The 57,671-nt window shown below is 40.5% G+C and carries 46 protein-coding genes (2 of these 46 only partly in view); 33 read left to right on the forward strand and 13 right to left on the reverse strand.

All coding sequences use genetic code 11. The annotated features are described in order from the left end of the window. Positions 1-373, forward strand: the 3' portion of a protein-coding gene (locus tag QK890_RS14105) for a pyridoxamine 5'-phosphate oxidase family protein (protein WP_005782870.1). The gene continues 101 nt to the left of window position 1, outside the view; 373 of the gene's 474 nt are visible here — the last part of the coding sequence; the start codon falls outside the window, past its left edge; the stop codon is at positions 371-373. Positions 374-477: 104 nt separating this feature from the next. Here QK890_RS14105 and cysK read toward each other — a convergent pair whose 3' ends face one another. Together cysK and QK890_RS14115 are read right to left on the reverse strand one after the other, a co-directional pair. After that, a complete protein-coding gene (gene cysK, locus QK890_RS14110) occupies positions 478-1,425 on the reverse strand; it encodes a cysteine synthase A (protein WP_032531534.1) in 948 nt (315 codons plus the stop codon). 144 nt (positions 1,426-1,569) lie between these two features. Further along, on the reverse strand, positions 1,570-2,382 hold the full coding sequence (locus QK890_RS14115; RefSeq protein ID WP_005782868.1) for an alpha/beta hydrolase: 813 nt from the start codon (positions 2,380-2,382) through the stop codon (positions 1,570-1,572). 173 nt (positions 2,383-2,555) lie between these two features. On the opposite strand from QK890_RS14115, the gene QK890_RS14120 reads away from it, so the two are divergent. The 5 genes from QK890_RS14120 to QK890_RS14140 all read left to right on the forward strand — a co-directional run bounded on the left by QK890_RS14120 (position 2,556) and on the right by QK890_RS14140 (position 7,845). Then, entirely contained in the window at positions 2,556-3,941 is a 1,386-nt protein-coding gene (locus QK890_RS14120; RefSeq protein ID WP_367627416.1) for a DUF4932 domain-containing protein, read from the forward strand. A 220-nt stretch (positions 3,942-4,161) separates the two neighbouring features. Then, positions 4,162-5,265 carry a redox-regulated ATPase YchF gene (gene ychF / locus QK890_RS14125; RefSeq protein ID WP_005782865.1) on the forward strand — a complete coding sequence of 368 codons (1,104 nt, stop codon included), beginning with the start codon at positions 4,162-4,164 and terminating at the stop codon, positions 5,263-5,265. Positions 5,266-5,433: 168 nt separating this feature from the next. Beyond that, positions 5,434-6,363: a ketopantoate reductase family protein gene (locus QK890_RS14130; protein ID WP_022010942.1), complete on the forward strand. Its 930-nt coding sequence runs from the start codon at positions 5,434-5,436 to the stop codon at positions 6,361-6,363. A gap of 10 nt (positions 6,364-6,373) precedes the next feature. Beyond that, a complete protein-coding gene (gene lgt, locus QK890_RS14135) occupies positions 6,374-7,207 on the forward strand; it encodes a prolipoprotein diacylglyceryl transferase (protein WP_032543399.1) in 834 nt (277 codons plus the stop codon). Then, positions 7,204-7,845, forward strand: a complete 642-nt coding sequence (locus QK890_RS14140) for a chloramphenicol acetyltransferase (RefSeq protein ID WP_005812487.1) — start codon at positions 7,204-7,206, stop codon at positions 7,843-7,845. Before lgt ends, QK890_RS14140 begins: the two co-directional genes overlap by 4 nt. On the opposite strand, the gene mutS is transcribed toward QK890_RS14140, so the two are convergent. After that, a complete protein-coding gene (gene mutS / locus QK890_RS14145) occupies positions 7,846-10,461 on the reverse strand; it encodes a DNA mismatch repair protein MutS (RefSeq protein WP_005782858.1) in 2,616 nt (871 codons plus the stop codon). Between the two features lie 1,376 nt (positions 10,462-11,837). Between mutS and leuS the strand changes: the two genes are divergently transcribed. From leuS to QK890_RS14170, 5 genes are all read left to right on the forward strand, one after another. Then, positions 11,838-14,669 (forward strand): leucine--tRNA ligase, encoded by a 2,832-nt coding sequence (gene leuS / locus QK890_RS14150; RefSeq protein ID WP_367627417.1) that lies wholly within the window; start codon positions 11,838-11,840, stop codon positions 14,667-14,669. A gap of 14 nt (positions 14,670-14,683) precedes the next feature. Further along, the gene (locus QK890_RS14155) at positions 14,684-15,583 is read left to right on the forward strand and encodes a YitT family protein (RefSeq protein ID WP_005783550.1); all 900 of its coding nucleotides are present in this window, start codon (positions 14,684-14,686) and stop codon (positions 15,581-15,583) included. Positions 15,584-15,784: 201 nt separating this feature from the next. Then, the gene (locus QK890_RS14160; RefSeq protein ID WP_032540933.1) at positions 15,785-16,321 is read left to right on the forward strand and encodes a Crp/Fnr family transcriptional regulator; all 537 of its coding nucleotides are present in this window, start codon (positions 15,785-15,787) and stop codon (positions 16,319-16,321) included. An 81-nt stretch (positions 16,322-16,402) separates the two neighbouring features. After that, entirely contained in the window at positions 16,403-16,828 is a 426-nt protein-coding gene (locus QK890_RS14165; RefSeq protein WP_032540934.1) for a DUF4405 domain-containing protein, read from the forward strand. A gap of 397 nt (positions 16,829-17,225) precedes the next feature. Then, on the forward strand, positions 17,226-17,810 hold the full coding sequence (locus QK890_RS14170; RefSeq protein WP_032540935.1) for a non-canonical purine NTP diphosphatase: 585 nt from the start codon (positions 17,226-17,228) through the stop codon (positions 17,808-17,810). A gap of 526 nt (positions 17,811-18,336) precedes the next feature. On the opposite strand, the gene nadA is transcribed toward QK890_RS14170, so the two are convergent. Further along, positions 18,337-19,329 carry a quinolinate synthase NadA gene (nadA, locus tag QK890_RS14175; protein WP_032540937.1) on the reverse strand — a complete coding sequence of 331 codons (993 nt, stop codon included), beginning with the start codon at positions 19,327-19,329 and terminating at the stop codon, positions 18,337-18,339. A 456-nt stretch (positions 19,330-19,785) separates the two neighbouring features. Here nadA and QK890_RS14180 point away from each other — a divergent pair, with 456 nt between their 5' ends. Beyond that, the gene (locus QK890_RS14180; protein ID WP_005782842.1) at positions 19,786-20,313 is read left to right on the forward strand and encodes an RNA methyltransferase; all 528 of its coding nucleotides are present in this window, start codon (positions 19,786-19,788) and stop codon (positions 20,311-20,313) included. Between the two features lie 76 nt (positions 20,314-20,389). Here QK890_RS14180 and QK890_RS14185 read toward each other — a convergent pair whose 3' ends face one another. Continuing rightward, complete coding sequence (locus tag QK890_RS14185) at positions 20,390-20,989, reverse strand: DUF4294 domain-containing protein (protein WP_022011333.1); 600 nt, start codon at positions 20,987-20,989, stop codon at positions 20,390-20,392. 119 nt (positions 20,990-21,108) lie between these two features. Between QK890_RS14185 and QK890_RS14190 the strand changes: the two genes are divergently transcribed. The 4 genes from QK890_RS14190 to QK890_RS14205 are packed head-to-tail and all read left to right on the forward strand — an operon-like array spanning position 21,109 to position 26,139. Continuing rightward, entirely contained in the window at positions 21,109-23,136 is a 2,028-nt protein-coding gene (locus QK890_RS14190) for a helix-hairpin-helix domain-containing protein (protein ID WP_367627418.1), read from the forward strand. Between the two features lie 49 nt (positions 23,137-23,185). Further along, positions 23,186-23,959, forward strand: a complete 774-nt coding sequence (locus QK890_RS14195; protein ID WP_032540940.1) for a radical SAM protein — start codon at positions 23,186-23,188, stop codon at positions 23,957-23,959. A 42-nt stretch (positions 23,960-24,001) separates the two neighbouring features. After that, positions 24,002-24,508: a flavin reductase family protein gene (locus tag QK890_RS14200; RefSeq protein ID WP_367627419.1), complete on the forward strand. Its 507-nt coding sequence runs from the start codon at positions 24,002-24,004 to the stop codon at positions 24,506-24,508. Between the two features lie 20 nt (positions 24,509-24,528). After that, entirely contained in the window at positions 24,529-26,139 is a 1,611-nt protein-coding gene (locus QK890_RS14205; protein WP_032540941.1) for an arylsulfatase, read from the forward strand. Between the two features lie 192 nt (positions 26,140-26,331). Here the strand turns inward: QK890_RS14205 and QK890_RS14210 are convergent, their stop codons facing one another. The 3 genes from QK890_RS14210 to QK890_RS14220 all read right to left on the reverse strand — a co-directional run bounded on the left by QK890_RS14210 (position 26,332) and on the right by QK890_RS14220 (position 31,253). Then, on the reverse strand, positions 26,332-26,958 hold the full coding sequence (locus tag QK890_RS14210; RefSeq protein ID WP_005782830.1) for a PepSY domain-containing protein: 627 nt from the start codon (positions 26,956-26,958) through the stop codon (positions 26,332-26,334). Next, positions 26,959-29,373, reverse strand: coding sequence for a TonB-dependent receptor (locus QK890_RS14215; protein WP_032540942.1), 2,415 nt, complete (start codon positions 29,371-29,373; stop codon positions 26,959-26,961). Between the two features lie 197 nt (positions 29,374-29,570). Next, positions 29,571-31,253, reverse strand: a complete 1,683-nt coding sequence (locus QK890_RS14220; RefSeq protein ID WP_005782825.1) for a SulP family inorganic anion transporter — start codon at positions 31,251-31,253, stop codon at positions 29,571-29,573. Positions 31,254-31,514: 261 nt separating this feature from the next. Between QK890_RS14220 and rbr the strand changes: the two genes are divergently transcribed. Beyond that, positions 31,515-32,093 (forward strand): rubrerythrin, encoded by a 579-nt coding sequence (rbr, locus tag QK890_RS14225; RefSeq protein ID WP_005782823.1) that lies wholly within the window; start codon positions 31,515-31,517, stop codon positions 32,091-32,093. 84 nt (positions 32,094-32,177) lie between these two features. Here rbr and nadB read toward each other — a convergent pair whose 3' ends face one another. Next, positions 32,178-33,749 carry an L-aspartate oxidase gene (nadB, locus tag QK890_RS14230; RefSeq protein WP_367627420.1) on the reverse strand — a complete coding sequence of 524 codons (1,572 nt, stop codon included), beginning with the start codon at positions 33,747-33,749 and terminating at the stop codon, positions 32,178-32,180. A 107-nt stretch (positions 33,750-33,856) separates the two neighbouring features. Between nadB and QK890_RS14235 the strand changes: the two genes are divergently transcribed. From QK890_RS14235 to dacB, 3 genes are all read left to right on the forward strand, one after another. Then, complete coding sequence (locus QK890_RS14235; RefSeq protein ID WP_005782818.1) at positions 33,857-34,255, forward strand: PH domain-containing protein; 399 nt, start codon at positions 33,857-33,859, stop codon at positions 34,253-34,255. Positions 34,256-34,261: 6 nt separating this feature from the next. Next, positions 34,262-35,605: a dihydrolipoyl dehydrogenase gene (gene lpdA / locus QK890_RS14240; RefSeq protein WP_005812454.1), complete on the forward strand. Its 1,344-nt coding sequence runs from the start codon at positions 34,262-34,264 to the stop codon at positions 35,603-35,605. 103 nt (positions 35,606-35,708) lie between these two features. Continuing rightward, on the forward strand, positions 35,709-37,118 hold the full coding sequence (gene dacB, locus QK890_RS14245; protein WP_122143238.1) for a D-alanyl-D-alanine carboxypeptidase/D-alanyl-D-alanine-endopeptidase: 1,410 nt from the start codon (positions 35,709-35,711) through the stop codon (positions 37,116-37,118). A gap of 56 nt (positions 37,119-37,174) precedes the next feature. Here dacB and QK890_RS14250 read toward each other — a convergent pair whose 3' ends face one another. Together QK890_RS14250 and QK890_RS14255 are read right to left on the reverse strand one after the other, a co-directional pair. After that, positions 37,175-38,674, reverse strand: coding sequence for an acetyl-CoA hydrolase/transferase family protein (locus tag QK890_RS14250; protein WP_005782811.1), 1,500 nt, complete (start codon positions 38,672-38,674; stop codon positions 37,175-37,177). Between the two features lie 35 nt (positions 38,675-38,709). Then, the gene (locus QK890_RS14255) at positions 38,710-39,039 is read right to left on the reverse strand and encodes a hypothetical protein (RefSeq protein ID WP_367627421.1); all 330 of its coding nucleotides are present in this window, start codon (positions 39,037-39,039) and stop codon (positions 38,710-38,712) included. Between the two features lie 330 nt (positions 39,040-39,369). Here QK890_RS14255 and miaB point away from each other — a divergent pair, with 330 nt between their 5' ends. The 3 genes from miaB (at position 39,370) to QK890_RS14270 (ending at position 44,455) form a co-directional block, all read left to right on the forward strand. Further along, positions 39,370-40,743, forward strand: coding sequence for a tRNA (N6-isopentenyl adenosine(37)-C2)-methylthiotransferase MiaB (gene miaB, locus QK890_RS14260; RefSeq protein WP_220653937.1), 1,374 nt, complete (start codon positions 39,370-39,372; stop codon positions 40,741-40,743). 116 nt (positions 40,744-40,859) lie between these two features. After that, positions 40,860-42,278 carry an alpha-L-fucosidase gene (locus QK890_RS14265; RefSeq protein ID WP_367627422.1) on the forward strand — a complete coding sequence of 473 codons (1,419 nt, stop codon included), beginning with the start codon at positions 40,860-40,862 and terminating at the stop codon, positions 42,276-42,278. A gap of 62 nt (positions 42,279-42,340) precedes the next feature. Then, complete coding sequence (locus tag QK890_RS14270) at positions 42,341-44,455, forward strand: glycoside hydrolase family 2 TIM barrel-domain containing protein (RefSeq protein ID WP_367627423.1); 2,115 nt, start codon at positions 42,341-42,343, stop codon at positions 44,453-44,455. Between the two features lie 84 nt (positions 44,456-44,539). Here the strand turns inward: QK890_RS14270 and QK890_RS14275 are convergent, their stop codons facing one another. Further along, positions 44,540-45,319, reverse strand: coding sequence for a helix-turn-helix domain-containing protein (locus QK890_RS14275; protein WP_367627424.1), 780 nt, complete (start codon positions 45,317-45,319; stop codon positions 44,540-44,542). A gap of 211 nt (positions 45,320-45,530) precedes the next feature. Continuing rightward, positions 45,531-46,265 carry a sensor histidine kinase gene (locus QK890_RS14280; RefSeq protein WP_367627425.1) on the reverse strand — a complete coding sequence of 245 codons (735 nt, stop codon included), beginning with the start codon at positions 46,263-46,265 and terminating at the stop codon, positions 45,531-45,533. Between the two features lie 961 nt (positions 46,266-47,226). Here QK890_RS14280 and QK890_RS14285 point away from each other — a divergent pair. The 10 genes from QK890_RS14285 to QK890_RS14330 form a co-directional block, all read left to right on the forward strand. Continuing rightward, positions 47,227-48,444: a winged helix-turn-helix domain-containing protein gene (locus tag QK890_RS14285; RefSeq protein ID WP_220576167.1), complete on the forward strand. Its 1,218-nt coding sequence runs from the start codon at positions 47,227-47,229 to the stop codon at positions 48,442-48,444. Positions 48,445-48,548: 104 nt separating this feature from the next. Beyond that, entirely contained in the window at positions 48,549-48,788 is a 240-nt protein-coding gene (locus tag QK890_RS14290) for an NVEALA domain-containing protein (protein ID WP_367627426.1), read from the forward strand. Positions 48,789-48,956: 168 nt separating this feature from the next. After that, on the forward strand, positions 48,957-50,024 hold the full coding sequence (locus QK890_RS14295) for a BF3164 family lipoprotein (protein ID WP_220576168.1): 1,068 nt from the start codon (positions 48,957-48,959) through the stop codon (positions 50,022-50,024). Positions 50,025-50,499: 475 nt separating this feature from the next. Further along, complete coding sequence (locus tag QK890_RS14300) at positions 50,500-51,849, forward strand: hypothetical protein (protein WP_367627427.1); 1,350 nt, start codon at positions 50,500-50,502, stop codon at positions 51,847-51,849. A 76-nt stretch (positions 51,850-51,925) separates the two neighbouring features. After that, a complete protein-coding gene (locus QK890_RS14305; RefSeq protein ID WP_005797070.1) occupies positions 51,926-52,159 on the forward strand; it encodes an NVEALA domain-containing protein in 234 nt (77 codons plus the stop codon). A 231-nt stretch (positions 52,160-52,390) separates the two neighbouring features. After that, positions 52,391-52,642: an NVEALA domain-containing protein gene (locus tag QK890_RS14310; RefSeq protein ID WP_367627428.1), complete on the forward strand. Its 252-nt coding sequence runs from the start codon at positions 52,391-52,393 to the stop codon at positions 52,640-52,642. A 115-nt stretch (positions 52,643-52,757) separates the two neighbouring features. Next, positions 52,758-53,756, forward strand: a complete 999-nt coding sequence (locus tag QK890_RS14315; RefSeq protein ID WP_367627429.1) for a 6-bladed beta-propeller — start codon at positions 52,758-52,760, stop codon at positions 53,754-53,756. Between the two features lie 29 nt (positions 53,757-53,785). Next, on the forward strand, positions 53,786-54,646 hold the full coding sequence (locus QK890_RS14320) for a DUF1573 domain-containing protein (RefSeq protein WP_250713186.1): 861 nt from the start codon (positions 53,786-53,788) through the stop codon (positions 54,644-54,646). Positions 54,647-54,703: 57 nt separating this feature from the next. Next, positions 54,704-56,698, forward strand: a complete 1,995-nt coding sequence (locus QK890_RS14325) for a hypothetical protein (RefSeq protein WP_367627430.1) — start codon at positions 54,704-54,706, stop codon at positions 56,696-56,698. A 149-nt stretch (positions 56,699-56,847) separates the two neighbouring features. Continuing rightward, positions 56,848-57,671 carry the 5' portion of a class I SAM-dependent methyltransferase gene (locus QK890_RS14330; protein WP_367627431.1) on the forward strand. Its footprint extends 76 nt past the window's final position, so 824 of the gene's 900 nt are visible here — the first part of the coding sequence; its start codon is at positions 56,848-56,850; the stop codon falls past the right edge of the window.

A 57,671-nucleotide genomic window follows, 5' to 3' on the forward strand; every position in this document is an offset into this window, starting at 1 on the left:
TGTGATCCCCATGAACTTCGGCTATCAGGATGGAGTGATCTATCTGCATTCCGGCCCCACAGGCAGCAGCATCGATATGCTGGCAAAAAATAACCGTGTCTGCATCACTTTCAGTGTAGACCACGAATTGGTATTCCAGCACCCCAAGGTGGCATGCAGTTATCGGATGCGGGCCAAAAGTGTGATTTGCAGAGGACGCGTAAACTTTATCGAAGACCTGGAAGAAAAACGTGAAGCGCTCAATATATTGATGCGGCATTATAGCAGCCGGGAATTTGTATACTCAGATCCGGCAGTGAGAAATGTAAAAATCTGGGAGATACCGATTGAAAACGTTACGGCAAAAGAGTATGCGGTGCCGCATACGAAATAAATTCACCACAGATTACACGGATTCACTCAGAATTTTGATCCGATAGTTAGTAAGACGAATCATTAATCTGTGCAAATCCTGTGTAATCTGTAGTGAACAATGCATCAGAGCGGATACTCCTCGAACGCATATAAGATTGTCGACAGATAGCGTTCACCTGTATCCGGCAATAATACAACAATCAATTTTCCCTCATTCTCCGGAAGTCTGGCTAACTCGGTAGCTGCATATACTGCCGCCCCGGAAGAGATTCCGACCAAAAGCCCCTCTTTAGCAGCCAATTCACGACTGGTACGGATAGCATCATCGTTTCCTACCTGTTTAATCTCGTCTACCACAGCAGCATTATAGGTTTTGGGTATAAATCCTGCTCCAATACCCTGTATCTTGTGCGGACCGGGAGCACCACCCGATAATACCGGTGAATCGGTAGGCTCTACAGCCACAATTCGTACAGTAGGATTATGCTCCTTCAAAGCAGCCCCTACTCCACTTACGGTACCTCCCGTTCCTACTCCGGCCACAAAGATGTCCACCTTTCCATCGGTATCTCTCCAGATCTCCTGTCCGGTAGTACGTACATGAACCGCAGGGTTAGCCGGATTTTCGAACTGTTGCAGAATGACAGATCCGGGAGTAGCCGCTTGCAGTTCCTCAGCCTTGGCAATGGCTCCTTTCATCCCGTTTGCTCCCGGAGTAAGTACAAGCTCCGCTCCTAACGCCTTCAGCAGGTTCCTGCGTTCCATACTCATCGTGTCGGGCATGGTCAAGATCAGCTTATAGCCTTTGGAAGCAGCCACAAATGCCAAACCGACTCCGGTATTTCCACTGGTTGGCTCTATAATAACAGATCCTGGCCTCAACGTCCCCTTCACTTCGGCATCTTCAATCATGGCCAGAGAAATACGGTCTTTCACACTTCCGGCCGGATTGAAATATTCCAGCTTTGCCACTACACGTGCTTTGAGCCCTTTACTTGCGTTATAATTACTCAACTCCAGTAACGGAGTGTTACCGACTAAATCTGTCAGCTTCTTTGCTATCTTTCCCATATCTATCTATTATTAAATATCTGTTTATTAGTAATAGGACAAAGGTAGTGCAGATTTGGTTCATTCTCAATACCATAAGTATGGTAAATTCGTACTACGAATGAGGGAGAAATATCTTTCTAAAGAATCCAACCGAACCGCCGGTTACATTCCGGACACAGTAAAACGACGAATATAATTCGCCACCAGACAACAACCCGGAGTATATACCTGTCCGTGATCAAAGCCTTGCAATTCGTAAAGTGATACTTTCTGATTACCAATATTCTTCAGTACTGAAGCCAGCAAAGCATTTTCTTCGTAACGGTCGGCCATTTCCAAATTCCGGTCACCGGTAATCAATATAAAAGGAGGTGTATTCTTACGGGCTTTGTTGCAAGGCGCATACCGGTCTATCACCGGAATGCCTTCGGGCAGCGCGCGTTCTTTACGTATGGTGAAATGTGTAACAGTCTGCCCGCTGATAGGAAGATACGCAGCTATGCTGTCAGCATCTACTCCATATTTCCGAAGATATGATTTATCTAATCCGACCATTAAAGTCAAATAACCTCCGGCCGAATGTCCGGTAACAAAAACACGTTTGGGACTACCTCCATATTCTTCTATATGTTTACAGGTCCAGGCAACGGCAGCGGCTGCATCATCGGTATAAGCAGGGTTTTTAGCTTTAGGACTAAGCCTGTAATTGACAGCGACTACTGCAAATCCTTGATTCATAAACATCTCAGGAATGTGTTTTCCTCCCCCTTCCAATCCTCCGCCATGAAACCAGACAATCGTTGGAAAGTCTTTTTTCCCAACCGGATAATAGACATCAAGTTTACAGCGTTCCTTACGGTAACCATCCGTTTCCCCCGCAGGAATATACGAAATGTCTTTTACTGTTTTGTACGTCTCCTGTGCCTGTAAGGTGAAGGCAACGAACAGGAGAATAAATGATAAATACTTTTTCATGTTATTAAGTGTTTGTGAATTACTTGGGCAAATATAATACAATAACGACACTGTTTGAAAAAATAATAGCTTCCTTTATACACTCAATATCAAAAAAGTATAGAGAAGTGGCTGTATTAATTCCTATTTAATTACCTTTGTCAATATCATAACCTCCAAACACTTATTTCAATATGAGAAAGATCACCCTCATTATGTTTACGCTGCTAATCTGTGCAGCACAACAGGTAAAGGCACAAACTGACAGTATGCTCATCCAGCCGACAGTAGATAAGAGAGTCGAACTACTTAGCATTGTTTTCCGTTTAACGGGTAATCCGGAGTATAGCAAAAACGATTTCAAACTCTACACAGACCGCATCGAATCGCATTTTTCTCCATATAAAAACCACGAACTTATACTATTCGTACGCTCGTTGGTCAAGACTGACGGTGTTTCATACGATGCAGTGATGAGTATGGCTGTCAATCTCGACGACCAGTTCAATCTGCCCGAAGATTATGGTTCACTGGACTCTCGTTGGAATAGGAATCAAGTAGGGTCATTCATCAAACTGTTAAAGAAGTTTGTCAAAGACAGTCGTTTTGATGCCTTTTATCACTCAAACGAAAACTTATATAAAGAGGCTGTAAATCGTTTTATGCCTATTTACAAAAACATAGATATCCAATGGTATAATGACTTCTATGGGCAGAAGTCCAACGACCGGTTTCACATTATACTTTCAATGGGCAACGGTTCGGGAAATTACGGACCGAGTGTCACTGACAAGGAAAACGTACATAATGTCTTTTCAATCATGGGAGCATGGGTTACCGATTCCGTAGGAATGGTTGTTTATCCATCTGAATTAATCTTACCAATTTTAATCCACGAATTCAACCATTCGTTCGTAAGCTTCGATCCGGAAATGTTCCGCACAAGCGGCGAACAGATTTATGCTGCGGTTGGCGAACAAATGGCGCGCCAAGCCTATGGACAATGGTCTATTGTCCTCACCGAAGCAATGGTACGTGCGGCAGTCATAAAATACATGAAAGACCATAACTTCCCGGCTGTCGAAATCACCAAAGAAACCGTCATACAAAAAACACGTGGCTTTGTCTGGATAAGCAAGCTGGTCGATGAACTTGAGAAGTATGCCTCTGACCGCACGACATACCCGACTCTCAACAGCTATATGCCACGGCTGGCAGAAGCTTATACAGGCTTTGCCCAATATACCGCAAACTATGATTCTATCCGTCCCAAAGTAGTTTCGATCGACGAATTTACCAACGGCGATACAACCGTTCGGAGCGACATCAAAACTATTACTATCCACTTTGACCGTCCTTTGGTGGGCCGCGGATACTCTATCAATTATGGTCACCTCGGAATGGATGCAATGCCCAAGATTTTAAACGTCAACTACGCCAATGACAACCGTACTGTGATTATCGGAGTAGAATTGTTACCCGGAAAAGAGTATGGAATCACTCTTTTAGGGCTTTCTTTCCGCACTCCGGAAGGAGATGGCATAAAACCCTATGAAATTTCTTTCAGAACGGCACAGTGACACAAATTCTCTCTCATTGTCTGTGATCCAGGTAGTAAAAGGCAATCCCATTTTGGACAAAAAGGGAAAGCAGATGACTGCATTAGCCTAAAATTGATTATCTTTGCACCCCAAAACGGAATATTATCAGAGTAATTGCTCTTTTTCAACTTTATAGGGTTACTCTTCCATTTGATAGAAATACACAACTGATTGATAATATAAAAAAGATTATAATATTATGGCATTGCAATGTGGTATTGTCGGACTACCCAACGTAGGTAAGTCAACACTTTTCAATTGTTTGTCCAACGCGAAAGCACAGGCGGCAAACTTCCCTTTTTGTACGATCGAACCGAACGTGGGTGTAATTACTGTACCCGACGAACGTTTAAATAAACTGGCCGAATTGGTACATCCCAACCGTATTGTTCCTACAACGGTAGAAATCGTAGATATCGCCGGACTTGTGAAAGGTGCCAGTAAGGGCGAAGGACTGGGAAACAAATTTCTGGCTAACATTCGTGAAACCGATGCCATCATCCATGTACTCCGTTGCTTTGACGATGATAATGTAACTCATGTGGACGGAAGTGTGAATCCGGTACGGGATAAAGAAATCATCGATTACGAGTTGCAGCTAAAAGACCTGGAAACCATCGAGAGCCGCATACAGAAAGTGCAGAAACAAGCCCAAACGGGAGGTGATAAAGCTGCCAAGCAAGCTTATGACGTACTTGTGCAATTCAAGGATGCGCTGGAACAGGGCAAATCGGCACGTACAGTAACTTTTGAAACGAAAGACGAACAAAAAATAGCAAAAGAATTGTTTCTGCTTACCAGCAAACCTGTAATGTATGTTTGCAATGTAGACGAAGCAAGTGCAGTCAACGGAAATAAATATGTGGACATGGTACGTGAAGCCGTTAAGGACGAAGATGCCGAAATCCTCGTGGTAGCCGGAAAAACAGAGGCTGACATCGCCGAACTGGAAACTTACGAAGACCGCCAAATGTTCCTCGCCGAGATCGGTTTGGAAGAATCGGGCGTAGCACGCCTTATTAAATCGGCCTACAAGCTGCTGAACCTTGAAACTTATTTCACTGCCGGCGTACAGGAAGTACGTGCCTGGACTTACGAAAAAGGTTGGAAAGCCCCACAGTGCGCCGGAGTAATCCATACCGATTTTGAGAAAGGATTTATCCGCGCAGAAGTAATCAAATATGAAGACTTCTTGCAATATGGCTCGGAGGCTGCTGTTAAAGAAGCCGGAAAGTTGGGCGTAGAAGGAAAAGAATACGTAGTACAGGATGGAGACATCATGCACTTCCGTTTCAATGTATAAGACATCTATTTTCAATTATAGACTGAGGAGCTGATCAAATGGTCAGCTCTTTTTTTCTCCTCCCCTCAAAACGAAAACTCCCCGCTTTCTAACACTATCTTCAAGCAAATCATTATCTTTGCGCCCGTATATTATGCCTAACAAGCAACACAAGAAAATATCATGAACATGGAAAGTACTAACAGACTTCGTTATCTTATCGCAGGAACCGGAGGCGTAGGCGGAAGTATCGCCGGCTTTCTGTCACTTGCCGGTAAAAACGTTACCTGCATTGCCCGCGGAGCACATCTGCAAGCGATACAACAGGACGGACTTAAACTGAAATCGGACTTAAAAGGTGAACATACATTACGGATGGACGCTTGCACGGCAGAAGAATATAACGGAAAAGCTGACGTGATATTTGTATGTGTTAAAGGATATTCCGTAGACTCCATCACAGAACTTATCAAACGGGCTTCCCATGAAAATACAATTGTAATTCCTATATTAAACGTATACGGTACCGGGCCGCGCATACAACGTCTGGTACCGGGAATCACTGTATTGGACGGATGTATCTACATCGTAGGGTTTGTTTCCGGACCGGGCGAAATCACTCAGATGGGAACTATTTTCCGTTTGGTATATGGGGCACACCGCGGAACTGTCGTTCCTGTGGGAATGATGGAAGCCGTACAGAAAGACTTACAGGAGAGCGGCATTAAAGTTGAAATCTCTCCCGATATTAATCGTGATACCTTCATTAAATGGTCTTTCATCTCGGCTATGGCAGTCACCGGAGCCTATTATAATGTTCCGATGGGAGAAGTGCAGAAACCGGGTAAGGTACGCGACACTTTCATTGGACTCTCTACCGAAAGTGCAGCCCTGGGAAAGAAACTTGGAATCGAATTTAAAGAAGATATAGTCACATACAATCTGAAAGTTATCGATAAGCTGGCTCCTGAGAGCACGGCATCCATGCAAAAAGACATAGCACGCGGACACGAATCAGAGGTACAGGGTCTGCTTTTCGATATGATAACAGCAGCTGAAGAACAGGACATTGATGTACCTACCTATCGGGAAGTTGCTAAAAAATTCATCAAACTATAAAGAAATAATTATGAACAACCTTCTTTTATCTATCAATTGGAATCCGAATCCGGAATTATTCAATCTTTTCGGCATCTCAATCCGTTATTACGGATTACTGTGGGCTATCGGAATATTCTTTGCTTATGTGGTAGTCCACTATCAGTACCGTGATAAGAAGATAGACGAAAAGAAGTTCGAACCGCTTTTCTTTTATTGTTTCTTCGGCATCCTCATCGGAGCACGATTAGGACATTGCCTGTTCTACGATCCGGCATATTACCTGAATCATTTCTGGGAAATGATACTTCCGGTCAAATTTCTTCCCGGAGGCGGATGGAAGTTCACGGGATATGAAGGACTGGCCAGCCACGGAGGTACGCTCGGACTGATTATTGCCCTTTGGCTTTACTGCCGTAAAACAAAGATGAATTATATGGATGTGGTAGACATGATTGCAGTAGCCACTCCTATCACAGCTTGTTTCATTCGCCTTGCCAACTTAATGAACTCTGAAATTATCGGTAAGGTAACAGATGTATCCTGGGCATTCGTTTTCGAACGGGTAGACATGCAACCCCGCCATCCGGCACAGCTTTACGAAGCAATAGCCTATTTTATCTTATTCCTGATTATGATGTTCCTTTATAAGAACTACAGCAAGAAACTACACCGGGGATTCTTCTTCGGACTTTGCCTGACAGCCATCTTTACCTTCCGTTTCTTCATTGAATTCCTGAAAGAAAATCAGGTGGACTTTGAAAATGGTATGGCACTGAATATGGGACAATGGTTAAGTATTCCGTTCGTAATCATCGGTGTTTACTTTATGTTTTTCTATGGAAAGAAAAAGAGTGCAAAATGAAACATATTATTGATATTAAAACCTGGGAGAGAAAAGAAAATTACGAGTTTTTCCTTGGTTTCCAGAATCCTACTATTTCTATTACTTCAGAAGTAGAATGTTCGGGTGCCAAAACCCGTGCCAAAGCTGCCGGAGAATCCTTCTTCCTGCACTATCTTTATGCCGTGTTGCGTGCTGTCAATGAAATTAAAGAATTCCGGTTCCGCATCGATTCTGAAGGACAGGTAGTCTATTTCGATACAGTGGATATGCTGACTCCCATTAAAGTGGCAGATAACGGACGTTTTTTTACTGTACGACTTCCCTGGCATCCTGATTTTAAAACTTTCCATACAGAAGCCAAAGCCATCATTAACAGAATAGATCCGGATAAAGACCCTTATGAAGCAGAAAAGACAGGAGGTAATGATCTACTGGATGTAGTGCTGCTCAGCGCCACTCCCGATTTATATTTTACCTCACTGACCTGTACGCAGGAACATCGTCACGGTAGTAATTACCCGTTGATGAATGCAGGTAAAGCCGTCATAAGAGGTGGTGTATTAGTGATGCCCATCGCTATGACCATTCATCATGGGTTTATTGACGGACACCACTTATCTCTATTTTATAAAAAGGTGGAAGAATTTCTTAAATAATTATTTGCCCCTGACTATCTTTTTGATATCGTTCAGTTTGTTTAATGCTTCAATCGGAGTCAGATTATTCACATCCAGATTAAGTATCTCATCCCGGATCTGACATAAGACCGGGTCATCAAGCTGAAAGAAACTCAACTGCATACCTCCACGATTCTCACTGACTTCTGCCAGCGGCTTACCTGAAATTCCCTGCTGGCGGTTGTCAGATTCGAGCTGCTTCAGAATTTCATTGGCACGTTTCACTATACTTTTAGGCATACCGGCCATCTTGGCCACATGGATACCGAAAGAGTGCTCACTTCCACCCCTTTCAAGTTTCCGGAGAAAAATAACTTTGTTATCCACTTCCTTAACCGATACATTATAATTCTTTATACGTTTAAAGGATTTCTCCATCTCGTTCAGTTCATGGTAATGGGTAGCGAAAAGTGTACGTGCTTTTGCCTTCGGGTGCTCATGAATATACTCCACAATGGCCCAAGCTATAGATATTCCGTCATAAGTAGAAGTACCACGTCCCAATTCATCAAACAAAACGAGACTCCGGGAAGATACATTATTCAAAATATCAGATGCTTCATTCATCTCGACCATAAAAGTAGATTCTCCTACAGAGATATTGTCACTGGCACCGACACGTGTGAATATCTTATCCACCAATCCGATATGAGCACTCTCGGCCGGAACGAATGAACCAATCTGTGCAAGCAGGGTGATCAATGCAGTTTGCCTTAATAGAGCCGACTTACCGGCCATATTCGGACCCGTAATAATGATAATCTGCTGCGTTGCATTATCCAGCATCACATCATTAGCTATGTATTTCTCTCCAATCGGCAATTGCTTTTCAATTACCGGATGACGCCCTTGACGAATATCCAGCACATCACTGTCTTCAATAACCGGACGGATATAATTATTCTCTTTAGCTACATTGGCAAATGACAGCAAACAGTCAATGCGTGCTATTTGGTTAGCATTGATCTGAATGGCAGGAATAAACTCACTCAGCGCTTGCACCAATTCTGTATACAAGCGGGTCTCCAATACCAATATCTTATCTTCTGCACCCAGGATCTTTTCTTCATATTCTTTCAATTCCTGAGTAATGTAGCGCTCTGCATTTACCAATGTCTGCTTGCGTATCCACTCTTGCGGCACTTTATCTTTATGTACATTCCGCACTTCAATATAGTATCCGAAAACACTGTTATAGGCAATCTTCAAACTTGGTATTCCTGTCAGTTCGCTTTCACGCTGCTGTATCTGAAGCAAATAATCTTTACCCGAGTAAGCTATCTGACGTAATTCATCCAGTTCCGGATTCACTCCGTCTTTAATGACTCCTCCCTTATTTATCAACAAAGGAGGATCATTATTAATTTCCTTCTCAATGCGGTCGCGAATAGAAATACAAAGATTTAACTGCTCTCCAATACGATTCAAACTGGGGTTATCAGCTTGCCGGCAAGCCTCTTTAATAGGTTCAATTGCTTGTAAAGCAACTTTTAACTGTACTACCTCACGTGGAGAAACCCGCCCGACGGCCACTTTCGAAATGATACGTTCCAAATCTCCAATCCGATGCAACTCGTCTTCGATCAACTCCCTGAAATCCGGTTTACGAAAAAAGTATTCTACTACATTTAATCGATCGTTAATAGGCTTCTCGTCTTTTAACGGAAATACCATCCAACGCTTCAGCAGACGCGCTCCCATAGGGCTGATAGTTTTATCGATTACATTGAGAAGGCTACTTCCACCATCATTCATGCTACCGATCAACTCCAGGCTGCGCACTGTAAATTTATCAAGACGTACATACTTGTCCTCTTCAATACGGGCTAATGAAGTGATATGCCCCACCTGAGTATGCTCCGTCATGTCCAGATATTGCAGAATAGCTCCGGAAGCAACAATACCGTTTTTAAGATGCTCAACTCCAAATCCTTTCAGATTTTTCGTCTCAAAATGTTTCAGTAACTTCTCCCGGGAACTGGATTCGGTAAATACCCAGTCATCCAGTTCAAAAGTAAAAAATTTACTTCCAAAGTTTCCTTCGAACATTCCACGTTTTCCACGTTCAAAAAGAACCTCTTTTGGGGCAAAATTATTCAGCAGCTTATCTACATAGTCAAAAGGTCCTTCTGCAGTCAAAAACTCTCCGGTAGAAATATCCAGAAATGCTATTCCACAAGCGGATTTTCCGAAATGAACAGCAGCCAGAAAGTTGTTTTCTTTATAATTTAAAACGTTATCATTGATAGAAACACCGGGAGTGACCAACTCCGTAATGCCACGCTTCACCAACTTTTTCGTTGTTTTGGGATCTTCAAGCTGATCACATATAGCCACCCGCTTACCGGCACGGATCAGCTTCGGCAAATAAGTATCTAATGCATGATGAGGAAAACCTGCCATTTCAATGGTTTTTCCTTTCCCATTGGCGCGTTTCGTGAGAGTAATTCCTAATATTTCAGCCGCAATAATCGCATCGGTAGAATAAGTTTCATAGAAGTCCCCACACCGGAACAGCATCACTGCATCCGGATGCTTAGCCTTCAGGTCAAGGAATTGTTTCATCATCGGGGTTAATTCAATATCATTGCTCACGGATAGTCTTCTTTTTTAAGTTCATAAATAACAAGGCAAAGATAAGGGTTTCCTACTAATCTACCTACCTTAACAGATAGTTTTACCATACCTAAAAAGATGTATATTTACTAACCTTACCAATTATCCCGCCAATAAAATCGGTTACACCAATTTCTAAATAAACCTTTCAAAAGGAGGTATATTTATTAATAACTTTATTAATTCCATTAAAATATATTATAATATACCGTTTTTTACCAGAATTATTTGCAGTTTTCGTGGAAAGCCGTATATTTGCAATGTGTTTTTCATAGTATTAGATTTAAGGTTAACAAAGGTTGGAGCAAGGCGTTGCTCCTTTTTTATGTCCCTACTCCATGTCTCATCGGGAATCAAGATAAACATCGTTTCAATCCGATTCACCACAAAAAATAGTAATTAAAGATCCTAAAACATTTAATAAACCGCACTTTTTTCTTAAAACGTGTTATAAAACATGCTTTTATTCTTGGATTATTTGCTATTCCCATGAAAAGCCGTACATTTGCAATGTGTTTTTCATAGTATTAGATTTAAGGTTAACAAAGGTTGGAGCAAGGCGTTGCTCCTTTTTTTATGTCCTTACTCCACAGATTCCAATAATTTCCCTTCCAAATGAATGTAATTCATTCCACACAGATGGTCACACTTTCTTCAAAGAGAGATTATTTTTTCCATTGATAAACAATATCAACCCGTCTCGCAATGGCATATTGAATTAGGAAAATATAAAGTAGCGGAAGATGCACGATACACACTGACAGATCCCAGAAAAAGTGTTTTTGATAATGCGGCGATATTGACTCTTATCGGAAAATGGGATAATAAACTCTTCTTTTCGGCAACAGCCAATAAACAAAATTATCTGCTTTACTATGATCTAAAACCGGTAATATCCGACTCCCCTATCCGCAATATTCATTCGCCATACCGAAAAACACTCATTCATACCTGAATCCATGTCTGATGACGGAAAATATCTGATCTCGTGTGAAATACAGGAAAATGATGAGAATCCGGTGATCATATTGGCCGAAAAATAAAAAAATCGGGATATATTCCATAAAGATTATATCCCGATCGTTATCCTTTCAGCACATCTTCGTGCTCAAACCTATTGAATGAATGTCATCATTTTTATCTTTTGAGTAATCATATGTCTAATCGATGATTACAAATATAAACACTAAAATTTAAATTATCAACAAATATAAGATTTTTATTTTCTGATCCTTCCCTTTCATACCTATTTTGTTTTTTAGCTATCTTCGTGGTTATCTGAAAATAATCATGTAAATTTGCTCCCTCATATTAAAGTATATATTATAAATCACTATAAACAAAAGGTTATCGCTATGGAATATAATTTCAGGGAGATCGAAAAGAAATGGCAGAAAATATGGGTAGACCACCATACCTACCAAGTAAATGAAGATGCATCCAAACAAAAATTCTATGTACTCAATATGTTCCCTTACCCTTCGGGAGCCGGACTGCACGTAGGCCATCCGCTCGGATATATTGCTTCGGACATCTATGCACGTTATAAACGTCTGCAAGGATTTAATGTCCTGAATCCGATGGGTTATGATGCTTACGGACTGCCAGCCGAACAATATGCTATCCAGACCGGACAACACCCTGCAATTACTACCATCAATAACATCAACCGTTATCGTGAACAGTTGGATAAGATAGGATTTTCATTCGACTGGAATCGTGAAATCCGCACTTGCGATCCGGAATATTATCATTGGACTCAATGGGCATTTATCAAAATGTTCAACAGCTATTATTGCAATGATGAAAAACAGGCACGTCCCATCGAAGAGTTAATAGAAGCTTTTAGTACCAACGGAACACAAGGTATGAACGTAGCCTGTGGCGAAGAAATGGACTTTACTGCTGACGAATGGAATGCTAAAAGCGAAAAAGAACAACAGGAAATCCTCATGAACTATCGTATAGCCTATTTGGGCAATACAATGGTAAACTGGTGTCCGCCTTTGGGTACCGTACTTGCCAATGATGAAGTAGTTGACGGTGTTTCCGAAAGAGGCGGCTATCCCGTTATTCAAAAAGTGATGCGTCAGTGGTGCCTGCGCGTATCCGCTTATGCACAACGTTTGCTCGACGGACTTGAAACCGTAGAATGGACCGACTCGCTGAAAGAAACCCAACGTAACTGGATTGGACGTAGTGAAGGTGCTGAAATGAATTTCAAAGTGAAAGATTCCGATCTTGAATTTACCATCTTTACGACTCGTGCCGACACTGTATTCGGAGTTACTTTCATGGTGCTTGCCCCGGAAAGTGAATTGGTATCCCAATTAACGACCCCTGCACAAAAGGCAGAAGTAGACGCTTATCTGGAACGTACCAAAAAACGTACCGAACGCGAACGCATCGCCGATCGTAGTGTTAGTGGCGTATTCTCCGGAAGTTATGCCATTAATCCATTAACCAATGAACCTATACCGGTATGGATCAGTGATTATGTACTGGCAGGTTACGGTACTGGTGCCATCATGGCTGTACCTGCACACGACAGCCGTGACTATGCTTTTGCCAAACATTTCAATCTGGAAATTCGCCCGTTGATTGAAGGTTGCGATGTCAGTGAAGAAAGCTTCGACGCCAAAGAAGGCATCATGATGAATTCTCCCCGTCCGGGAACTCCTGAAGGGGGCCTCGTACTGAATGGCTTAACTGTAAAAGAAGCCATTGCTAAAACCAAAGAATACATCAAAGAAACCGGATTGGGACGTGTAAAAGTAAATTTCCGTTTACGTGACGCCATTTTCTCGCGTCAACGTTATTGGGGCGAACCATTCCCGGTTTACTATAAAGACGGAATGCCTTACATGATCGATGAAAGTTGTCTCCCGTTAGAGTTGCCGGAAGTAGCTAAATTCCTTCCTACAGAAACAGGTGAGCCTCCATTGGGACATGCTACCAAATGGGCATGGGATACTGTCAACAAGTGTGTGACAGACAATGACAAAATCGACAATGTAACCATTTTCCCATTGGAACTGAATACAATGCCAGGCTTTGCAGGTTCTTCTGCCTATTATTTGCGTTATATGGATCCACGTAATCACGAAGCACTCGTTGCTCCTGCCGTAGATCAATACTGGAGAAATGTAGACCTGTATGTGGGCGGTACGGAACATGCTACCGGACACTTGATTTACTCACGTTTCTGGAATAAATTCCTGCATGATTTAGGCATATCTGTAGCTGAAGAACCTTTCCAGAAACTGGTCAATCAAGGAATGATACAGGGACGAAGCAACTTTGTTTATCGTATCAAAGATACCAATACTTTCGTATCTCTGAACCTGAAAGATCAATATGAGGTAACTCCTATTCATGTCGACGTAAATATTGTATCTAACGATATTCTCGATCTGGAAGCTTTCAAAGCATGGAGACCCGAATACGAAACTGCCGAATTCATCCTGGAAGACGGTAAATATATCTGTGGATGGGCTGTTGAAAAGATGAGTAAATCTATGTTCAATGTAGTTAATCCGGATATGATTGTCGAAAAATATGGTGCCGATACACTTCGTATGTACGAAATGTTCCTCGGACCGGTTGAACAATCCAAACCCTGGGACACGAACGGAATAGATGGCGTACATCGTTTCATTAAAAAATTCTGGTCGCTATTCTATGACAGAAACGGCGAGTATCTGGTAAAAGACGAACCGGCTACCAAAGACGAACTAAAGGCACTTCATAAGCTCATTAAGAAAGTAACCGGTGATATTGAACAGTTCTCCTACAATACTTCGGTAAGTGCTTTCATGATCTGTGTCAACGAACTCTCAAGTTTGAAATGCAGCAAAAAAGAGATATTGGAGCAGCTCGTTGTGGTCCTCGCTCCCTTCGCTCCCCATGTTTGCGAAGAATTATGGGATACATTAGGAAACACCACTTCCGTATGTGATGCACAATGGCCGGCATTTAATGAACAATACCTGGTAGAAGATACGGTTAATTACACGATTTCTTTCAATGGCAAAGCCCGTTTCAATATGGAGTTTCCTGCAGATGCCGCCAGCGATGTAATTCAAGCCACCGTACTTGCTGACGAACGCTCGTTGAAATGGACAGAAGGTAAAACACCGAAAAAAGTTATTGTAGTTCCGAAGAAGATTGTTAACGTTGTTATTTAATACCTACACACAAAATGATAAGCAAACCCACAAAATCCGATGTAATGCGAGAGTTGAGAGATTATATCTTTATCACTCTCGGACTGATAAGTTATGCGTTAGGCTGGACAGCCTTTCTTATTCCTTATCAGATTACTACAGGTGGAACAACCGGTATCGGTGCCATCATCTATTATGCAACAGGCTTTCCTATCCAATGGTCTTATTTCATTATCAATGCTGTGCTGATGACATTTGCCATTAAGATACTTGGTCCGAAATTCAGTATAAAGACGACATATGCCATCTTTATGCTTACTTTCTTCCTATGGTTCTTCCAACTGATCATTGTGGACGATAAAGGAGCTCCGCTTCAGTTGGTAGGAGAAGGGCAGGACTTTATGGCTTGCATCATCGGAGCCATCATGTGTGGTCTCGGATTAGGGGTGGTATTTAATAATAACGGCAGCACGGGTGGTACCGATATCATTGCAGCCATTGTTAATAAATACAAGGATGTTACTCTCGGACGAATGATCATGTTTTGTGATATCATCATCATCAGTTCATGCTATTTCATTTTTAACGACTGGCGCAGAGTGATATTCGGTTTCGTTACCTTGTTTATCATCGGCTTCGTTCTGGACTACGTGGTTAACAGCGCCCGCCAGTCTGTACAATTCTTTATCTTTTCGAAAGATTATGCAAAGATTGCCGACCGCATAACGAAAGAAACCCATCGGGGGGTAACCGTTCTTGACGGATTAGGCTGGTATAGCCAAAACAATGTAAAAGTATTAGTCGTGCTTGCCTATAAACGCCAGTCTCTCGACATCTTCCGCCTGGTGAAGGATATCGATCCGAATGCTTTCATTTCACAAAGCTCAGTAATCGGTGTATACGGCGAAGGATTCGACCGCCTGAAAATAAAATAAATCCAGAGCGAAAAAACAGATGAAAATAGAGCGTAGCGAAGAAGTTTGAAACTATATTCGTTACGCTCTATTTTTATTTGATTGAGGGCCAAAGAAAAGCCACATTAAAGCCAAACAGCACAGAATTTCCTCCCAAATATTTCTAAAAAGGAGTCGCAAAATGAATAAACGCGAAACCTTATTTTTTCACAACTTTGCATTATGACAAAAGCTAATTACTTAAATAATCTATTTGAATCCCTGATAGGAACTAATAACCTGTCTATTCCATCCAAGACGATATTGCTGGAAGAAGGTAAGATTGCCGATAGACTGTACTTAATTCGTAAAGGGTGTTTACGTCTTTTTTTCTATAATGAAGGCAAAGACATTACTTTCCAATTCTTCTTTGAGGGAGATTTTGTTGCATCATTCGATAGTTTATATAGACGTAAACCGAGTCTTTTTTCATTGGAAAGTATTGAGCCCACGGAAGTATCAACGATAAAAAGAGATGATTTTTATCATCTTATTGAACAAACACCCTCATTAAAACAAATATATGAAGAAAAGCTCATAGACCGATTTCATGTTTACCAGCAGTTGTTTCTTTCCCGTATAAAGAACACCCCACAACAACGATATGAGGAACTGCTAAAAGAATATCCCGATATTATACAACGAGTTCCGCAACATTACATAGCTTCCTATCTCGGTATTACCCCTGTATCATTATCTCGAATAAGAAAAAGACGTTAATTCATTTCTTTACAATTGTTATCGTACTGTAGGTATCAAATTCATGACCTTTGTATCCGTAAAATCAGCTAATTAAAAAAGATGAAACGGATATATATAATAGACTGGATATTAATACCTTTATTTATCCTTACCTCATACACAGGGATAGGACTGCATATTGCCGCACATGAAAACGACCATGAAATATGGCACAATTGGGCGGTATTTCATGTGATAGCAAGTTTATTGTTCCTGATAACCGTCATATTCCATATAATAACTCATTGGAATTGGTATAAAGGAATTGTAAACAAAGGAATAGGACAGAAAAGTAGAGTTACATTATGGTTATCCGCAACATTTACACTTGTTGTTCTTACAGGTATTATATTGTTCAACGTAGATGGGGCAAACTCTTCAATAGGGTTATGCCACTATAAAATTGGAATTTTAATGAACGTACTTTCTATTGGACACATATTCAAGCGAATTCCCATTTTACGAAAATATTTGAAGAAAAAATAAATTCAAACTCAATTATATTTATTTAAATATCGTTTTAATTTTCATAGTGGGCATATCGAATCTTTCAAATATTCTTCCACTGCTGAAAAAAATCAGAAGTATTCAGTCCGATTAAATTCATCACTGTATCCTTATCTTCCACATTTATTGTCAGGCTGGTGTACACATCAGCAGATATCTATGAAGAATTGAATAACCTAAATTAAGAAGTCAATATTTGTACATTCAGAGAATTGTTATACTTTTGTATCCAGAAAGAGTTATTTAACAGTATAGCACCGCAAATCGCTGAAAATCGAACCATTGCTAACTTGTTATCTCTGTTTCTCAAGAACCTCACTAATTATTCTCAATCGGTTAAGTCAAGTCGATTAAAATCTAAAATAAATAACAGACAATGAAACGTAAACTTGTTTTTGCCACTAATAATGCACATAAACTGGAAGAAGTATCATCCATATTAGCAGATAAAGTTGAACTGCTCAGCCTTGACGATATAAACTGCCATACAGATATTCCCGAAACAGCGGACACTCTGGAAGGTAATGCGTATCTGAAATCATCCTTTATTTACCAAAACTATGGATTGGACTGTTTTGGTGATGACACCGGATTGGAAGTTGAAGCATTGGGAGGGGCTCCCGGTGTATATTCGGCTCGCTTTGCCGGAGGAGAAGGACATAATGCAGAAGCCAACATATTGAAACTCATGCAGGAGCTGGAAGGAAAAGAAAACCGCAGAGCACAGTTTCGTACTGCCATTTCGCTTATTCTGGACGGAAAAGAGTATCTTTTTGAAGGAGTGATAAAAGGCGAAATAATCAAGGAAAAAAGAGGTAATTCAGGCTTTGGATATGATCCTGTATTCATCCCCGAAGGATATGACCGGACTTTTGCAGAACTGGGAAATGAAATAAAAAATCAAATCAGTCATCGTGCTTTAGCCGTAAACAAATTATGCGAATTTCTCCGCTCCATCTGATTGATAAAAACGGATAGATAAATGAATCCTCCGGAGGAATGTAATTTTCCTCCGGAGGATTCATTTATCTATCTCCTGCTAAAAGAGATTATAGTATAACACAACAGCGTGTATATAACGAACTCTTTTTGCACTTTATCCAGTCCAAAACTTTAAATCTCCATTATCAAAACATCCGGATGTTATTAGTTATAACATCCGGATGTTTTGATATATAACATGGGGATCTTTTCATATAAAACATCCCCATGTTTTTGCGTTATAATTCTAACTTTAGTTCTTTTAATACCATTACTTCTCTATCATTCTTTACCAACTTTTTCATCCCTTCTTTAAAGAATAGCTTCCGATTGAATGAACCTGCTCTATCAAATTACCTATATTCTATTATTAACAGAGATTTCAACTATCCCTGTTAATAACAAAGAGCCGTATTATACCTTTATATATAAGTATAATACAACTCTTTCATATCATAGATCTATCAATTATTAACCGTAAAGTTAACTATTTATTCACAGCCTGTTTATAAACCCAGTTTCTCTGAAATTTCCAACATTCGTTTAATCGGTTTCACTGCTTCTTTAGCAACTTCCGGGTCAACAGTTACTTCAGGGAATTCATATTTAAGGCAATTATAGAGCTTTTCCAGCGTGTTCAGCCGCATGAAGTTACATTCATTGCATCCGCAGGTACTATCGTTAGGAGGGGCAGGAATGAATGTTTTTTGCGGGCACTTCTTTTGCATTTCATGTATGATGCCTGCTTCGGTAGCTACAATAAACCGTTGCTTGTCACTGTTCACTGCATATTTTAATAAGGCAGCCGTAGACCCCACTACATCGGCCAGTTTCAATACTACACTTTTACACTCAGGATGTGCCAGTACTACGGCATCGGGATATTGAGCTTTTAACTCCACTATTTTCTCCACCGAGAATTGTTCATGCACATGACAAGCTCCGTCCCATAACAGCATTTCACGTCCTGTGATCGAGTTTATATAATTCCCCAGATTACGGTCCGGTCCGAAAATAATTTTTTCATCTTTCGGGAAACTTTCCACAATCTGTTTTGCGTTAGTCGAAGTAACCACCACATCCGTCACTGCTTTGACTGCTGCCGTTGTATTTACGTACGAAATCACCGTATATCCCGGATGTTCCTTCACAAACTCAGCAAACTTGTCCGCCGGACAGCTGTCTGCCAACGAACATCCTGCATTCAAGTCGGGCACCAGTACCTTCTTGTCCGGACAAAGCACCTTTGCGGTTTCTCCCATGAAATGAACGCCACACATCACAAGAATATCCGCATCGGTTTTGGCTGCAATTTGAGCCAAAGCCAAACTGTCTCCAATGTAGTCGGCAATATCTTGTATTTCGCCTTTCTGGTAATAGTGTCCCAAGATTACCGCATTCTTTTCTTTTTTCAGTTCATTGATGGCTGCTTTCAGATCAATGCTTTTGTCTACGGGTTCGTCAACGAATCCCTTATTCACCCATTCTTCTCGATTCATTATATTCTTATTTTTTCTCTTCTTTTAAAAAGAAATCCTTTGTTAGTGATTATAGCCTGTTAATAGTGTTAGCAAATAAATCGGCTTTTTCTTGCCGGATAAGTTATTAGTTACTTATCTAAGTTTATAATCAGTTTATGAACGTGTCTATTTATTGATAATAAGCTATATTGCTAACTTCATTAACACCTTGTTGATAAAGTGCAAAGTTAAAAACTTTATGGATATAAACAGGCTAATTAGTACTGAAAAATCTGTTGAAGTATGCTTGGAAAGTTGAAGCTAACTTTTTTGTATTGTTCATATCCCGTTGCTCTTATACCTTCATTTGAATAATGCAAGAATTAGTTTTCAAAATATATGCTGATTCTTTTGACAGGTTTTAAACCGTTATCAACACCTATGTTAACAAGAAAAGAATTACTTTTGCAACATACTAACAGAAACAACATCATCATGCGAAAATTGAAAATAACCGAGCTGAACCGGATAAGTATAGAAGAGTTTAAAGAAGCTGATAAATTGCCTTTAGTTGTAGTGTTGGACGATATACGGAGTTTGCATAATATCGGTTCTGTGTTTCGTACGGCAGATGCTTTCCGGATTGAATGTATTTATCTGTGTGGAATTACGGCTACTCCTCCCCATCCCGAGATGCATAAGACAGCTTTGGGAGCCGAGTTTACAGTGGATTGGAAGTATGTTAATAACGCAGTTGAAACGGTTGATAACCTCCGGAGTGAAGGATATGTGGTATACTCTGTCGAACAGGCGGAAGGGAGTATCATGTTGGATGAGTTAACACTGGACCGTTCGAAGAAATATGCTGTAGTTATGGGAAATGAAGTAAAAGGAGTGCAGCAGGAGGTTATTGACCATTCGGATGGTTGCATTGAAATTCCTCAATATGGTACAAAGCATTCATTGAACGTGTCGGTAACAGCGGGAATTGTTATCTGGGACTTATTTAAGAAGTTGAAATAGGATATTGGTAGGCTGTTGATAAACAATTTATAGTTGGTTTCGAAGCTATTAATTGCTTGGTTATTAAGCAGCGGATTTACAATTGTCCGCTTTCCACTAATACTATCACGCGTTCAGTCAGCTTATCTTCTCCTTCGGGGTCATATTGTTTTTTTAAACTGGCTCCGAAAAGAGCAGCAAATGTCTGATAGAAGCCTGCTTTAAAAGGCCCCATGAATGCTTTTACCAGTTCATAAGAACTCTGATGACTTTGGCGGTCTACCAACTTTATCAACAGCTTGCCTTGTGCAAAAGAGAGTTTTTTCATTCGTGGAGTATATTGTTCCTTCAACCCTTTTTCTACTCGTTTAATATGGCGTTGCCGGGCTTTTTCATTGGGTAAAGTTTGTAAGTATTCGTAAGTTTCAATGATAGTCTGGTTAATTTCTCTGGCAATGGGATATACCTTTTTTACGTTTCTCACTAATTTGTAATATTCCATCTGCTCTTTCTTATTCCTGAATTTTAAAGGCTTGAATATGTGGATGGTCGGAATCTGAAAGGCAGGTATTGTATCACCGTTATAAACACACATAGGTACCAGATATCCACCGAGATTTGTTTTTTCCTGTGCCTGTGATGCAGAAGAAAACAATAAGGCGATGGATAACATCAGTAGTCCTATGATAAGCCTCATATTCATTTTGCAAAAATAAGGGAATAAATTTATATTTATGATTTTCCTTGCAGCATTAACCTATTTAAATTATCTTCGACAATTCGTTTACTATTTAGAACACAATAATCACACATGAAATGAATAGATATATATCTATATTCTGTGTATTTCTACTTGTTAATATAGCGTTGATAACTTCTACTTGCCATGCTCAGAATAATTCGGATTATCCTTGGGAGGACATAATGGAAAACCTGTCAATAGCCGATGAAGAAGGGAATACGCGCAATTGGGAGAATGAATTGGAGGAATTAACCGATCTTGTTAACAACCCTGTTAATATAAACTCTGCCACCAAAGAGCAGCTACAGCGGTTTCCTTTTCTTAATGATGTTCAGATTGAGAATTTACTTGCGTACATTTATATTCACGGATCGATGCAGACTGTCTATGAACTTCAGTTAGTGGAGGAGTTGGATCGGCAGACTATTCAATATCTGCTTCCTTTTGTCTGTGTAGAGCCTGTTGATAAGAAAGAGTCTGTTACGTTAAAGCAGATTTTAAAATATGGAAAACATGAAGTGGTGACTCGTATGGATGTGCCTTTGTATAGGCGTAAGGGATATGAGAAAAATTACCTGGGTCCTGCTGTTTATAACTCGGTGAAATACGGATTTCACTATCGGGAAAAAGTTTATGCAGGCATAGTTGCCGAGAAAGATAGCGGCGAACCTTTCGGAGCTTTACATAATAAGCAGGGATACGATTACTACTCTTTCTATCTACTCCTTCATGATATAGGAATACTGAAAACGGGAATTGTAGGAAACTATCGGTTGAATTTCGGTCAGGGACTGGTACTCGGACAAGGTTCTATGTTTGGAAAAACAGCTTATTCTTCGTCTTTCACTTTCAGAAATACAGGGATACGCAGACATGCTTCTACCGATGAATATAATTATTTCCGTGGGAGTGCCATAGCTTTAAAATGGAAACAATGGACACTTTCTGTATTTTATTCACATCGTTCGTTGGATGGAGTGATAAAAGACGGTGAAATTACCTCGATTTATAAAACAGGTTTACATCGAAGCAAAAAGGAAGCTGATAAAATGAATCAATTGGTTATGCAGATGGGCGGAGGAAATATCAGCTATACCGGGAATAGTTATCAACTGGGTATAACCGGTGTTTACTACTGTTTTAACAGGTCTTATGAACCGGAACTTAAAGACTATTCAAAATACAATCTGCATGGTCGTTCTTTTTATAATCTGGGTATGGATTATAAATATCGTTTTCATCGTTTTTCTATACAAGGAGAAGCTGCTTTGGGGATCAGTGGTATGGCTTTTATGAATCAGGTACTTTATTCTCCTTTACAAGATATACGGTTGATGTTGGTTCACCGTTATTATTCACATGATTATTGGGCTATGTTTGCTCATTCATTTAGTGAAGGAAGTAGTGTTCAGAATGAAAACGGATGGTATTTAGCTGCTTCTGTAAGTCCTTTTAGTCGCTGGACGTTTTTCATTTCTGCCGATCTGTTTTCTTTTCCTTGGTGGAGGTACCGGATAAGTAAGGCTTCGAAAGGAGTGGATCTGTTCTTTCAGGCAGATTACGTTCCGTCGAAAACGGTTGATATGTATGTGAATTACCGTTATAAACGGAAAGAGCGTGATGTGACCGCTACGAAGGGAAAGGTGATTCTGCCTACCTATCATCACCGGCTGCGTTATCGTTTGAACTATTTACCCTGTTCTTCGTTATCTTTCCGGACAACGGTAGATTATAACCATTTTCATTCATCCGGGAAAACGGCGGGGAAAGGTTATCAACTGACGCAAAAGGCCGGATGGAAACTTTCCCGGTTGCCTCTGACAACAGAATTGCAAGGTAGTTATTTCCATACAGACGATTATGATTCACGTATTTATATCTACGAGAAAGGGTTGCTGTATTCTTTTTATACTCCATCTTTTCAGGGAGAAGGTATTCGCTTGGCTATTCATTTTCGCTATGATATGAACAAGCATTGGACAGCAATTGCCAAGCTCGGACAAACTACGTATTTTGATCGTGATGAAATAGGTTCCGGCAACGACCTGATCAGGGGAAATAAAAAAACGGATATACAAATGCAGCTGCGTCTAAAGTTTTAGTAATTTTGTAGAAATTCAAAACAGTTTCTAAGATTAAACAGAATTAAGTATGACTATTATTTTTCCTTCTCCCATATTCGGACCGGTTCATTCACGTCGCTTAGGGGTCTCACTTGGAATAAATTTACTTCCTTCCGACGGAAAAGTATGTTCTTTCGATTGCATTTATTGTGAATGTGGTTACAATGGCGAACATCGTCCTAAATCTTCATTACCGACCCGCGAAGAAGTCCGTATGGCTCTGGAAGATAAACTTAAAGAAATGAAGAGCAATGGTCCGGCTCCTGATGTATTGACCTTTGCCGGAAACGGTGAACCGACTGCACATCCTCACTTTCCGGAAATAATTGAAGACACGCTTGCTTTGCGTGATGCATATTTTCCGGAAGCAAAAGTAAGTGTACTCAGCAATGCTACTTTTATCAATCGTCCGGCTGTATTTAATGCATTGAACCGGGTGGATAATAATATTTTGAAGTTGGACACGGTGGATGAAGAGTATATCCGGACTGTAGATCGTCCGAACGGACGATACGATCTGAATGGAACAGTCGGACTTTTAAAAGCTTTTAAAGGCAATTGTATCGTGCAGACTATGTTTATGAAAGGAAAATATAAGGGGAAAGATGTGGATAATACTTCTGACAAGTATGTACTTCCCTGGCTGGAAGTTGTGAAAGATATCGCCCCGAGACAGGTAATGATTTATACGATCGATCGGGAAACTCCCGATCAGGACTTGCAGAAAGCCACTCCCGAGGAGTTAGATCGGATTGTGGCTCTTCTTACGAAAGAGGGACTTTCGGCCTCTGCTTCTTATTGAGAATTATTTTTAATATGTCATTTATAAACAGATTTTAATAGGATGAAATCAATTGCTATCAACGAACTTACTGATAATTTCTTTGAGTCCATCAGTAAAGAATGGATGCTGGTAACTGCCGGTAATAAAGATGCGTTTAATACCATGACCGCCAATTGGGGAGGTATTGGTTTTTTGTGGAATAAACCGGTGGTTTATGTTTTTATTCGTCCGGAAAGATATACGTTTGATTTTATACAAAATAACGATTATTTTACTCTTTCTTTTTTAGGACAGGAGAATAAGGCCATACATAAAATATGCGGTTCTAAGTCGGGACGTGAAGTAGATAAGATAAAAGAAACCGGATTAAAGCCAATTATTACGGATAAAGGTAATATTCTGTTTGAACAGGGAAGGCTTAATATGGAATGTCGGAAAATGTACACAGATGTGCTGAAGAAAGATAATTTTCTGGATCCGTCTGTCTATGAACAGTGGTATACTACCCATGGAGGTCTGCATCATGTCTATGTGGCAGAGATTACAGGAGTGTGGATAAAAGAGTAAATTTTAAATCATTTGAACCTATGAAAAACAATTATCTGATATGTTCCCTGCTGTTTACCACGGGTATGCAGAATGCTTGGGGAGCCCAAGCGACAAACCATAAAACAAATCCGGATAAGACGAAACCCAATATTATTCTGATTTTGTGTGATGATATGGGATTTTCTGATTTATCGTGTTACGGGGGAGAAGTGCATACGCCCAATATTGATTTCTTGGCGGAAAACGGAATACGTTTCAGCCAGTTTAAGAACACAGGGCGCAGTTGTCCCAGCAGAGCTGCTTTGTTGACAGGCAGATACCAACATGAAGTAGGTATGGGTTGGATGACTGCTGTAGATGAACATCGTCCCGGATATAGAGGTCAAATATCAGAGCAATATCCTACTATCGCAGAAGTGTTTCGGGAAAACGGATATCATACTTATATGAGTGGTAAATGGCATGTTACCGTTGACGGTGCATTCTCCAAGCCGAATGGAAGCTATCCGGTTGAGCGGGGATTCGAAAAATACTATGGTTGTCTTTCTGGAGGTGGAAGTTATTATACTCCGAAACCCGTATATTCCGGGTTACAGCATATTGCAGAGTTTCCAGAAGACTATTATTATACCACAGCCATTACCGACTCTGCCGTTAGTTTTATCCGTCAGCATCCGGTTGATGAGCCTATGTTTATGTATTTGGCCCACTATGCCCCTCATTTACCTTTGCAGGCTCCTAAAGAAAGAGTGGACGCTTGCCGTGAAAGATATAAAGTGGGATATGATGTGTTGCGTAAACAGCGTTTCGAGCGCATCCGGAAAAATGGTTTAACGGATTCCGAAAAACAGCTGCCGATATTTGAGAGGGAATTCAGAGGAAAACGGCCGGCCTGGGATAGTCTTACTCCGCAGCAACAGGAACGTTGGATTACGGAGATGGCTACTTATGCCGCTATGATTGAAATTATGGATGATGGTATTGGAGAAGTAATAAAGACCACTAAAGAGAAAGGTATATTTGATAATACCGTATTTTTATTCTTAAGTGATAATGGAGCCACCAATGAAGGTGATCTGATCACACAGCTGCGGGCTGATTTGAGTAATACTCCTTTCCGCAGTTACAAACAATGGTGTTTTCAGGGAGGTACCAGTTCACCTTTGATTGTAATGTATGGAGGCGGGCAACCTGATGGGAAGAAAGGAGTGGTTTGTCATGAATTCACTCACATTATCGATCTTTTTCCCACTTGTCTGGATATAGCTTCTGTGAAATATCCCCGGGAGTTTAGGAATCATTCGATTAATGCTCCGGAAGGTAGAACCATTTTTCCGGCATTAAAAGGAAAGAAGCTACCGAAAAGAGATTTGTTTTTCGAACATCAGACATCTTGTGGAATCATATCCGGGGACTGGAAGTTAGTCAGGGCCAATGGTAAGCAACCCTGGGAGTTGTTCCATTTATTGCAGGATCCGTTTGAACAAAACGATTTGTCTGCCAATTATCCGGAAAAAGTAAAAACACTGGAGAAAAAATGGGATGAATGGGCAGAGAAGCAACACGTATTTCCATTTGAATACAGGCCATGGACAGAACGTATCAATTATTATAAATCGCTGTATCCCGATCAGTCCGGGAAAGATTAAATACTTGAGTAAAGTAAGTAAGAGGAGTTGTATCAAAACTCTTTCACCATAGATTACACAGATTATCATAGACTAAGAATATTACTTTAGATTTACTCTAAAGTTACTCTGTGTCCTCTGTGGTGAGTTTCGATACATCCTCTTATATTTTCTTATCCGGAAAAGTACCTTTCCTTTATTGAAGGAAGGAAGTTAAACCAGATTTTTTCTTTTCAAATACATCCAATATCCTGTGATAGGTAATGAAGTTCCTATCAAAGCAGCAATAAAGGTGATGATTTTTGAAAACATTCCTGCATAGGTTCCGAAATGTAAGGCACGTACTACTTTCCAGACGGGAGCCCCCCGTTTTACTTCCACATCAAAGATAAAACTTACTACATCTCTGTACCATTGAAAGGACCACATTAATCCGGTCAGTGCACATACCAGCAAGATAAGTGCTCCATAGAATCCCAGTACGGAGTGTAGATCGAACATGAATCTCCGTTTTCCTCTTTGGTGTTCTATTGTCAGCCGGCTTTTTTTCCATTTGCGTGGCCAGTAAACTGTAAGCCCGCTGATCAATATAAAGATGAAAAAAAGAGTGGAGATGCCTACTATCATTTTGCCTGTCGTCCGGGTATCATCCATAAGCCACCGATGCAGCTTCATCACTATCATTAACGGACTTTCGCGGATAGATTCATATCCCATCATTGCCAGGAGTTCCTCTTTGAATACGAGGATGGCACCTGTAAAGCAAATAATACTGATCAGAATCCCTGCCGGAAGGGAGAGCCAAAGATGAATATAACGGCAATATCTTTTTATCTTCATTTAAAAACGGTAAGAGATTATTGCTGAGAAATTACGTGGATCGATCTGGTTGATGTATCCTCCACGATAGTAAGAATTATATCCTAATGCGTCGAACAAATTGTTCAGGTATACACGGGCAGTAAACTTGTGGATACTATAGGCCAACTGGGCGTTTATTGTAGTATAACCGGGCATGTCAAAAGGCTTTTCGTTGGTCATGGAACCGTGTCCGTCCGGTTTGATTGCAAAATCATTCACAGGACGTTTACCTACGAAATAGACTCCTATACCGGCTGATAGTCTTTTTAATACTCCTTTGTCAAATCGGTATTGAATCCATCCGTTAGCAGTATGTTTAGGGGTATTCATCGGGGCTGAACCATTTTTAAAGGCCGGGCTGTTTTCGTATTTTGCATCCAGATAAGCGTAACCCATCATTACTTGGAGGTTTTCAAGTATACTTCCGCTTAATTCGGTTTCGATACCTTTTCTTTTCAGGCTTCCCGCTTTATCAAAATAACCGGTAGGTTGCGTAGTTCCCGGATGATAAGTACTATAAGAGAGGTTTTTAGTAAGGATATCGAAATATGTCAGATTAAAGCGCAGGCGGTTATTCAGCCAGTCAGACTTGATGCCTACCTCAAATTGGCGGGTATTCGACGGACCTATTTCGTCTCCGTTCTCCATTCGTCTGGCCGCATGAAGGAGGCTGGTAGTGGTTGTATATGAACCGAACAAATTGATGTTCTTTATAGGAGTCAACATGATGCCCAACATCGGATTCCAGGCATCTCCGGTAGTGGGACCTGCACTTGTATCGTCCTGGCTGCTGATATAACTGTACCTCAGTCCCAGAATAGCTTTTATATACTTATTAAAAGTCATTACCTCCTGTGCCATTATTCCATAACTTGAAGAATTGGATTTTACCGGGGTCTCGGGAACAAATTTAACCGCGACAGGTAGCACATTCGAGATACTCGGGGCCAGTACGTTGATAGTGTCTATATTGACAGGGGTATAATTGGTGATCGACAGATCGGTGTTTTTGTAGTCGAATCCCAATTGGAATGTATGTTTAACAGGGCCGGTGAAAATATCTCTGCCGATGAAGTCAAGCTGGAAAGTTGAGTTGCGGTCATCGCGTAATGAACGTGAAATCGTTCTTCTACGCATGTTATATTCTTTATTGACTACGGTTTTTACGGAAGTACTTGTATTATCCACTTTATATGAAGAGCCGAAGTATGCTGCCCGCACACTGATATTATCTGTCAGCTGGCGGGTGATGCGTGCGGCATAAGTCAGCGTCTTGTTGTTTACATTATCGTTTTTGAATCCCAGGAATTTGTTGTGTGGCATGTCGTAGAGATTCTCTTCCGTATCTTTCGATAGATTGACTGAACTGGTATAAGGAGTACGGTTATCATTCAGATAATCCATTTCTATGGTAATGCTTGTTTTGTCGTCCGGACGCCATTCTAATGAAGGGTTGATATATACGCGATTGGAATGGATGACCGGGCGATAATTATCCGAACGTTCGAAGGCACCGTTCATACGGAAAGCGATCGTCTGATTTTTATCCAGAACGGACTGTACGTCGAATGTGGGACGGAACAATCCCCAGCTGCCTGCACGCAAAGATATTTCTCCTTCATTGGTGAACTTGGGTGTTTTGGTTACTACGTTGATTACTCCGCCTGCACTTCCGAGATCGTTTCCGATACCTTGTGTGACGGCTGCAGAACCCTTGATAACCTGTACACTTTCTACTCCCTGCATTTCGGATAAAGCAGATCCGGTACGGAAATCGGAATCTATCCGGACTCCATTCTTTAAAATGGGTACTCCCCGGTATCCGCGGATGGACATACTTTCTCTTACTCCGCCATACGATCCGAAAAGAGTAACTCCGGGTACATTTTTTGTAACATCGATTACGGTGAGTGCTCCCTGTTCGGCAATCGATTTTTCTGAGATTACAGAAATACTCTGTATCTGTTCACTGGGGCGTAATGGCATGCGGGTGATGGCATCCAGTTTTTTCGGTTGTTTATATCGTTCTCCGAATACTTCTACTGTCGATAATAAGTTTTCGTCAGGTAAGAGGGTGAAAGAGAGTTGTGCCACATTCCTTGAAGTGAGATCAACAGTACGCGTCTGAGTGACATATCCCACAAAACTGATATTTATCTTGTAAACCTTATGAGCCAGATTGCGCAAAATAAAACGGCCTTCACTATTGGTTGTTGTTCCGATGGTGGTTCCTTCTATCTGGACAGTGGCCGAAGCCAATGGTGTATCTGTTTCATCGTAGACTACTCCACGGATGGTGGGTACTCTATCGGCGGACTCTGATTCTGTGGCAAAAAGTAACGATGGGAATATTAGTAAAACTAATACAAGCAGGGCACTATACATTTGCTTCATACATTTAACGGCATTAAATTAATATTAAAAATTAGCGAGCCGCAAAGGTATGTGTACATGAAAGAGTCTACAATACCTATAAAAAGGTATAATGCAACACAAAATCCATAGAATTGGTGATTATTAAAAATAAGGAAAGCGGATGAAAGTGACCTCCGTCCACTTCCACCCGCCTGTTGTGTGCAGATAGTATCAGATTATAAATTCATAATTTCTTTGGCTCTGTCCAGTGCTACATTAATGTTCGGACAGATGTTTTGTTTTCCCAGTAATTCATAGAAGCCGGATTTCTCGAGCGTGTTGTGCACTTTTTCATTTACTCCCGAGAGCACAATGGTGATCTTTTCTTTTTGAGACATTTTGCAGAGGCTGGTCAGGTTATGAATACCGGTTGAATCGATAAATGGAACTTTACGCATACGTATGACGCGTACTTTGGGACGGTCGCCCAGTTGTGCCATTGTCTCTTCAAATTTGGTTGCGATGCCGAAAAAGTACGGACCATTAATCTCATATACCTCCACTCCCGCAGGTATTATCAGATGTTCTTCGCGCACCGCGATGTCCAGTTCGTCATTCGGATCTATTTCGTCTTTGATGACAGATATTTCGGTAGTTTCCATTACACGGCGCATGAACAAGATACATGCAATCACCAGGCCTACTTCGATGGCGATAGTCAGGTCGAAGATGATGGTGAGGAAAAAAGTGATAAGCAGTACTGTTACATCCGATTTGGGATTTTTCAGTAATGCCTTGAAAGTGCGCCATTCGCTCATGTTATAAGATACGATAACCAATACTCCTGCCAGACATGCCATTGGGATGTACTGTGCCAAAGGCATCAGGAAAAGGAGGATCAGCAATAAAACTACAGCATGGATTATACCGGCCACCGGTGTTTTACCGCCATTATTGATGTTTGTCATTGTACGGGCGATGGCTCCGGTAGCAGGAATACCGCCAAATAACGGTGTGATAAGGTTGGCTGTTCCCTGGGCAATCAGTTCGGTGTTTGAATCGTGCTTATCGCCCGTTACACCATCGGCTACGGTTGCTGACAATAACGATTCGATTGCTCCCAAAACGGCAATGGTAATAGCTACCGGGAACAAGTCCTTGATGGCCTCCCAATTGAGTGCAGGCATGGTCGCGTCAGGTAATTCGGATTTGATTGTAAAACGGTCGCCAATGGTATCGATGGTGTCAATACCGGCGTATGTTTTCAATAAATATACTACTGCCGTTACTACAATGATGGCAATAAGGGAACCCGGAATTTTCTTTGAGAACCGGGGGGTAATGGCAATAATGATGATACTGGCAATACTCACAATAGTGTTCCACCAATTGATTGTATCGAAATGGCGGAAATAAATCATCCATTTTCCGATAAAGTCTCCCGGTACTTTCTCTCCACCAAAGTTTAATCCGAAAATATCAGCAATCTGTGTTGTGAAAATGGTGACGGCTATACCGCTGGTAAAACCTACAATAATCGGGTAAGGAATAAATTTAATAATTGCGCCCAATTTAAAAACTCCCAATAAGATAAGGAGTATGCCGGCCATCAGGGTAGCTACAATCAATCCTGCTTCTCCGTATTGCTGGATGATGCCATAAATGATGACAATGAATGCTCCGGTAGGTCCTCCGATCTGTACTTTGCTTCCTCCGAGCAACGAGATGATGAACCCCGCAATGATAGCCGTGATAATTCCCTTTTCGGGTGATACGCCTGATGCGATACCAAATGCGATGGCCAGAGGCAAGGCTACGATACCTACAATGATACCTGCCATCAAATCGGCCATAAACGTTTCTTTAGAGTAGTTCTTCAAGGCTGAGAATAACCTTGGTTTGAAATCAAACACTTTCATTTCTTTCTTTACTTATATATAATGTGATAAATGTCGTTATAATCCTTGTTTTGCAAAGTCGAGGTTGCAAAATTACATAAAATAAATGGTAATAAGATGTTTTTGAACATCTTATTTATTTTTGATCAGTTTTGTCTATATTGCAATAGATATTATTAATGAATAAAATTCCGGGTTTTGTGAACTAAATCCTTATATTTGCGTTGTTAATAAAGGCAAGTAACCGACAAACGTAATTACCAATCTAAAATATATCAGATTATGACTAAAAGTATTAAAGGCACTCAGACAGAAAAGAATTTGCTGACATCATTTGCAGGTGAATCACAGGCAAGAATGCGTTACACTTATTTTGCAAGCGTGGCTAAAAAAGAAGGTTACGAACAGATTGCAGCTATCTTTACAGAGACTGCCGATCAGGAAAAAGAACATGCAAAACGTATGTTTAAGTTCCTTGAAGGGGGTATGGTTGAAATCACTGCAAGTTATCCTGCTGGTGTTATCGGCAACACTCTTCAGAATCTGCAGGCTGCCGCAGCCGGTGAACACGAAGAATGGTCTATGGATTATCCTCATTTTGCAGATGTTGCAGAGCAGGAAGGTTTCCCGATGATCGCCGCTATGTATCGTAATATCTCTATTGCGGAAAAAGGTCATGAAGAAAGATACCTTGCTTTCGTGAAGAACATTGAAGTTGCATCTGTATTTGCCAAAGAAGGAGAAGTTATATGGCAGTGCCGTAACTGTGGTTATATCGAAGCAGGTAAGGAAGCTCCTGAGGTATGTCCTGCATGTCTGCACCCACAAGCATATTTCGAAATTAAGAAAGAAAATTATTAATAGAATCAGACTGTATTTTGGAGAAAGGTGGAGCTGTTTAATTATGGCCCCACCTTTTTTCTATGCATTAATAATACTGTTTCTTTATTTACCGGCGTGTGGATAGTCAACCGTGTAGTGCAGACCACGGCTTTCTTTACGTTCCATAGCCATGCGCATAATCAGATAACCCACATTAATCATATTGCGCAGTTCACATATTTCTTTAGATGCCACGCTGCGTTTGAACAGGCTTTCGGTCTCTTCGTATAGGATATCCAGGCGATCCCAAGCGCGTTTCAACCGGAGATCGCTACGGACAATACCAACATAAGTGCTCATAATCTGATTTACTTCTTTCATACTTTGAGTAATAAGTACCATTTCTTCCGGTGAGCGGGTACCTTCATCATTCCATTCCGGAATCTTTTCGTTATAAGAATATTGGTCAATCACCGATAAACAATGTTTGGCGGCGGCATCTGCGTAAACCACTGCTTCTATCAACGAGTTTGAGGCTAACCGGTTGCCTCCATGTAAACCTGTACACGAACATTCGCCGGCAGCGTACAAACGTTCAATAGAGGATTGGGCGTTCAAGTCTACCTTAATACCTCCACACAGGTAGTGTGCAGATGGTGCCACGGGAATATATTCTTTGGTAATGTCGATTCCTAAGCTGAGGCATTTCTCGTATATGTTAGGAAAATGTTTTTTGGTTTCTTCAGGATCTTTGTGTGTTACGTCCAGATAAACATGGTCGTCCCCACGATTTTTCATTTCATTGTCAATGGCACGTGCCACGATATCACGGGGTGCCAAAGATAAACGTGGATCATATTTTTGCATGAATTCTTTTCCGTCCATTGTGCGGAGCACACCGCCATATCCACGCATTGCTTCCGTAATAAGGAAAGAAGGACGGTCGCCCGGATGGTAAAGAGCTGTCGGATGGAATTGTACGAACTCCATGTCTTTTACGGTTCCTTTAGCCCGGTATACCATGGCGATACCGTCTCCGGTCGCTACAAGCGGATTAGTAGTGGTCTGGTAAACAGCCCCCACTCCACCTGTTGCCATTAGTGTCACTTTGGCCAGATATGTATCCACTTTACCTGTTCGGGGATCGAGTATATAAGCTCCGTAGCATTTTATGTCCGGTGTCTGGCGGGTGACAGTTACTCCTAAATGGTGCTGTGTCAGGATTTCTATGGCAAAATGATTTTCAATTACCGTAATATTGGGATGTTGTTGTACAGCTTGAATCAGACTGTCCTGAATTTCAGCGCCGGTATTATCTTTATGGTGTAAAATACGAAATTCCGAATGGCCGCCTTCCCGGTGTAGATCGAACTCCCCTTTTTCATTTTTGTCGAAGTTTACACCCCAGCTGATCAGTTCTTGTATTTGTGCAGGAGCCTCACGCACGACTTTCTCTACAGCAGTACGGTCGCTGATCCAGTCACCGGCAATCATTGTGTCTTCAATATGTTTCTCGAAATTGTCTACCAGCAGATTGGTCACTGAGGCCACTCCTCCTTGGGCAAAATAAGTGTTTGCTTCTTCCAGCCCACTTTTGCAAACAAGGGCAACTTTTCCTTTATGTGCCACTTTTAGGGCAAAACTCATTCCGGCGATACCGGAACCGATTACGAGGAAATCGAACTTTTTAACCATAAGTTTTAGTGTTTATCACCGCAAAGCTACAAAATAAGTTTTTTCGTTGTGCTTTTCGTTGCCATTAATTCATAATTTTACTAACTTTCCGCCAAAAATCTGACAAAATGAACCGTATTTTTCATGCTCGCATTGTCTGGTACCAGTATTTTCTGCTGGTTGTATTGGGCATTAATGCTTTTGGTTTCTTATGGTGTAAGAATATTATATTGGCTACTTTGATGATGTTGTTTCTGATTGTTATCATCGAACAGATCATACATACAGTTTATACCGTTACCACTGACGGTTTGCTGATACTTAACTATGGGCGGTTTATCCGTAAGAAAACTATTCCCATAGCAGAAATTACTTCAGTCCGCAAAGTGCATTCTATGAAATTCGGAAGTTTTGCAGTGACAAACTATTTATTGATAGAATATGGAAATGGAAAATATGCTTCTGTACTTCCGGTGAAAGAAAAGGAATTTATAGAATTGATTGAAAAAACAAGAAACTTAATTTAGTAAGCTATGAAATACCAGGTTATTATTATCGGCGGGGGACCTGCCGGTTACACTGCTGCCGAAGCTGCTGGCAAAGCAGGTTTAAGCGTGTTGCTTTTTGAGAAACAGAATTTAGGAGGAGTTTGTTTAAACGAAGGGTGTATACCTACAAAAACATTGCTCTATTCGGCAAAGACATATGATGGGGCTAAACATGCTTCAAAGTATGCTGTAACAGTTTCTGAGGCTTCGTTTGATCTTTCGAAGATCATTGCTCGTAAGTCGAAGGTAGTACGCAAGTTGGTTTTGGGGGTTAAATCAAAATTAACGTCTAATAATGTTACTATCATAAATGGAGAAGCAACAATCTTGGACAAAAACAAAATCTGCTGTGGCGAAGAAATCTATGAATGTGATAACTTAATTCTTTGCACAGGATCCGAGACTTTCATTCCTCCTATTTCCGGAATCGATACGGTAAATTATTGGACACATCGGGAAGCATTAGACAATAAGGAATTGCCCGCTTCGCTTGCTATCGTAGGTGGTGGAGTGATTGGTATGGAGTTTGCATCATTCTTCAACAGTCTGGGTGTGAAAGTGACCGTCATTGAAATGATGGACGAGATCTTGGGAGGCATGGATAAAGAGCTTTCTGCTCTGTTGCGTGCTGACTATGCCAAACGGGGCATTACATTTCTGTTGAGTACTAAAGTTGTTTCGTTGGCACAATCAGAGGAGGGAGTCTTAGTTTCTTATGAGAATGCAGATGGTGCCGGAAATGTGACTGCGGAGAAATTGTTAATGAGTGTAGGTCGCCGTCCGGTAACAAAAGGTTTCGGACTTGAGAACCTGAACCTTCAACGGACAGAGCGCGGAAGTATTTTAGTAAACGGGCAGATGGAAAGTTCATTGCCCGGAGTATATGTATGTGGGGATTTAACCGGATTTTCTTTATTGGCACATACGGCAGTTCGTGAAGCGGAAGTAGCCGTACATGCAATTCTCGGTAAAACAGATACAATGAGTTATCGTGCTATTCCCGGTGTAGTGTATACCAATCCTGAAATAGCCGGAGTCGGGCAAACAGAAGAGTCGCTTATTGCGAAAGGTATTGCTTATCGTGCTGTAAAGCTTCCTATGGCATATTCTGGACGTTTTGTTGCCGAAAATGAAGGGGTAAACGGTGTATGTAAAGTATTGCTTGGAGATGATGATACGATTTTGGGAGCACATGTTTTAGGCAATCCGGCTTCTGAAATTATCACATTAGCAGGTATGGCCATAGAAATGAAACTAAAAGCGGCCGAATGGAAGAAGATTGTTTTTCCCCATCCTACTGTTGCCGAAATATTCCGTGAAGCATTGTAAGAGTTACAAGTTGTAAACTACGGGTTATAAGTATCATGCGTATAATGGCGCAATTACTCGTAACCCGTAATTTATGACTTGTCATTCGTTGTTTATAAGCATTATGAAGAAACTGAATTTATTTATTTTATTCTCTTTTTGTTTTTCAATTATTATCCGGGGGCAGGTAGATTTCGCCGCAATTGATTCACTTATTAAGAAGGAATTGCCCCAAGGTTCCGAAGTTGGTATTTCCGTGTATGATCTGACTGCAAAGAAATCACTCTATACATACCGTGATGCCAAGCTTTCGCGTCCGGCATCTACCATGAAACTATTAACTACTATAACTGCGCTTGCCCGGCCGGATGCAGATGAACCTTTCCGGACCGAAGTGTGGTATAAAGGTATTATAGAACATGATACGCTCCGCGGAGACATTTATGTGATTGGCGGATTCGACCCGGAGTTTGACGATGAAGGTATGAATGCATTGGTGGAGGAAGTGATAACTTTTCCTTTTTCAGTATTGAAAGGGAGAATCTATGGAGATATATCGATGAAAGATTCTCTTTATTGGGGAAGCGGTTGGGCATGGGATGATACTCCCTATTCTTTTCAGCCTTATTTGTCGCCATTGATGTATCATAAAGGTGTAGTGAAAGTAACGGCTGTACCGGGAACGATACGTGGTGACTCGGCGCGCCTGAGTTTTGAACCATCGTCCTCTTATTATACTGTGATCAATGAAACTGAGACACGCACTCCTTCTGCCGGTAAGTTTTCTGTTTCGAGAGGATGGTTAGAGAATAAAAATAATCTTATTGTCAGTGGAAATGTAGAGAATAGAAGAATTGGTGATGTGAATGTGTATTCTTCGCAGGACTTCTTTCTGCATACCTTTGCCGAACGTTTACGTAATAGAGGGATAGAGATTTCGGAGCAGTATGCTTTCGACAGCTTTCAGCCCGACAGTCTTTCTACCCGCATGGCACGTTGGGAATGTCCCGTTCAGAAAGTAGTAGACCAGATTATGAAAGAAAGTGATAACTTGAGTGCGGAAGCATTACTTTGCCGTTTAGGAGCACAAGCTACAGGCAAAAAGCAAGTTTCGGCTAAAGACGGGATCGATGAGATCCATCGGCTGATTAAAGATTTGGGGCATGATCCGGACAATTATAAAATAGCTGATGGTTGTGGATTGTCAAATTACGATTACCTCTCTCCTGCCCTGTTGGTTGATTTTTTGAAGTTTGCTTATTCGAGAACGGATATTTTTCGGAAGCTCTATAAAGCTCTTCCGGTTGCAGGTATTGATGGAACACTTAAGAATCGTATGAAAAAAGGGTCGGCATTTAAGAATGTACATGCCAAAACGGGATCTTATACTGCCATTAACACATTAGCCGGTTACCTAAAGATGGCTAACGGTCATCAGGTGGCCTTTGCCATTATGAACCAAAATGTATTGTCGGCAGCCAAAGCAAGGAATTTTCAAAATAAAGTATGCGAAATACTGGTAAATTGTAAATGATGAACGATGAACACTTTGCAGAAGTCACAGTCGGTTCATCGTTCATCGTTTATCGTTTATTTTTCGTATTCTGCCCAGTTCACGTTTTTCATATCTCCGCTTTTAGCCAGTTCGGCATGCATTCCCAAAGCGGCTTGAATGGCGTGAGGAGTCTGTGACTTATTACCGGCCAGTTTCAGATAATCCCATAAGATTTGTTTGTAATCTGGGTGTGCACAGTTTTCGATGATTGCCTGTGCTCTTTCCTTCGGACTTTTGCCACGCAAATCGGCTACTCCCTGTTCGGTTATAACGATATTAACGGAGTGCTCACTGTGATCCAGATGAGAAACCATCGGAACGATGGAACTGATTTTGCCTTCTTTAGCCACTGACGGACAAGTAAAGATGGAAATATAAGCATTGCGTGTAAAATCGCCCGAGCCGCCGATACCGTTCATCATCTTGGTTCCACCGATATGGGTAGAGTTTACGTTACCATAAATATCTGCTTCAATGGCGGTATTGATAGAGATGATTCCTAAACGGCGGACTACTTCCGGACTGTTAGAGATTTCAGACGGACGGAGAATCAGTTTATCACGGAAGAAGTCCATGTCGTCATAAATGCCTTGCAGACAGTCATTGGTTACGGTCAGTGAGCAGGCACTTCCGAATTTTACACGACCTTCACGGATTAATCCGATCACAGAGTTTTGGATAACTTCGGTATACATTTCGAAAGCAGGGATTGTTTTATCGCGTCCCAATGCTCCTAAAACTGCGTTGGCGATGTTACCTACTCCCGATTGTAACGGAAGGAATGTGGAAGGAATAATGCCACGTTTCATGTCGGCAGCCAGGAAGTCGGCCACATTCTGACCAATCTTATCAGTAATAGGATCGGCAGCCGCAAATGAACGGGCTTCATCCGGCCAGTTTGTTTCTACGATACCTACAATCTTTTTCGGGTCGACTTGTATATAAGGTAGTCCGACGCGGTCACTCGGTTTGTAGATTGGAATTTCACGACGGTAAGGCGGGTCGAGCGGTTCGTACACGTCATGCATTCCCATCATATTTTTGCTATGTGCACTGTTCAACTCAATGATGATCTGATCGGCCAGTCGGCAGACGGTTGGTGCAATTCCACCGGCAGCTGTCAGATAGATTTTTCCATCCGGAGTCACTTCACAAGCTTCGATGATAGCTACATTCACTTTTCCCATGAATCCGTAGCGCACTTCTTGTGCCATTTGTGAAAGGTGAATGTCATTATAGGCAATCTCACCGTTATTCACTGCTTTACGGAAATCGGGATTGGTTGTGTAAGGGGCACGATAACGGATAGCCTTTACACGTGATAATATGCCATCACATGAGTCGCCGGTAGAAGCTCCGGTAAAGATGCCGATCTGGAAAGGGTTTCCTTTTGCATGTTCCGCTTCCGCTATTTTCGCTATTTCGGAAGTGACAGCTTTGGCCGTTCCTGCGGGGGTAAAACCGCTGAGGCCGATGTTATAGCCATGTTTTACAAGGCTGGCAGCTTCTGCTGCAGAAATGGATTTGAATGCCATAATTATAGTATTATTTTCGTGTTAGGAATAATCTTTCAATATTTTCTATTCAGAATTTCGGACCAGATAATGGCTTTTCGGGCTTCTTCAGCCGAGCGAATGGTAAATTCCGGATCATCTGTCGGGGATGTTTCCATTTTCGGAGGAATTGTTTTATTTTTCTTCACTTCCGCTTTCGGAGGGAGCGGTTGGGAACGGAATGTTTGATGTTTTCGCGGTGTTTGAAGGACTTCGGCCTCTTCCGTATCCGGAATGGGTACGAAAGTTTTTTGGGCAGATCTTTCCGTTTTGCTCTTTTTGATCTGTCTGATAAGAGGTAATGCGAAAACAGCCATAATGACGAGGACTTTTAAAATATCATCCATAGTACTTTTATTTTCTACAGTCCGCCAAAGTTATACATTTAATCTGATTGATACCAATATTTTGGCATGAAAAAAGGGCAGCTTCACAGCTCCCCTTAATTTTTTTAACCTAAACCTTAACTATGAAAAAATCTAATGTTTCTTTCATTGCACAAATGTGTGAAATAAAATTAATAGTGCCAAATCCTTACGCCATAAATGTTTGTTCTATTAACATAAATTATCCTTTTGCCTCTGAATCGATAAGCAAAAGTGTTATTTTGGTTTCATTTCACAACTTTTTGAGGATGAAGCTGTATCTTTGCAGGTACAAATTTAAATTCTGAATTTATGAACGAATTGACGGGAGCGGACTTTAAATCCGCAACTGCTGATGACAACAAGAAGTTGTTTATCGAGACTTATGGCTGCCAGATGAATGTGGCCGATAGTGAAGTAATTGCCTCTGTGATGCAAATGGCTGGTTATTCGGTTGCCGAAACGCTGGAAGATGCTGATGCGGTATTTATGAATACTTGCTCTATCCGTGACAATGCCGAGCAGAAGATTCTGAATCGTCTGGAGTTTTTTCATTCGATGAAGAAAAAGAAGAAGCATCTGATTGTAGGCGTGTTGGGATGTATGGCCGAGCGAGTGAAAGATGATTTGATTGAACATCATCATGTAGATCTTGTAGTGGGGCCGGATGCTTATTTGACTCTTCCGGAACTGATCGCTTCTGTGGAAGCGGGTGAGAAGGCAATGAATGTAGAGCTTTCGACTACGGAAACCTATCGGGATGTGATTCCTTCACGTATCTGCGGTAACCATATCTCCGGATTTGTATCCATCATGCGTGGTTGCAATAACTTCTGCACCTATTGTATAGTGCCTTACACCCGTGGTCGTGAACGCAGCCGGGATGTGGAAAGTATTCTGAACGAAGTGGCCGATCTGGTATCAAAAGGTTACAAAGAGATTACTTTGTTGGGGCAGAATGTAAACTCTTATCGTTTTGAGAAGGAGGGAGGAGAAGTGGTTACCTTCCCAATGTTGCTTCGTGCGGTAGCTGAGGCGGCGCCGGATGTACGTGTCCGTTTCACAACTTCGCATCCCAAAGATATGAGTGATGAAACTTTGGAGGTGATTGCACAAGTGCCTAATGTATGTAAACACATTCACCTTCCCGTGCAAAGCGGTAGCTCGCGCATTCTTAAGTTGATGAATCGTAAATATACGCGTGAATGGTATCTGGATCGTGTATCGGCTATTAAGCGTATTGTCCCCGATTGCGGGCTTACTACGGATATATTCTCCGGTTTCCACTCCGAGACAGAGGAAGATCATCAGGAGTCACTTTCGCTGATGGAGGCTTGTGGCTATGATGCGGCATTTATGTTTAAATATTCCGAGCGTCCCGGTACTTATGCATCTAAACATCTGGAAGACAATGTTCCCGAGGAGGTAAAAGTCCGTCGTCTGAATGAAATAATTGCTTTGCAGAATCGTTTGTCTGCTGAATCCAATACCCGCTGTATCGGAAAGACCTATGAAGTATTGGTAGAAGGTGTTTCGAAACGTTCGCGCGATCAGTTGTTCGGCCGTACCGAGCAGAACAGGGTGGTTGTATTCGATCGTGGTACTCACCGGATAGGCGATTTTGTGAACGTAAGAATTACGGAAGCCAGCTCTGCCACGCTGAAAGGTGAAGAAGTTTTCGGATAATCCGTAGTTTTGCATATAAAATAAAAGGTGTAGTCATTGAGAACGTATGGCTACACCTTGTTTGTTATATGGCTACAATGTTTTATCTTTGTGCGTACCTTAGAAAATAGAACACCATGAAGAACAAACTATTTATTTTAATTGCACTCTGCATTTCAATCCATGTTTTAGCTCAAGAACCTAAAAAGGAAATTCCTTTAAAATATGGTGCCACTAACATCGGCAAGCGTCAGGACGAAGCTATGAAGCGGTTTCGCGACAATCGTTTGGGAGAATTTATTCACTGGGGACTGTATGCCATTCCCGGTGGCGAATGGAAAGGTAAAGTATATAATGGAGCTGCCGAATGGCTCAAGTCGTGGGCTCAAGTTCCTGCTTCTGAATGGCTGGGGCTGATGAAACAATGGAATCCGGTAAAATTTGATGCACGCCAATGGGCGAGAATGGCCAAAGAGATGGGAGTAAAATACGTCAAGATAACAACGAAACATCACGAAGGATTCTGTCTCTGGCCGAGTCGGTATAGTGAATATACCGTAGCGCAGACTCCATCTAAGAAAGATATCTTAGGCGAGTTGGTAAAAGCCTACAATGATGAAGGTATCGACGTGCATTTCTACTTTTCGGTAATGGATTGGAGCCATCCGGATTATCGTTATGAGATTTCATCGAAAGAAGATAGCGTTGCTTTCAGCCGTTTTCTCACTTTCACCGATAATCAGTTGAAGGAATTGGCTACCCGCTATCCGACGGTTAAGGACTTTTGGTTCGACGGCACTTGGGATGCAAGTATTAAGAAGAATGGTTGGTGGACGGCTCATGTAGAGCAGATGTTGAAGAATCTTGTGCCGGGGGTCACTGTCAATAGCCGACTTCGTGCCGATGATTATGGCAAGAGACACTTCGATAGCAATGGCTGTCTTATGGGAGATTATGAATCGGGGTACGAACGTCGTCTTCCTGATCCGATGGAGGACTTGCAGGTGACTAAATGGGATTGGGAAGCTTGTATGACCCTTCCCGAAAATCAGTGGGGATATCATAAGGATTGGTCGCTGAGTTATGTCAAGACTCCGGTAGAAGTAATCGACCGTATTGTGCATGCTGTATCGATGGGAGGGAATATGGTAGTCAATTTCGGTCCTCAGGCCGATGGTGATTTCCGTTCGGAAGAGAAGGAGTTGGCTGTAGCTTTGGGTAAATGGATGAAGAAGTATGGTGAGTGTATTTATGGCTGTGGCTATGCCGGATGGGATAAACGAGACTGGGGATACTATACCCGTAAAGGTCAAGAGATTTATATGGTTGTATTCAATTGTCCCTATTCGGGTTTCCTTGATGTAAAGGTTCCGAAAGGCACAAAAATAGAGAAAGCCGCTTTACCGGACGGACAGGAACTGAAGGTTGTCGAGACCACCCGGAATGAATATAATGTAGCTATGCCTTCGCTAAATCCGGGAGAACCCTTTATAATCAAATTGCAAATTAAAGAAACTTCCGCTACGACAGACAAGTACCGGGATGCATTGACATAGTAGAATTTCCTTATCTGTGCGTTCACCCGCAAAAAGGTGACCAATCATTAAAATAAAATATTATGAGAAAACTATCTTATTTAATTATTGCATGCTTATGCCTGTGCAGTAGTATTTTTCCCTTGATGGCACGACAGGTTACCGCATTCAATACCGACTGGCAATTTAAGAAAGGTCCTTTTGCAGCCGATCCGATGCGGGCTGCTTCACAATGGGACGGAAAGTGGGAGACTGTTGAGATTCCACATACCTGGAATGCCGAGGATATGCAAGTTCAATCGGGCTCTTTCTATGAAGGGGTGGGTTACTATCGGAAAACACAGTTTTTTCCTCAAGATTTGAAAGATAAACGTATATTTCTGCGTTTCGAAGGAGTAGGGGCTTGTTCGGAAGTATACGTCAATGGAAAATTGGTCGGCACTCACAAGGGTGGCTACTCTGCTTTTGCCTGTGAAATAGGTACGGTCCTTCAGTTCGGAACAGAGAACGAGATCGTTGTTAAAGCCGACAATAAGGCCCGTCCCGACGTAATTCCGGTCAATCAGAATCTTTTCGGAGTATATGGTGGTATTTACCGTCCCGTATGGCTGATTGTAACTGAGCAGAATAACATTACGGTTACCGATTGTGCCTCTCCGGGTGTTTATATTACCCAAAAGAATGTTTCAAAAAAGTCAGCCGATATAACTGTGAAGGTAAAATTGGATAATGCCGGGCTCCAACCTGCTGCTTTGACTCTTGAAAATGCTATTTATACGCAGGATGGGCGTAAAGTGAGTGTACACAGCCAGTCGTTCGACCTGACTCCGCAAGGAACACAGACCTATACATCTACTTTTAAGATAAAAGATCCGCACCTCTGGCACGGACGCAAAGATCCCTATCTCTATAAGGTTGTCTGCAAGCTGATGGCAGATGGAAAAGTAATTGACGAGGTGGTGCAACCTCTTGGTGTGCGTAAATATGAGATTGTGGCCGGGAAAGGTTTTTTTCTGAATGGAGAAAAGTATCCGATGTATGGCGTAACCCGCCATCAGGACTGGTGGGGACTGGGCAGTGCGCTTAAGAATGAACATCATGACTTCGATCTGGCTACAATAATGGATGTGGGGGCTACTACTGTCCGTTTTGCCCACTACCAACAGTCAGATTATCTCTACTCCCGTTGTGATACACTGGGACTGATTATCTGGGCCGAAATACCTTGTGTAAACCGGGTGACCGGATACGAAGCGGAAAATGCCCAAAGCCAGCTTCGTGAACTGATCCGTCAAAGCTTCAATCACCCTTCTATTTACGTATGGGGGCTTCATAACGAAGTATATCAGCCTCATGAATATACAGCTGCCTTGACCCAATCTCTTCATGATCTTGCTAAGACGGAAGATCCGGATCGTTATACCGTTTCGGTCAATGGATACGGACATATGGAACATCCGGTCAATTTGAATGCGGATATACAGGGTATGAACCGTTATTTCGGTTGGTACGAGAAGAAGATACAGGATATCAAGCCTTGGGTAGAACAACTTGAAAAAGAATATCCTTATCAGAAGCTGATGTTGACTGAATATGGTGCCGATGCCAACTTGGCCCATCAAACCGAATATTTGGGTGACGCCCTCAATTGGGGCAAGCCGTTCTATCCGGAAACATTCCAGACTAAGACACACGAATATCAGTGGAGTGTCATCAAAGACCATCCATATATCATCGCTTCTTATCTTTGGAATATGTTTGATTTTGCCGTACCGATGTGGACACGTGGCGGTGTTCCCGCACGTAATATGAAAGGACTGGTTACCTTTGACCGTAAAATAAAGAAAGACTCTTATTTCTGGTACAAGGCCAACTGGAGTGAGAATCCGGTTCTTTATCTCACGCAACGTCGTAATGTCGATCGTGAAAAACGAATGACTACCGTTACTGTCTATTCTAATATCGGGACTCCTAAAGTATATCTGAATGGAAAAGAACTGAGCGGTATTCGCAAAGGATATACCGATGTGCATTACATCTTCGATAATGTGGTACTTGCTGATGGGAAAAATGTTCTGAAAGCTGTAGCCGCAATCAAAGGAAAGGAGTATACCGATGAAATCGTATGGAACTATTCCGGTGAGAAAAACCGGGAAGTAGATTCTTATGAGAATAAGAATGAACATTCAGGTTTTTGATAATAGATTTGTCCCACGTACCCGGGCTTATGAGCCCAGGTATGCGTGACGAGATCATGAGAAGGTTATAAACCCTTACGGGCATTATAAAATCTCTTTGATATAGCGCGTAGGCGGCACTTTATAGAACTTCTTGAATCTTGCTCCGAAATATTTAGCATCGCAAAAGCCTAAATAGGTTGCTATTTCTGTAACGGTGTATTTTTGTGTAACCAGTAAAATTTTGGCTTTATTCATTTTAAAATAATACATGTACTCTGCAGGTGCTTTATCTGTAATCTCTTTTAATTTAGTATAGAATGTAGTACGGCACATTCCCATATCGGCGCTTAACATGTCGACCGTATAATTGTCTGATGAGAGATTCTTTTCCAGAAGCTTATTTACTTTATCCATAAATAGGGTGTTCTCTTCACTCTTCGCAGTTGTCTCAGGGAGGTCGGCAGGCAAATTGGTTTCCAGAAGCTGTTTGATACGTTTATGCTTATTTATAAGTACTTGTATATCCGCTTTAAGCCTGCAAATACTGATTGCACGTGGTGCCAATTTATCTACTCCACAATGGATATGGGTGAGATAACTCCTATTATCATTGAAGTTCATCAGGAGAATGGCGGGAGTTTGAACCATGCTGGCATTTGATTTTATCCGGGAATAAATTTCTTTTCCGCCTATACCGTTCACTATTTCATCAATAATGATAATATCTGGTGTTCGCTGACCGGAGAAATTGGATAAACGTTCCGGATTATTAAGAATAGTTATCCGGAAGAGGGTTGAGAGGGCTTCATTTAAGTAGCTGCTCAACTCATTGTCTGACATGACTAACAGTACGTGTGACCTATTTTTATCAGAACGGCCCATCTTGCCATCTTTTATGGTAGGAATTTCCACTTCCGGACATTGGATTGTATTGCAGCAACCGTTTATGGGAACGATAACTTGAAAAGTAATAATTCGCCTATGGCAATCCCCGATTAATTTTCCACCATGTAAGCGGATTATCTTCTTTATGATTTGAAGATTCCCACAGTGGTATATCAACATAAGGGCAGAGAGTAGAGAAAGTAACTTTTTATTGTCCTGTTTGCATTCTGGTCCATTGGTAATCCGGAGGCTCCAATGGGTTGTTCAGGTGCGACACGTTCATATTAATGCAACCTTTGCAAGGTGTGGCATCGATTATTTTACTCAACAGGCATTGTAAGGCTGCAGTCATGGTAATTTCGTCTACCCGGCAACTGATATAGCCGAAATCTTTGCTGACGTTTAATTGTATCTGGCGAGTATTGGCATAACTCTGGCATTGATTGGTGATTGAGGTAATGAAAGTGTAAAGTTCAAACTCAATGGGAGAACCAGGATATATTTCATTCTCTATATTGCTGAATATTCCAATATTCTGGTAGCTGTTCATGATGTGGCTGGTGTAGCCAAGCACTCGCTTTAACTTTTGAGATGTAGGTTCAGGAAGGTTGTCAGAGGCGATTTCTTCCAGTAAGTGATGCATCAGAGTCAGTGGGGTTTGAGTTTTATGAGCTATGTTTTGAACAATGCCCAGTTTTTCGTGGGAAAAGAGTTTCGTGTTATACATGATTCTATAACGTATCATGAGAACAATAAACAACCCTATTACCAAACCCTCAATCGGGTATACCCATGACATCTGCCATAAGAAAGCAGGTATAAAAGTAGCTGTTTGGTACTGACTTGTAAGGTCGAGTTGTACATCGGTTTGCATACAAGGACATACATCATTAAATTGTGTGTCCAATAAGATCAACTGTAAAAATAGAATAACTGGTTCCATAACTGTATTTAGATAATTATTAATTTTGTTTTCATAGTTAAACCATCATTTTTTCAAACTTCTTTTTTGGGGGGAATTCCCAATTAGTCGTTGGTGCTGCAATTATAGGGCTTTTTGTACAGCTTGATTGGGTATAATCTTTTAAAAGATATGGGTAATATCTGGTAACGGATTTTAATGTATATATTTACGATTGTTTTAGACTTTGTCGTATGGAGGGGATTTTATAGTTGTGAGGTAATCAGGTTTATTTTCATGATCTATGCTTCACTTATCAGATTTTGCCCGCTTATTATTTATATTTAGATACTGATTGGTTACATAAAAAATGGTAGAAATAACTCCCGGGGATAAAAATAACTCCTGGCTACATACTTTATGGTACCTTCTGATAGTGGAATAATCGTAATGCCAGAATAGCTCCCTTTATGTTTGCAGATGCTTTTATGAATGTTTTGTTGTTTTTAAATATTTGATATTTAGACGGTTGTTGAATGTCGAGATCTTTTCCTTAGACAATTTTTTTGTTTTATACATTGAGTTGGGGGAGAGTGAGGCTGTTAAAACAATATTACCCTAACACCCAGCCTCGATTTCTTATCTGTTAATTGTATGTGCTTCTTTTAATTAAAAAGAATGTATTACTTTTTATTACCTGTTAATAGGTTGGTTTTTAATAATGTGATGGTATGTAATAAATTGTAATGCGTTGAAATGGACGTATTATGTCAAAATTTCTTTTTTAGCCTAATCGTTAAATTATTTTAGAATTTAATATGGGAAATGCCGTGAAATCAATAATCTTTTGATTATTGTTGTTTGAGGTAAACATTTAGGGTTCTATTTTTTATATCAATAATCGGGCGATTGTATGTTTATCCTCTGTTAATCAGTGAAATTGGTAGTGAGATTTTGAGATAATATTGTAAAGTATTACATTTGTTTGCAAAAACAAACTACGATGAAACGCTCTAGATTATTTTTATGGATTTTGGGTATAATAATGCAAGCATTTTTGGTCAGCATTCATTTCTATCAGAAAAATGTGGAGGCAATGCGCACCGAATCGGAAGACCTTTTAGTAGAAGTGCTCGAGAAAGAGTTGCACAGAAAGCAGCAAGAGTTGAATCTGTTTTATGTTTCTAGAGTAGTAGTCGATACGGTTCCTTTGATAATTCGTGTTACGACAAGTGAAGGAGTTAAGTCTTATACCGTGGACGCAAAGAAAAGCAAAATGAATATTTCACAAAATATGGCAGAGCGGTCTTGGCATTCAGTTGTCTGCACAAAAAGTTGCCTATCTACAGACACTTTACAACAACTTTGGAATAAAGTACTCAAAAGACATAAAATCTTGGCTAAAACCGATGTACACATATCAATAACTCATTTGGATAATACTATCTCCCATTTTAAATGTAAGAATTGCAATGACCTTTGTTCTGGGACACACAAAATTACTTTTTATGTAGGTAATAGATGTGAACTTGAGATTATTGGTTTCTGGTCCTATTCATGGTGGGCTGTATATCAATATGATAGTATTCCATTTGAAGTAATAGGGATTGTGGCAGCCGCTCTTATCATTATTTTCTGTGGTTGGTATCTGGTGAAGAAGTATATAACTAAAATCCGAAATGATAAAAGACGTTTAGCTAATGATCGGGATCGTGAAAGAAAAGTTCGAATACAATTGGAAAAGGATCAGAAAAGGTTGGAGGCAAAACAAAGAGAATATGAAAAACGGATTAAAGACCTTTCAGCAAGAGGCGAAGAGCGTGAAGAAGAACGAAAAAATATGGAGAAAATACTGAAAGAGTATGAGATACAAATTCAAAAGCTTAAAGAATTAAGAGAGTCCGGGAAAGAACCATTACTTTATATATTGAGTCCGAAGGTCACTTTTGATTCTTATGCAAAGTTATTAATTTGTGGTGATCAAACAATTCCGCTTACTTCACAGGCCTGTAGACTTTTGGATGCTTTTCTGAATGCTCCTGAATATATTTTAACCTACGAAGAGTTATTGGAATGTTTGTGGAAAGATGGTAGTGGAGGCATGGTTCGTTTGCGTGTAGCTATTTCTCGTTTGCGTATTGTGTTGAGTGTAGATCCTGAGATTACTGTTTTTCAGAGGGATATTGATAAATATCAATTAGTACTGCCGGAAAAGGAATAATTTAGGGAATCTTTTATACTATGTAATAAATTGTAATGCAATATATGATATTTTATTAAGTAATGGCTTTTAACTTTGCAGTGAATAATTAAAACATATATCTTATGAAAATGAAGAACTATTTGAAAGCAACTTTTCTTTTGGTTGCTATCGTCTCGATTTGGTATTTAAAACCGGTGCAGAAATTTCAGGATGTAGATCTTCTTTTATTGCAGAATGTAGAAGCTTTGGCAAGTGGAGAAGAATCTTCGCAAACTCATTGTTATGGACGCGGATCAGTAGATTGTCCTGTTAGTCATGACAAGGTCGATATTGTATATGACGCATACAGTATAGGAGATTAAAGCAGTATTCAGTATTTAATCTTTGAAGATGAATTTATCAAAGGGAGTGGAAGTATTTCTATTCCCTTTAAAACAGGCAAATCAGTCACTTCCTAAAGGACTTTAAAGTAGAAACCTTTAGGTCTGAAAGCTAAGTAAAGCTTTTAGTCCGCCTAAAATCGGATGCTTATGAATAAAAATGTCAGTGTATTAATCTTAATAGGGATTATTCTTTGGGGATGTCATCCGGCAAAAGAGAAGGTTGAGTTTTCAAATGAAGTTATTTGTAGCGATAGCATATCACGGGAACTGGTTGTTTTAAATGATACGTTTTTATTTTCGTATCCTTTGCAAATAGAACTTATAGACTCAATGCTACTGGTGTTGGATAATGTTAATAATAACTTCTTTCATCTGTTTACTCTAAAGGGAGTACCTGTAAAATCATTTGGAGAAAAAGGTCAGGGACCTGCTGATTTTATAAATGTGGGGGCATTCAATTTATCTGAAGATGGAAAAAACATGTATGCATACGATTCTTCAATGCGTAAAATAGTGAAATATGATGTCTCTTCTTTTTTAAAAGATTCATTGAAATCTGAAGTTATGCAAGTGAATTATGGTAGCTTGCCACACTCTGAGGTACCCACAATAATCTATGATATGCTTTCTCTTAAAGATTCGGATTTTCTTGTAAAAGCGAACCATAAGGATCTTCGGTTTGGATTATTAAAAGATGGAAAGATTACTCAATTATACAATTCTTTCTCTGATTGTTTAAATACAAATAATGAAGAAGAAGTATGGTCGGTTTTCTGTAGTAATACCAAAACCAAGTTAAAACCGGACAGGACGAAGATGTTGAATGCGACCTATCTGGGAGGGATCTTGGAGCTATTTGACTTGGACGAAAATTGTCGTTTGTCATTGAATAAAACGCTTTATATTTACGAACCTAAATATGGTATTGCTGAAGGAGCAATTCCGGCGTATGTAGTTTCCAATGAAACGACTCAGATTGGTTTCGAAGATGTATATGCAACAAATAATAGTATTTATGCATTATTGCATAATAGAGGAAACGAAGCTTTACCTTCAGAGATTACTGTATTTAGTTGGCAAGGACTTCCAACAAGTAAAATTAAGGCTAACCATGGTCTTGTAAATATAGCTGTGGATGAGAAAAACAATCTAATCTATGTAATTGCGGAAAGTGAACAGAATGCTTATGAACTGTCTTGCTTATCTTTAAATTGATATGTATTCTACAATTTTCAAGAATAAAGCAAGCTGTCTATAAACGGTTTTCCGCTTAAATAGATTCACTACGGGGTGATGCTACTAAAAAACAGAAAGAAGTTAAGAAACCAATCTTAAAACGGCAAATCACTTTACTAAAAGCTCTAAAACGCGAGAGGTAAACTTGCTTAGGTCAGTAATTAAAGTTCATCTTAGCACGCAAGATGTACATCTTACGCGCCAAGATACATATCTTGCGCCTTAAGATGCGTATCTTGGCTGTCAAGATGAACTTAGACTGTATGAAGAAAATATTTTTCTAAGAATCATAAGATACCTTAATCTGCATCTTGTGGAATTTTTTGAGAAGAAAGACTACCTTTGTAAGTAAAATGGGTTGAATAGTGATATGTCTTTATTTAAAAGAAATATCAACTTGTTTTTAATTTAGAATTTTGTCTTAAAGCATTACTTTCTACTTAAAGGTATTGAAATGAAATATATTAGATTGTTGTTATCTATTGGAGTCATAGTGTTATTGGCATTCCTGATTAGTTATTATTTCTTTCAAAGGAATAAGAAGTTGATGCGTATAAAGGCAGAAAACCTATTTACACAAGTGTTGAAAGATGAAATGAAAAAGAAAGGGGAAGAATTGGATTTATTTTATTCTTTTTCAGGGATATCAAGTGACACGGTTTCTTTAACTGTTTTGATTATGACCGAAACCGGATCCAGACAGTATAAAGTGGATGTTGCGAAGAGCCGGAAAAATCTTTCTCAGATATCGAGAGAACGTTCATTACACTCTGTTATTTGTTCCGAGAAGCAGCTATCTCCCATGACTTTGAGCCAGACCTGGGCGGATAGCCTGCAAACACAACATATTCTGGCAAGAGTTGCGATAGAAATAGTAACTACAGACTTGGAAAATAGGACCTTATATAGAAAAAGCCAAACTGTCAATCTGTCTCCAGAGTTGAAGTTTGTTGTTTATTTGGGGGAAAGATGTGAAATAGAGGTTTCTGGTTTTTTATTTTATACTTGGTGGTCGGTTTGTAGATATCATTTCTTTCCATTTGGGGTGATCGTTGGTATGACTTTGTGTTTGATTGTTTTTTTGATCTATTTGTTTAGGGTGAGAAAGCACTTGTTTAAAACACAGTCTGAGCGTTGGCTGTTAGCGGAGAAGCTAAAAAGAAGGGAAGAAAAATTAGTAGAGTTAGCGAGTATACGGGATCAATATGCGCACCAGATTGAAGTGCAGCGATCTGACGCTCGGGAGAAGGACATATTGTTGAAGGATCTGGAGCAAAAGTTGAAAGAGTGCGAAGATCAGATAGCCGATTTAAATAAGTCAAAAGAAAAATTAGTAGAGTTAGCGAGTATACGGGATCAATATGCGCACCAGATTGAAATGCAGCGATCTGATGCTCGGGAAAAGGACATGCTGTTGAAGGATCTGGAGCAAAAGTCAAAGGTGTACGAAGGGCAAATAGCGGAATTAAACAAGGCAAAAGAACTGTTGGGAACAAAATCCTTGATCTATAAATTGAGTCCTATACTGACCTTTGATGCATATAAAAAGATATTGGTGTGTAATGGGGAAATAATTCCACTTAATCTTCAGTCCTCTACTCTCTTGCTGGCTTTCTTAAACGCTACTGATTGTCAATTGACACGTGAAGAAATCGAGAAGTGTTTATCCGGAAGGAGCCGGGAGTGCCTCCGGACGGCTAAGCATCGTTTATCTAAGGTACTTCAAATCGATCCTTCTATTTCTATTGTTCAGCACAACAGAGATCTTTTTCAGCTGCAACTGCCGGAAATTGAGGCCTTGTAACGCTTTGTAACGCGGCAAATGATGATGATATGAAAAACATAGTTTATGTTTGCATACATTTTAAACGCATATAGACATGAAAAACACTTTAAAAATAGCTATTCTTCTTATTGCTATTATTTCTATGGGGCATTGGATGCCTGTAAAACAAGTTTGTGATTTAAATTCTTTATCACTTCAAAATGTAGAAGCTTTGGCTAACGGAGAAACTCCTAATTATACTTTTTGTATTGGTGCGGGTTCTGTGGATTGCCCAATTCAACATGATAAAGTGAAGTATGTGAGCCAAGGATTTAGTTTGGATTATTAGAAATATTAACTTGGTTATCCGGGAGTGGAACGATCTACGTCCTGGGAAAAGTCTTAGAATCGTCCACTCCCGGATAACCTTTAAAAAAGGAGATTGCCCGGCACAAAAATAGCGAAAAATTCATTGGAATGAGTAAATGTAGCATTTACTTTTTCTACGGAGGAGGTGGCTTCCCGAAAGAGAGACACGACAAATAAGAAAATTATTAACCTCGTAAAAAATATGTAAGTTATGAGTAAGAAGATTTTTGCGGTCCTGATAGTCGCTGTAGTCGCAATTTTTGCAGGTTACAATATATATCAGTCACAGAGAGCGGAAATAACAATGTCGGATTTGGCAATGGCTAATGTGGAAGCGTTGGCAAGTAGCTCAGAGAATGATCCTGATTATAATCCAGATTGTCCTAATGGGTGTCTGAGTGATGGTGATGGTTGTCATTGTTATCATAATTATTCTGATTATAGAGAGAAAAAATGGAAATAACTTTTTGTAATTTGCTAAAAGTCATTTGAAGTCACTTGTGTCATATATAGAGAATCTGAATACCATTTTAGTGGTATTCAGATTCTCTATATTGTTAGATTAATTAAACGATCTTATGAATAAACTATTATATTTTATGTTGTTGTTGCTTGTCTTTAGTTGTACCTCAAATAGCGGTGTAGAGAGGTATCAGCGTAGTCGTGGTAATGTATTTAATGTGAGTAATGATATAAAAGAGATTGTAATTGATAATCCGTTGATAGGGAGAGTTGTTAGGCTAAACCTTATTGATGATTATTTAATTGTAAGTGATCACACATCGTATGATACTTTGATTTATCTTTTTAATAAAAATGATTTTAGTTATGTTGTTGGTACCGGGTATTTAGGAGAAGGTCCGAACGAGATTACAAATATGGGAAATATAGTAGTGGATGAAGTTCACCATAAAATTCATGTTCCAGATCTTGGTAAAATGAAGATACTTTGTTACGATTTGGATAGTTTACTTACTAATCGATCTTATCTTCCTGAAATTAAGACGAATATTGGGGGAGCGCAATTTCCAGATAGATATGCGTATTTAGATGATACTTTATGTATTGCCCGTATTATAACGAAAATAAAAGGAGCGTCGTTTCAACAGTCTTTAGCTCGTTGGAATATGATTACTGGCGAAATGATTCCGATGAAATATGCCCACCCTGAGGTTGAGCGAAAGCGTGCTATGTTTGCCGTATCTACGGAAAAAGATTTGATAGTGGAGACTTATAATCATCATGACTTAATGACGATTTGTAATATGAATGGTGATCTGAAATATAACATTTATGGTCCATATTGGGATAATCGGATGAGTAATAGTATTCATTATTATGGCAAAGTAGTCATTTATAGGGATAAGATTGTCGTGGCTTATTCTGGTGGTGATACTATGACTGCATATGAACCTACATGCTTTATTGTTTTTGACTTAGACGGTAATTATATCAAAACGATAGAAACCGGACATAAGATACAGGATTATTGTGTTGATAGTCAGAATAATAGGATTGTCATGGCCTTGGTTGATGAGTTCCAATTCGCTTATTTGGATTTGGATGGGCTCTTATAGTAGAATAAATACTTTAATATATTTTAAAAATGAAATATACGTTGGTTGTGTATATTCTTTTCCTTTCTTCCTGTGTGGGTACTTCAAGAAAGGATATGGAGGTGTTGGTAGAAGAATGGATGCATAAGGAGATTATATTCCCCAATAACATTATTTTTACTATTCAAGGAAGAGATACTATTGAATTTTCAAATTTAAATGGATTTAAAATAATCAATTATGTAGATTCAACGGGGTGTACACTTTGTAAGATGCGGTTGACCAATTGGGCTCATTTTATGAGAGAGGTTGATTCAGTAAGTACGGACTCTGTTCAGTTTTTATTCTTTTTCTCTCCGAAAAATGAAAGAGATCTGCGGTATGCTTTGAAAGTAGATCATTTTAAATACCCTGTATGCATTGATCAATTGGATACTTTAAATAAATTAAACCATTTTCCAGATGATACAAGGTTTCAAACTTTTTTGCTTGATGGGAATAATCAGGTAGTGGCTATTGGTAACCCTGTTAATAGTGAAAAAATTAAATATATATATTTGAACATTCTTTCTGGAAAGAAGAGTATAGCATCTCGAAAACAGTTACAGACAGAAGTCATTGTTTCTGAGACTCTCATTGATATTGGAGAATTCTCATCAGAGAAAGTTCAGTATTGCACTTTTACTTTGCAGAATACTGGTAAAGGCTTGCTAGTCATTGATGACGTAAATACTTCTTGTGGTTGTACTTCAGTAGAGTTTTCAAAAGAGCCCGTTGAGCCAGGGGGCTCATTGGATATGGTTGTGACTTATAAAGCAGATCATCCGGAGCATTTTAATAAAACTATTACGGTATATTGTAATGCTTCTACTTCTCCTTTGCAGTTGAAAATAATAGGAAATGCCAAGTAATTTAAGATAGGCCAAAGGTAATATAGCTTTTTGTTTGACTAACATTAGTATTATTAGATGTTTTTACGATTCCGTATACTATATATATGCATTGGGTTAGGCTTATTCTGGTTTGTTTCGTCGTGCGGGGGGCAGGGCAGACAAGTGGAGGAAGCCTTATCCCTTTCGGGCAATAATCGTAATGAACTTGAAGCGGTGCTGAAGCATTATGAAGGAGATGACCGGAAGCTGGAAGCAGCACGCTTCTTGATTGGCAATATGCCCGGAAGTTATGGAGCTAATCCGATAGTAGAGCAGGATTGTTCTGCTTTTTATGAGGCTTATGATTCATTGGGACAAAAGTATGGCTATCGGGTAGGAACGGAATGGGGGAAACAGGTAGATAGTCTTTGGAAAGATTTTAGTAATCGACATCGGGTGAGGCAGGAACTTAACTATGATATTACCCGCATGAAGGCGGAAGATTTAATCCGGGAAATTGATCTGGCATTTCGGGCATGGGTGGAGAATGTGCATTCAAGAAACTGTTCGTTTGAAGACTTTTGTGAGTATATACTGCCTTATAGGCGACAGAATGGCTTATCGATTGACAATGCACGCCGGGAGTTCAACAAACGGCATCAGGGAAAGTATTTTGTGAAAGAGGGAAAGGATTGGCAACAAGAGATCGATTCGTTGTTATACGAATATAAGTATCTGACTCATTCCGGTTTTTGGGGGACGAAGATTCCGATATGGAATGCGGCGACTTTTGAGAAGATGCGTCATGGGTTATGTGCACAGCGCTGTTGGTATAACTCTTTGTTATTATCATCGTTGGGGATTCCGGTTGCCATTGACTTTGTCCCGGCATGGGGAAACCGAAATAATTCGCATACCTGGAATGTGGTGCTAATAGACGGGGAATCGCATGCTTTTGAGGCGTTTTGGGATAATGATCGCTGGAAATATAAGCGGATTTATAATAACCGGGATGATGATGAGCTTTGGGGAAGATTCCGCCTTCCGAAGGTATACAGATATACCTACTCAAATCATATTGAAGGACCGTTGGCAGATGTAGAGGTGGATAAAGCTGATATTCCGGAGCTATTTCGTAGTGTGAAAAAGGTGGATGTTTCTTCGGAGTATTTTGAAACGGCCGACGTAACGGTGGAGTTGACAGGTGAGGCGCCTCAAGGGGTGAAATATGCTTATTTGGCTGTGTTCGGATATCAGGACTGGCACCCTGTGCAGTGGGCAAAGATAGAAAACGGGAGGGCTGTCTTTCGGGAAATGGGTAAGGACATGGTTTATTTACCCGTTTATTACAAGCGGGGGGGATTATTGCCCGCAGCAGAACCTTTCAGATTGCGGAATGACGGAACGATGGAGAAGCTGAGCGGAAATGAAGAAACAGAGGAGGTTGCCGTGAGGATGGTGACGGGAGCGCCGGCTTATGATCAGAATAGGGAATATCTGGGGTGTATGAAAGGAAGCCGGATAGTAGGATTACTTGATGGAAAATCAGAAGAGGAACTATGCAGATGGACGGACTCGCTGGCTCTGCAGCCGGTTGTACGGAAGGTGTCCGCACGATTACCTTACCGCTTTGTGAGGTTATTATTACCGTCGGATAGCATTGCTTTGGGGGAGCTTTCTTTTTATACGGAAGAAGGACGGATCGGGAATGTGAGGATAATTACTCCGATGAGGGCTACCGGAAGGAATGAAGTGCCCGGGATGATAACCGATGGTTTGGGGGCGACGGGCTATCGAGGCAGGGTGGCAGAAAGGCTGGTAGATATAGATCTGGGAAAAGAGTATATGGTTAGTCATATTGGAATGACTTCTTACCTGAAAACACAATTGTTCTGTCCGGATGAATTTGAGTTAAGATATTGGAACAATGGTTGGAAGACTGTGGAGCGTAAGCAAGCCGATCATAAAGGGTATCTTGTATTTGAGAAAGTACCCCGGGGAGCATTGTTGATGTTGAAGAACTGCCGCTGGAAAGGAAAGACGGCGGAGCGTATATTTACTTATGAAAAAGGAGATGTGAAGTGGGAATGATTGCTATGAACGAACAGTTGCCTTGCCATTATTGTTAAACCTCCTTAAGGAAATGCCTATCCGTCACTTTTTATTTGTTATTTTGCACCAAATTCGGGTGGAGTGTGTCCTGACGTTTCGGGGTACGCTTAAATATGCAGATAAAACCAATGAATAAACTCACTATAAATGCCTGTCCGCTATGTGGGAGCACACATTTGAAATGTGCTATGACCTGTACTGATTTTTATGCCTCCGGTGAACAGTTTGACTTGTACACCTGCGAAGATTGCGGATTTACTTTTACACAAGGAGTCCCGGTAGAGGCGGAGATAGGCAGATATTACGAAACACCTGATTATATTTCCCATTCGGACACGAAGAAAGGTGCCATGAATGCCATTTACCATCATGTACGTCAGTATATGCTTGGTCGTAAGGCACGTTTGGTCATGAAAGAGTCGCATCGTAAAACCGGTAGAATATTGGATATTGGTACGGGAACAGGTTATTTTGCCCATACGATGCAGAATAGGGGATGGGAAGTGGAGTCCGTGGAAAAGAGTGTGCAGGCCCGTGGGTTTGCCCGCGAACATTTCGGATTGGATGTAAAGCCGGAGTCTGCATTGAAAGGGTTCGTTTCCGGTTCTTTTGATGTGATTACGCTGTGGCATGTTATGGAACATTTGGAGCATCTGGATGAAACGTGGGAGTTGTTGCGCGAATTATTGACCGAGAAAGGTGTCTTGATAGTGGCTGTGCCCAATTGTTCGTCATACGATGCAATGAAATATGGGAAATATTGGGCTGCTTATGATGTACCCCGTCATTTATGGCATTTTACGCCTGCCACGATTCAGCAGTTTGGGTCGAAACATGGATTTATCCTGGCAGCCCGTCATCCGATGCCATTCGATGCTTTTTATGTGTCGATGCTGACTGAGAAACATAAAGGGAGTGCTTACTCTTTTGCAAAAGGTATGTGGACCGGATC

This window comes from Bacteroides sp. NGMCC 1.200775 (assembly GCF_040798045.1).
Lineage (GTDB): Bacteria > Bacteroidota > Bacteroidia > Bacteroidales > Bacteroidaceae > Bacteroides > Bacteroides hominis.

Bases quoted from the DNA above. Each gene is read 5' to 3' on its own strand.
- cysK (WP_032531534.1), bottom strand. From the start codon at position 1,425: ATGGGAAAGATAGCAAAGAAGCTGACAGATTTAGTCGGTAACACTCCG.
- QK890_RS14120 (WP_367627416.1), top strand. From the start codon at position 2,556: ATGAGAAAGATCACCCTCATTATGTTTACGCTGCTAATCTGTGCAGCA.
- QK890_RS14250 (WP_005782811.1), bottom strand. From the start codon at position 38,674: ATGGCATTCAAATCCATTTCTGCAGCAGAAGCTGCCAGCCTTGTAAAA.
- nadB (WP_367627420.1), bottom strand. From the start codon at position 33,749: ATGGTTAAAAAGTTCGATTTCCTCGTAATCGGTTCCGGTATCGCCGGA.
- ychF (WP_005782865.1), top strand. From the start codon at position 4,162: ATGGCATTGCAATGTGGTATTGTCGGACTACCCAACGTAGGTAAGTCA.
- lgt (WP_032543399.1), top strand. From the start codon at position 6,374: ATGAACAACCTTCTTTTATCTATCAATTGGAATCCGAATCCGGAATTA.
- QK890_RS14155 (WP_005783550.1), top strand. From the start codon at position 14,684: ATGATAAGCAAACCCACAAAATCCGATGTAATGCGAGAGTTGAGAGAT.
- QK890_RS14165 (WP_032540934.1), top strand. From the start codon at position 16,403: ATGAAACGGATATATATAATAGACTGGATATTAATACCTTTATTTATC.
- QK890_RS14205 (WP_032540941.1), top strand. From the start codon at position 24,529: ATGAAAAACAATTATCTGATATGTTCCCTGCTGTTTACCACGGGTATG.
- QK890_RS14285 (WP_220576167.1), top strand. From the start codon at position 47,227: ATGAAACGCTCTAGATTATTTTTATGGATTTTGGGTATAATAATGCAA.
- QK890_RS14300 (WP_367627427.1), top strand. From the start codon at position 50,500: ATGAAATATATTAGATTGTTGTTATCTATTGGAGTCATAGTGTTATTG.
- QK890_RS14140 (WP_005812487.1), top strand. From the start codon at position 7,204: ATGAAACATATTATTGATATTAAAACCTGGGAGAGAAAAGAAAATTAC.
- QK890_RS14305 (WP_005797070.1), top strand. From the start codon at position 51,926: ATGAAAAACACTTTAAAAATAGCTATTCTTCTTATTGCTATTATTTCT.
- QK890_RS14160 (WP_032540933.1), top strand. From the start codon at position 15,785: ATGACAAAAGCTAATTACTTAAATAATCTATTTGAATCCCTGATAGGA.
- QK890_RS14265 (WP_367627422.1), top strand. From the start codon at position 40,860: ATGAAGAACAAACTATTTATTTTAATTGCACTCTGCATTTCAATCCAT.
- QK890_RS14215 (WP_032540942.1), bottom strand. From the start codon at position 29,373: ATGAAGCAAATGTATAGTGCCCTGCTTGTATTAGTTTTACTAATATTC.
- QK890_RS14235 (WP_005782818.1), top strand. From the start codon at position 33,857: ATGAACCGTATTTTTCATGCTCGCATTGTCTGGTACCAGTATTTTCTG.
- QK890_RS14220 (WP_005782825.1), bottom strand. From the start codon at position 31,253: ATGAAAGTGTTTGATTTCAAACCAAGGTTATTCTCAGCCTTGAAGAAC.
- QK890_RS14295 (WP_220576168.1), top strand. From the start codon at position 48,957: ATGAATAAAAATGTCAGTGTATTAATCTTAATAGGGATTATTCTTTGG.
- QK890_RS14310 (WP_367627428.1), top strand. From the start codon at position 52,391: ATGAGTAAGAAGATTTTTGCGGTCCTGATAGTCGCTGTAGTCGCAATT.
- QK890_RS14115 (WP_005782868.1), bottom strand. From the start codon at position 2,382: ATGAAAAAGTATTTATCATTTATTCTCCTGTTCGTTGCCTTCACCTTA.
- QK890_RS14195 (WP_032540940.1), top strand. From the start codon at position 23,186: ATGACTATTATTTTTCCTTCTCCCATATTCGGACCGGTTCATTCACGT.
- QK890_RS14280 (WP_367627425.1), bottom strand. From the start codon at position 46,265: ATGGAACCAGTTATTCTATTTTTACAGTTGATCTTATTGGACACACAA.
- QK890_RS14325 (WP_367627430.1), top strand. From the start codon at position 54,704: ATGTTTTTACGATTCCGTATACTATATATATGCATTGGGTTAGGCTTA.
- dacB (WP_122143238.1), top strand. From the start codon at position 35,709: ATGAAGAAACTGAATTTATTTATTTTATTCTCTTTTTGTTTTTCAATT.
- nadA (WP_032540937.1), bottom strand. From the start codon at position 19,329: ATGAATCGAGAAGAATGGGTGAATAAGGGATTCGTTGACGAACCCGTA.
- QK890_RS14180 (WP_005782842.1), top strand. From the start codon at position 19,786: ATGCGAAAATTGAAAATAACCGAGCTGAACCGGATAAGTATAGAAGAG.
- QK890_RS14190 (WP_367627418.1), top strand. From the start codon at position 21,109: ATGAATAGATATATATCTATATTCTGTGTATTTCTACTTGTTAATATA.
- QK890_RS14290 (WP_367627426.1), top strand. From the start codon at position 48,549: ATGAAAATGAAGAACTATTTGAAAGCAACTTTTCTTTTGGTTGCTATC.
- QK890_RS14275 (WP_367627424.1), bottom strand. From the start codon at position 45,319: ATGGGCCGTTCTGATAAAAATAGGTCACACGTACTGTTAGTCATGTCA.
- rbr (WP_005782823.1), top strand. From the start codon at position 31,515: ATGACTAAAAGTATTAAAGGCACTCAGACAGAAAAGAATTTGCTGACA.
- QK890_RS14270 (WP_367627423.1), top strand. From the start codon at position 42,341: ATGAGAAAACTATCTTATTTAATTATTGCATGCTTATGCCTGTGCAGT.
- lpdA (WP_005812454.1), top strand. From the start codon at position 34,262: ATGAAATACCAGGTTATTATTATCGGCGGGGGACCTGCCGGTTACACT.
- QK890_RS14315 (WP_367627429.1), top strand. From the start codon at position 52,758: ATGAATAAACTATTATATTTTATGTTGTTGTTGCTTGTCTTTAGTTGT.
- leuS (WP_367627417.1), top strand. From the start codon at position 11,838: ATGGAATATAATTTCAGGGAGATCGAAAAGAAATGGCAGAAAATATGG.
- QK890_RS14185 (WP_022011333.1), bottom strand. From the start codon at position 20,989: ATGAGGCTTATCATAGGACTACTGATGTTATCCATCGCCTTATTGTTT.
- QK890_RS14255 (WP_367627421.1), bottom strand. From the start codon at position 39,039: ATGGATGATATTTTAAAAGTCCTCGTCATTATGGCTGTTTTCGCATTA.
- QK890_RS14130 (WP_022010942.1), top strand. From the start codon at position 5,434: ATGGAAAGTACTAACAGACTTCGTTATCTTATCGCAGGAACCGGAGGC.
- miaB (WP_220653937.1), top strand. From the start codon at position 39,370: ATGAACGAATTGACGGGAGCGGACTTTAAATCCGCAACTGCTGATGAC.
- QK890_RS14170 (WP_032540935.1), top strand. From the start codon at position 17,226: ATGAAACGTAAACTTGTTTTTGCCACTAATAATGCACATAAACTGGAA.
- QK890_RS14200 (WP_367627419.1), top strand. From the start codon at position 24,002: ATGAAATCAATTGCTATCAACGAACTTACTGATAATTTCTTTGAGTCC.
- QK890_RS14210 (WP_005782830.1), bottom strand. From the start codon at position 26,958: ATGAAGATAAAAAGATATTGCCGTTATATTCATCTTTGGCTCTCCCTT.
- QK890_RS14320 (WP_250713186.1), top strand. From the start codon at position 53,786: ATGAAATATACGTTGGTTGTGTATATTCTTTTCCTTTCTTCCTGTGTG.